Source organism: Bacillus sp. JK74, assembly GCF_053663395.1.
In genome coordinates, this window is the sequence record NZ_JBSJQB010000001.1 from 861866 (window position 1) to 919536 (window position 57671).

A 57671-nucleotide genomic window follows, 5' to 3' on the forward strand; every position below is an offset into this window, starting at 1 on the left:
CAACGTGAAAGCAGCCTCCATTACGCTATCTGCTGAAGAAATCGCGTTTATCGACAAGCTGTTTTCCTAAGAAAAAAACACGCCTTTTTGAAAGGGCGTGTTTTTTTATGTTTATATTTTTCTCTTCGGGGAATGAAATAGTTATCTAAATAAACTATTATGCGTTCCAAAAGATGAGGAGGATCATCTGTGAAGAAAAACACCAAAAAATACCTGATTTACTTTTTCGGAGCATTGGGCGGGCTGCTTTACGGCTATGACACCGGTGTGATTTCAGGGGCTTTGTTATTTATCAACAATGATATTCCTTTAAACACGCTGACCGAGGGATTGGTCGTCAGCATGCTGCTGCTCGGTGCGATTTTCGGGTCCGCCTTAAGCGGGACATGCTCTGACCGATGGGGCCGGAGAAAAGTGGTTTTCGTCCTTTCACTCATTTTTATTATCGGCGCGCTTGCCTGTGCGGCTTCGCAAACCGTCACTATGCTGATTATCTCCCGTGTCATTCTCGGGTTAGCCGTCGGAGGCTCAACGGCGCTGGTTCCCGTTTATCTATCTGAGATGGCGCCGACAAAAATACGCGGAACGCTCGGCACATTGAATAACTTAATGATTGTGACCGGAATTTTACTCGCATATATTGTGAATTACATATTCACCCCGTTTGAAGCTTGGCGCTGGATGGTCGGTCTCGCGGCAGTACCGGCGGCGCTTTTATTAATCGGAATCGCGTTTATGCCGGAATCTCCGAGATGGCTCGTCAAACGCGGCCGTGAGCAGGAAGCCAGACAAGTCATGGAAATGACTCACGATAAAGAGGATATCGCCGTTGAATTGGCGGAAATGAAACAAGGAGAAGCTGAGAAAAAAGAATCTACGCTCGGCTTGCTGAAAGCAAAATGGATCCGCCCTATGCTGCTGATCGGGATCGGCCTCGCCATCTTCCAGCAGGCGGTCGGGATCAACACCGTGATTTACTATGCGCCGACCATCTTTACAAAGGCCGGACTCGGCACTTCGGCGTCCGTTCTCGGCACGATGGGCATCGGTGTCTTAAACGTCATCATGTGTATCACCGCCATGATCTTAATTGACCGGATCGGCCGGAAAAAACTGCTGATGTGGGGAAGTGTCGGCATTACCTTGAGCCTGGCGTCACTATCAGCCATTCTCCTTCTGGCCGGCCTGTCAGCTTCAACAGCTTGGCTGACCGTGCTGTTTCTCGGAATCTATATCGTCTTTTATCAGGCGACATGGGGTCCCGTCGTATGGGTCCTGATGCCGGAGCTGTTCCCGTCAAACGCACGCGGAGCCGCAACCGGATTTACGACATTGATTCTGTCGGCAACAAACCTGATCGTTTCACTGGTATTCCCGCTTATGCTGAGCGCCATGGGCATCGGCTGGGTGTTCGGAATATTCTCAGTCATCTGCCTTACATCCTTCTTCTTCGCCGCTTACATCGTTCCTGAAACGAAGGGCAGAAGTTTAGAAGAAATCGAAACGCACTTGAAAAAACGGTTCTCCTTAAAGAAGCGCAGCAAACAAAATCAAATTCTTAAACAGCGCACACTGTAATCAAAAAAGGAATCGCCCCCCGCTGGGCGATTCCTTTTTGGCGTCATACCATAACTTTGCAGATGTCATTCGTAAACTCGACCGGATCATGGATCGGCAGTCCTTCAATCAGAAGCGCCTGATTGTACAGCAGGTTTGTGTATAAAGCAAGCTTTTCCCGATCTTGCCCGTGCGCGTTCTTTAACGTCTCAAACACTTCGTGGTTCGGGTTGATTTCCAGCACTTTTTCCGCTTTGACCTGCTGGCTGTCAGGCATGGCGTTTAATACTTTCTCCATTTCGATCGTCACTTCGCCGTCTGTCGCAAAGCAGACCGGATGGGATTTTAAGCGTTTCGATGCTCTGACGTTCTTGACTTTATCCGCAAGAATCTCTTTCATGCTTTCGAACAGGTCTTTATATTCGTTTTCTTCGGCTTCAGTCTGCTTATCATCTTCGTCACTGTCGATACCTAAGTCGGCGCTTGAGACGGATTTGAACTCTTTTTCCTCGTAGCTTGTCAGCATTTTGATCGCGAATTCATCAATATCTTCCGTGAAATATAAAATTTCGTAGCCTTTGTCCGCCACCATTTCAGTTTGCGGCAGCTTTTCAATCCGCTCATATGAATCGCCGGACGCGTAATAGATATATTTTTGATCCTCAGGCATTCTGGACACATATTCGTCCAGAGTGACGAGCTTTTTCTCCTTAGATGAATAGAAGAGAAGCAGATCTTTTAAGACGTCTTTATTCGCGCCGAAATCATTATAGACGCCGAATTTCAGCTGTCTGCCGAAAGATTCATAGAAAGATTCGTATTTTTCTCTTTTGTTCTTCAGCAGGCTCTTCAGCTCGGCTTTGATTTTTTTATTGATGTTTTTCGCAATCAGCTTCAGCTGGCGGTCGTGCTGCAGCATCTCTCTGGAAATGTTCAGCGACAGATCCTCAGAGTCCACCATGCCTTTTACAAAGCTGAAATGATCCGGAAGCAGGTCGGCGCATTTGTTCATGATCAGCACGCCGTTGGAATACAGCTCCAATCCTTTTTCGAATTCCTTCGTATAATAGTCAAACGGCATGTTTTCCGGAATAAACAAAATCGAATTGTAGCGCACCGCTCCATCGACGCTGATGTGCACGTGGGTCAGCGGTTTATCGAAGCCATAATGCTTTTCAGCGTAAAAAGCCTCGTAATCCTCATCCGTCAGCTCGCTTTTGTTTTTTCTCCAGATCGGCACCATGCTGTTGACCGTCTGTTCTTCCTGAACCTCTTCAAACTCGTTCTCGCTGCCCTCTTTCGGCTTGTTGACCGTCTCTTCCATTTTGATCGGGTAGCGGATAAAGTCTGAGTACTTTTTCACGATCGCTTTGATGCGGTAGTTTTCTAAAAACTCATCATAGCTTTCATCTTCTGTGTTTTCTTTTATTTTCAGGGTGATTTCCGTACCGACGGTTTCCTTGTCACACGGCGCGATCGTGTAGCCGGCGGCCCCTTCCGACTCCCATACATACGCCTCGTCACTGCCGAGCGCCTTACTTTTCACCGTGACTTTATCAGCTACCATAAACGCCGCATAAAATCCGACGCCGAACTGGCCGATAATATCATGGCCGTCTTTCGAGTCATTTTCTTGCTTGAAAGCGAGTGAACCGCTTTTCGCAATCGTGCCGAGATGCTGTTCAAGCTCGTCTTTTGTCATCCCGATACCGGTATCTGTGACGGTGAGCGTTCTCGCTTCTTTATCCGCCGTCACTTTTATGTAGTAATTGTCTTGATCAAACGTTAATGAATCATCGGTTAACGCCTTGTAATAGATTTTGTCAATCGCATCGCTCGCGTTGGAAATTAACTCGCGGAGAAAAATTTCCTTCTGCGTGTAAATGGAGTTAATCATCATGTCCAGCAATCGCTTGGATTCTGCTTTAAACTTTTTTTTCCGCACTTCAGATCTCTCCTTTAATTATGCTTTGATGTTATGTAAAATCTTTTCAGCATCTATTTATCATATACAGTGACAATTGTCAACTAGGATTAGCAGATGCATATATTGTAAATTTAACATGTTAATGGATTCATTTCACCCATTTTATCAATAAAAAAGAGAGAATGTTGATCATCCTCTCCTCTCTGCTTCTTTCCGGCGGCCGAATTCCTTCTTCATCCATATGTATGACGGGTAGAAAAACAAACTAAATAAGATAAGAGATCCCAAGTTTCGCAAAGACTCATGCAGAACATTTCTTACAGTGAGAGGAAACGTGATGTCCTGAAACAGAATAGAGATAACGGTGTAAATCGCAAATCCCATAGGAACAATGGCATAACAATAAAACGCTATCTCCTTCTTATGCTGTATCTTCAAAATATGTAAACCTCCCAATGATGTATATACATAATATTAACATATTTATTAGGTATTTAGAAACAAACCTCCATATGTTTATCCCCCTATTCAGCGGGAACAGTTATAAAAAAAGGAGGCATCGCAATATGGGAAGATTAACAGACAAAACCGCAATCATCACAGGGGCCGCGACAGGCATCGGACAAGCGACGGCACGGGTTTTCGCCGATGAAGGCGCCCGCGTGATCTGCGGTGACATCAATGAAAGCGAACTGAATGAAACCGTCAGCGCCATCAGAAAAAACGGCGGAGAAGCAGAAGCCTTTCACCTTGATGTATCAGACGAAGAAAACGTAAAGTCTTTTGCGGACGGCATTCAGCAAAGGTACGGAACAATTGATATTCTGTTTAACAATGCCGGTGTTGACCAAGAGGGCGGCAAAGTCCATGAATACCCGGTCGAGCTTTTTGACCGGATCATCGCCGTCGATCTGCGCGGCACATTTTTGTGCAGCAAATACCTGATTCCGCTCATGCTCGAAAAAGGAGGCTCCATCATCAACACCTCCTCCATGTCCGGCCGGGCCGCAGACCTTGACCGCTCCGGCTATAACGCCGCAAAAGGCGGAATCACGAACCTGACGAGAGCGATGGCCATTGATTACGCCAGAAGCGGAATCCGCGTCAATTCCTTATCGCCGGGCACAATTGAAACGCCGCTCATTGATAAATTGGCAGGCACGAAAGAAGACGAAATGGGCGAGGCGTTCCGTGAAGCCAACAAATGGATCACGCCGCTCGGCCGGCTCGGAAAACCGGAAGAAATGGCGGCTGTCGCGCTCTTCCTCGCTTCAGACGACAGCTCTTACGTCACGGGAGAAGACATCACCGCAGACGGCGGCATCATGGCATACACTTGGCCGGGGAAAATGCTGATTGATAAGAAGTGGAAGGAAGAGACGGAGTGACGATAGATAATAAAAAAAGCCAGTGTAAAAAAACACTGGCTGAACAAGCTGAGGGCGGGTTACTTAAACCAGCCCTTTTCCTTTGATCGGGTAATGGCTTCAATTCGATTTTTCACTTCTAGTTTATCCAGAATCATCGAAACGTAATTGCGGACTGTGCCGCTTTTGATGCTGAGGGCGTTTGCGATTTCTTTCGTGTTTTTTCCGTCTGCGACAAGCTCGAGCACCTCTTTTTCCCGTTCGGTCAGCGGGTTTTCTTCACTATAAATGTCCTCCATTAATTCAGGTGCATAGACACGTCTCCCTTTCATGACGCTGCGGATGGCGCTGACGAGCTCATCGCTCGGGCTGTCCTTGAGCATGTACCCGCTGACGCCTGCTTTTAGCGCCCGCTGAAAATAGCCGGAGCGGGCAAAGGTCGTCAAAATGATGATTTTCACACCGCTGTCCTTGAGTTCTTCTGCCGCTTCAAGACCTGATTTCCCGGGCATTTCGATATCCATCAGACAGATGTCGGGCGCATGTTTTTCCACGAAATCGATGGCATCCTGGCCGCTTGTGCCTTTGCCGACAACCGTCATATCCTCTTCTAAATTCAACAGCGAACCGAGTGCGCCGAGCAGCATTTGCTGATCCTCGGCAATGAAGATGTTGATCATCTGCTACCATCCTTTTCTTTTGATTTTGAATCATTCGGGATTCTCATGGTCAGCTTTGTTCCGGCGGCTGTATCGATGGCTAAACTGCCGTTTGCGAATTCAAGACGTTCCCTCATTCCAAGCAGGCCGTGCCCCTTTGAAAAAAAGCGGTCTTCTCTGCATTGAAAGCTGCCGTCGTCTTCTACCGTAATGACGACCTCTTTCCAAAGCTGCTGAATGGTGATGCGGCATACTTTGGCGCCGCTGTGTTTCACGACATTGGTGACGGCTTCTTTAATGCACATGCTGACGATGTTTTCGTTCAGCAAAGAGATATGTTTGGGCGCTTCTTTTTCTTCATACACAAATTCAATTCCTGCCGCTTCAAGAATTTGCCGAACATTGCCGAGCTCATCCTTCAATCGGATGCCTTTCATCGATGAGACGATTTGTCTGACCTCATTTAAAGAGGTGCGGGCCGTCTGCTGCACGCTTTTCAGCTCAGCGCGGGCCTGTTCAGGGTCCTTATATATCAGCTTTCGGGCGAGGTCGCTTTTCAGTCCGATTAAGGAGAGCTTTTGTCCAAGTGTATCGTGAAGGTCCCGGGCGATACGCTGCCTTTCTTCCAGCTTCACAAGATCGGCAATTCGCTCATTTGCATATTCTAATTTCTCCTCAAGGCGCTCCCGTGCCTTTCTGCTTCGAATGCTGAGCGGAAGCAGGATGGCACTGATCAATGTAATGACGATAAACGGAATTTGTGTCAAAAACCATTCTTTTTTCAGAACAAGGCTGAAGTTGACGGCAACCGCCGCACTGATGATATGAATGTAATATAAGATGTAAAATGGAACTTTGTCTCGGATATGGCCGATGAAGTAGGCGATAAAGAAGGCGAAATAAATATAACTGAACAGCATGGCTGAGCCGGTCGATATGCCGATCAGAAGAAGCGCCCATAAGTAAAGCGGCCAGCCTTTTGCAACAAATGCAAAGCGGTATGCCCCAAAGAAAACGAGCGTGAAAATGATGCCAGCCACGATGACAAAGGTAGAAGAGCTTTTAAAAATAAAATAAAAAGGCAGGATGAAAAAAATCGTCCATATATAAGGAGAAATCCCGTTCAGTTTTTGAAATTTAAAATACTTCTTCATCTTTGTTCCACCTTCTGCTGCTTGTGTCTACCATCACTTTATCAAAACACCGCCTTCATTGCACCCTCACGCATGAAGAGAAGGCTCTTTCTGATAAGAGAAAGAGCCAGCCGTGCGCCGTATCAGGCATTTTTCTTTAAAGGTTCTTTCGGCACCGGATGGGGCGCCGGTGTTTTCCGCGCCTCCCGAAAGGTGACAAACTGCTTTTCGTCCTCATCCCACAGACGGAATTTCATGGATTCAAGACTTGTTTTAAGCGTAATGGTCGGTACGTTTTTTAAAGGCTCGTGCCCCTCATGAGCCGCTTCCAGCTTGTAGTTCGGCACTTTCGGGCTTAAGTGGTGGACATGATGGTAGCCGATATTGCCCGTCAGCCATTGCAAAAGCTTCGGCAGCTTGTAAAAGGAGCTTCCTTCTACCGCGGCCTGCACATAATCCCAATGCTCATCAGCTTCAAAATAAGAATCCTCAAACGTGTGCTGAACATAAAAGAGCCAGACGCCGATTGACCCCGAAATAAGGAAAATCGGACCCTGAACAAGCAAAAAGTTTTCCCAGCCGACAAGCAGGCACGTCGCAGCAGCCAATAAGACAATCGCCGCGTTCGTGAAATAGGTGTTCCAGCGCTCCTTGCGGCGGGCGCCTTTTACATTGAAACGGTTTTTAATCAGAAATACGTAAATCGGACCGAGAATAAACATAATAAACGGATTGCGATAAAGTCTGTAGCGTATTTTTGTCCAGGCTGACGCTTCATTGTATTCCTTGACGGTCATCATCCAAATATCGCCGGTGCCCCGTTTATCTAAGTTGCTGCTTGTCGCATGATGAATGGAGTGGCTTCGCTGCCATTGAAGGAACGGAAACAGTGTCAGAACACCTGAAATAAACCCGAACAGCCGGTTCAGCTTCTTTTGTTTGAAAAAGGATTGATGGCAGCAGTCGTGGAAAATAATAAAGATTCTTGTCAAAAATCCCGCTGCTATAACAGTACAGGCGAGGGTCAGAAGATAGGAGATATTGAGGCTGAAGTAAGCAAGAAACCAAAGGGCAAAAAACGGCACAAACGTGTTGAAAAGCTGAATGATACTATGCTTTGTATCGGCGCCGGAAAATGCGGCAACCTGCTTTTTTAAAGACGCTTGTTTTTGAGTTGCGGCGTGATTGATCATGAATGTCATGTCCCTTCTTTTTCATTATGACCTCAAGTATAACGGGGGGCCCGACGCGGTTGTAGTAGCAGCCATCATGCCCCGAATATGACATTTGTCATGTTTGGCGGCAGAATGCTGATCAGGCGTCATATGGAAGGTTTCTTTCATATCTGCACTTCTCAAAGAAAACAGCAAAAAAGAACCCGGCCTGTTTTCGGCCGAGTTCTTTTTCATCATCCTCACAGCAAAATCACCCGATACTTCTTCACATCCAAAAACTGCAGAAACTCCCGGGCCAGCATATCCGGCGCGTGGTCTTTTCCTTCATGAAGACGATATTGAATCAGACCGACGAGCATGGACGCGACATAGTATGCATAGAGCTTTTTGCCCGCCTGAATGTGCAGAGGCTGATGAAGATAAAACGATTGCAGCGCTCTGAACATTTCCGGGATGACGTCAGGCACTCCTGAACCCTCTCTCAGAAAATGAACGAGCGGAAGGCCGCCGGACAGCGCCGAAAAGAGCCGGACGAGCGCGGCTTCCGCTTCTTCCACGGAGCAGTCGGCAGGGTCTCCTTTTACCGTCAATAATCCGATCAGATCCCGGCATGATTGATGGATGATCGTTTTCAGCAATGCTTCTTTGTTGGCGTAATGGTCATAAAAAGTGGCACGGCGGAGGTTGCTTTGACGGGCAATATCGGAAATCGTAATCGCCGCGTACTCTTTTTTTTCCGCCATTAAGCCGATCATGGCTTCTTGCAAGGCCTGCCTCGTTCGGGTCACCCGGCGGTCGGCGGGCTTTTTTTCTTCTTGTTCCGGCACCCGGCGGCCAAACAGCCAGTAAAACCGTTTTTGAGAAATCAAATCCCACACCTGTCCGCTGATTTCTTCCGGGGATGCCCCGGGCTCCTCATTCAGCCAGTACAACACAATGGCATACGTGTATAACGCGCGGTAATGAATGTACATATCCTGTTCAGTCGGTGAGAAATCCGCATTGACCGGTGACAGCAGCACATCATGCCGGAACACATCTTTTAAAAAAGCATGAAAGTGAAAATACGGCATTTTATGACGGTCCATCATCGTTTGAAAAAACACCCGATGCCGGTCAACAAAAGACAGTGTCGGATGCACTTTTTGCCATCCGCCCTGTAAATGAAGCACATCTTTATTCTTCAGCGAATCATACAGCGCTTCGCTCAGCCCGTCTTTCATTTCTTCCTCTATATCCTCTAAAATCGCATATTTATCTTCGTAATAAAGGTACAGTGTCCCCCGGCTCACACGCGCCCGTTCGGCGATGTCCTTCATGGTCACACGGCGGATATCCCGCTCTCCAAGCATGGCCAAAAGCGCTTGTTTGATGTCATTTGTCACAGAATCCGGCATAAGAGACACTCCTTTCATTAGACAGATCACGGCAATTTGTACGGTAACGTATAGATGCGTTTACGCTGTCTTTGCCGCAAAATCACATCACATTATAATAGGCCCTGAAGAAACAAAAAAGCAACCAGAGGAGGAAGACCGATGGATCAGCATATAAAAGCAGACATCAAACGCGTCTTTGCGCTTCAGAAAAAAAATCAAAAAACGCTGCGTGCTTCAACAGCCGGGCAGCGCAGAGAAAAGCTTCAGCGCTTTTTAGATGCCGTCACCGCACATGAAGAAGAAATCATCGAGGCGATCAGACGGGACGTCCGCAAGCCTTATCATGAGGTGAAAAGAGCGGAAACGCAGGGAACGATCAAGGCGATTAAAGATAATATGAACAATCTCGACACCTGGATGGCGCCGAAACGCGTCGGCTCATCCGTCAGCCCCGACGCTGACGGCGTATTAATGTACGAGCCAAAAGGCCTTACCTTAATTCTCGGCCCATGGAATTATCCGTTTATGCTGACGATGGCTCCGCTTGCGGCTGCCATTGCGGCGGGCAACAGCGCGATTGTAAAGCTGTCCGATTTTACGATGGAGACGAGCCATATCGCCGCGACAGTTATTCGCGAGGCATTTCACGAAGAAGAAGTCGCCATTTTTGAAGGTGAGGTCGATGTCGCGACAGAACTGCTCGACCAGCCGTTTGACCACATTTTCTTCACCGGAAGCACAAATGTCGGTAAAATCGTCATGACAGCAGCGGCGAAGCATTTGTCGTCCGTCACGCTTGAGCTTGGCGGAAAGAGCCCGACGATCATCGACAGCGGCTATGATTTGATGGACGCGGCGAAAAAAATCGCCGTCGGCAAATTTGTCAATGCGGGGCAAACATGTATCGCTCCTGACTATCTTCTTATGAAGGAAGATGTACAGGACACCTTTACAGATCTTCTCCAGACCATTGTCAATGCAGGTTTTATGGAGGATGATCATACAGTTGACCGCAACAAATTCACGCAGATTGTCAACGACCGCAACTTTAACCGTGTCAAAGCTCTGTATGATGATGCCATTGAAAAAGGGGCGAAAACGGCGTTCGGCGGTGTATTTGATGCGCATGACCGCACGATTTCTCCGACCGTGCTGACAAACGTCACGCCTGATATGAAGATCATGCAGGAAGAAATCTTCGCACCGATTCTGCCGATTATGAATTACGAAGATATCAGTGAAGCCGTTGATTACATCACTGAACGGGACAAGCCGCTTGCCTTGTATGTATTCAGCCATAATCAGGAGCTGATCGATTATGTTCTGCAGCATACGACGTCCGGCAATGCTTCTGTCAATGATGTCGTCGTCCATTTCACTGACGTCAACCTTCCGTTCGGCGGTGTCAATACGAGCGGGATCGGTTCATATCACGGTGTGTACGGCTTTAAAGAATTCTCTCATGAAAAAGGCGTATTCATTCAAGCCTCTAAATAAAAAAGAATCCGCGTGCGCGGATTCTTTTTTATTATTTTTTTGCCCCGAATGCGAGCAGTTTCGTATAAGTGCCGACATAAAGCGTGCCGTCTTCAGCCAGAACCGGGGAGGAAATGACATTACTGTCTGTTTGATAGCGCCATTTTTCATTACCGTCAGCGTCAACCGCATAGACGTTTTTATCGTCAGAACCGAAGTACACATTGCCGTCCGCATCAATCAGCGGCGCTGTTCTCACAGGCCCGTCCGTATAGAAAGACCAGTTCATATTGCCGGTTTTGCTGATGGAAAACAGCTCGCCGCTTCCGGAACCGATATACACATTGCCGTTATGGTCGATCGCTAATGAAGAGCTGGAGAAACCGTTTAACGGGAACGTCCACTTTACAGCACCCGTTGATGTATAGGCGTATAAGTTGCCGTCCTGGTTTCCGGCGTAAACGGTGCCGTCTCTATCAATAACCGGATAACCTTTAAACCCGTTGGACGTCGTTTTTGACCATTTCACTTGGCCCGTTCCGGAATTGATCGCGTAAAAGATATTATTATACGTTGCCGTATACAGAGTGCCGTTTGATGCTAACACGGGAGCGGAACCGACCACGCCGTTTGTTTTAAACTTCCACTTCTGCGTCCATGTCGAAGGCGACGTCGGTTTAATCGCATAGATATAGTTATCCAGCGTCGACACATACAGCGTGCCGTCAGAGCCGATAGCCGCATCGGAACTCGGCGCTCCGCTCAGCGGAACCGATGTTAAAATGTTTCCGGTTTCTTTGTCGATGAAATACAGTTTTTTATCGTGAGAAGGAAGATAAATGACACCGTTTGTTCCGAGCACCGGAGTCAGCGTATAGGTCGTCCCGAGGTTTTCCGTCACCCATTTCACAGTACCGTCCGGATGATACGCCGTCAGCTTCCCGTCTTTTGATTGAATAAATACGGTGCCGTCCCCGTCAACCGCGGCTCCCGCACCGTTTTGAGGGGTGGCCGGAACATTCTTTTCCCATTTTAACGCGCCATCGGCAGTGCTTGTAAACCGGCTTTCTCTTGACCAGTTGAACATCGTCGGAGACATCGCCTGCGCGTCATACCGTCCCGCCAAGAAACCGGATGCCGCATGATTTTGTTTAAATACCGTTTCCGCAGCTTGAGCAGCGGCCGGATGCAGCCATTTTGCCCCCGGCAGATCAGAAACCGCCCCCACAGATAAAGCCGCAGCAACCGCAGCGCCGGCCGCCAATGTTTTCATTCGCAATGAAGCTGTCTTTTTTTTCAATGTCAGTTCCTCCCGTTTCTATTAAAAACTGCTATACCGCTTTCATCATACCATAATCATCCTATGAAATATTTGTATTTTTGGTAGATTTATAGAACAAATGTCACATAGCCTGCTGATGCTTCGGGGATGATCGAAACGCAGCAATATACCACACCACATTGACGATGAAAGCCGCGCCTGACCAAACGAAAAGGCCGTAATAAAGAGACAGCTCCTGCCCTAAGGAAATTGCGGTCAATAACGCCACCAACAAGACAGCCGCGCAAATGATAAGCCCGATTCCGCAAAAAACGGCCATGATGATTTTCATGCCACGAACACCGAGAATATACATAATGAGCGGGACCGCATATATAACAAGGATCTGGCCGACGGCGGCCCACATGCCCGCGGAATTAAAACGATTCGCGTTCGGCCCCGTTTCTGCAAGCGGAGAAAGCGAGACGAGGACCGGCAATAAACAAAACATCAGAGCGGAAAGCAAGGTCACTGCAACCGCACCTTTTTTCTTTTGATTCATGTGAATATCCTCCTGACAATAACCCGGCTTTTTTACCGGTAATCTGATAATATGTTATATTTTAGCACGATATTTAGTTATTTTGAGAATGTTTTGTTAAAAACGAATTTACAAATCCGGAAAAATAGATATAATAAACGTTATGGAACCGATATTGATTCATAAAGCGTTATCTAACAAAACACGAAGTGATATTATGACGTGGCTTAAACACCCGGAAGACCATTTTGATGAAAGGCCTTATCTTGAGCAGGGACTCAGTTTCCGCACCGGAATTTGCGTCGGTGATATTCAGGCAAAGTCAGGGCTTGCGCAGTCCGTCATCTCCAGCTACCTGCTGACCATGCAAAAAGCCGGCCTGCTGGAATCCGAACGAATCGGAAAATGGACCTATTACAGAAGAAATGAAAAACAAATTAAAGCCTTTGCTGACTATGTCCAGCACCAGCTATAACCATGGAAGGAGGGCTTTTTTCGTTCTAACATATCTATTTTTCTGTATATGTAGTTATAAAAGGAGGCATACATAACAATGAAAAAAAGCAGTTCCATCTTCATTCTATTTTTGGCATTAGGGGTTTTCGGAATTATTACGACCGAGATGGGCATCATCGGGGTTCTTCCGCAAGTGGCGGACAGATTTCATATTTCTGCTTCAAAAGCGGGATGGCTTGTCAGTATTTTCGCGTTCATCGTCGCTGTGTCGGGACCGTTTTTGACCTTGCTTGCTTCAGGTATAAACCGGAAATACATTCTGCTTTTAGCGGTGCTGATGTTTGCCGTTTCAAATGCGGTCTACGCGTATACGGCGCATTTCAGTGTCATGCTGGCGTTTCGGATCATTCCGGCTTTATGCCACCCGGTGTTCTTTTCTGTAGCGCTTGCGGCCGCGGCCCGGCTTGTCCCCGCCGGCCAATCCGGAAAAGCCGTAACGAAAGTCTTTTCAGGCATCACCGCCGGCTTTGCGTTCGGCGTGCCTTTCACGTCTTATCTGGCGGATCGTCTCTCCCTTGAAGCCGCCTTCTTATTCGGCGCTATCATCAGTCTCATCGCGTTCACGGGCATTCTTCTCTTTTTGCCATCCATGCCGGTCACAGAAAAAATGTCTTTCAGTAGCCAGCTCGGCATTCTTCGCAAACCGGCTTTGTGGCTCAATATCGCTGCCGTCACCTGTCTCTTTGCGGCCATGTTTTCTGTCTACAGCTATTTTGCGGAATACCTCGGGCGGGTGTCCCATATGAACGGCACATGGGTCAGCTTCATGCTGATGAGTTTCGGGGTGATTATGATAGCCGGGAATTTCGTCTTCGGTGCTTTGTTATATAAAAATATGAAAAAGACCGTCATCCTGTTTCCGCTTCTTTATACAGCCGCCTACTTGCTCATATACGGGTTTGGGACGTCTTTCGCGCCGATGGCTGTCCTCGTCTTCGTATGGGGCGCCGTTCATTCCGGCGGTCTCATTGTCAGCCAGACATGGCTTACTGCGGAAGCAAAGGAGGCGCCCGAATTCGGCAACAGCCTGTTTGTCTCCTTTTCCAACCTCGGCATCACCATCGGAACGGCGGCGGGCGGCTGGTTTATTTCACACTTGGGAATCCATCAGCTGATGTGGTGCGGCATCATGTTTGCCCTTCTGGCTTTCGGGCTGATCATGGGACGCTTGGCATGGGGAAAGAGGCTGCTCGCAGAAGCCTAAGCTCCGTTGCAAAATCCGGAATGATTACGTATAATATTCCAGATTAAAGCAAGGGAGAGAAAAAGATACATGGAAAGACCGGCAGGATTTTGGATACGGTTTCTGGCTTACGTCATTGATCAAATCATCATAGGAATTCCGATTTTTATCATTCAATTTATGGTCTCTTTTTTATTTGCGGCAGGCGTTGCGGCGGCTGACCCCTTCATGACCGAACATCAGTTTAACATCTCTTTTCTGGTGTTCGGCGTCATCCCGATTCTTGTGAGCTCTATTGTGATCAGCATCTTATATTTCAGCCTGCTCACAGCCTCAAAGATGCAGGGGACCCTGGGAAAAGCATTGCTCGGCCTTAAGGTCGTCAATGAAGATGGCGGACGCATTTCCATCGGCCAGGCCTTCGGACGCGCTTTCGCTTATATCATATCTAAGCTCATTCTTTATATCGGATTCATCATGGGTGCCTTCGGAGAGAAAAAAACGCTGCACGACATCATGTGCAGCACCCGGGTTGTTTATAAATAATGTCCCCAAGTCCGGGCCTTTTGAGCCCGGGCTTTTTTATGACGGCTGTGCCCTCCTGATGTCAATGCCGCCTTCTCCGTCAGCCTCAATGCGGATCGACCCGTTCACAATGACAGACAGCGGATGGAACTCCGCATGCTGATCAGAAAAAATCCAGCGGCGGCCGCTCGGCCCTAAAAGCAAAAACGCCCCATCATTGTAATCACCCATAAAATGAAACCCGTTTTCACTAAGAGGCGCATGCTTTCTCACCGGAATGCCGAAACGCTGCAGCTCCTTCCCCGTCGATACCACCTCGGCAGCCGTCAGATTCACCTCGCCGATATTAAGGACGGACTCAATCGAAAAACGTTCCGCGCTTTCCGGCGATGTGTCTCTCGCGATGAATTCCGCCAGATTGTTGGACGGATCTTTGAAATAAAAGGAACGCGCCTGAATATGAGTGAAATACACCTCATCCTCCCCATCTTCCGTTTGAAAAACGACTTTATCCTTTATCCACGCCTTCGCCTCATCAAAACGATTATTCGGAATGTTAAACGCGAAATGATACGTCGGATGAGAGTGAGAATCGGCGCGCCTGAATTCCAACTCACTTTCTCCCGCCTTGATGGTAAACGAATCACCGGACTCATCAATTAAAGGAAAACCTAACACCCGTTCATAGAAGTGTTTCGTCTCCTCCAACGCACAACTGTACAAAGTAATGTGATTTATTTGCATGATCATACCCCCTTTGGTTTATACTGCCATATAGAGGGGTGGATTCCTACTGTTTCGATTCACCAATTGAGAATCCCCCTTTCGCCCGGCGCTACACATGACAAACAGCGCCAAACCGCTTATACCAGGCGCTTTTAAATGTCTAAAGCAAAAAAAGCAGAAAATAATACCCCATATAGCTTGACAAAAAATAAATGTTATTTAATAATCTATATATAATTAGAATTATTATTGAAAGATAAAGTGAATGCTTTGTCTTTTTAATATATTTCAAATCACATTTCAGGAGGAAGATATTATGTCTTTAATCGGAAAAGAAGTACTGCCATTCGAAGCAAAAGCTTTCAAAAACGGTGAATTCATCGATGTAACAAACGAAGATTTGAAAGGTCAATGGAGCGTTTTCTGCTTCTACCCAGCAGATTTCTCTTTCGTTTGCCCGACTGAACTTGAAGATCTTCAAGGACAATACGCTGCACTGAAAGAATTAGGTGTTGAAGTATACTCTGTTTCTACAGATACTCACTTCGTACACAAAGGCTGGCATGACAGCTCTGAAAAAATCGGCAAAATCACTTACGCAATGATCGGTGACCCATCTCAAACGATCTCCCGCAACTTCGACGTTCTTGACGAAGAAACTGGTCTTGCTGACCGCGGAACATTCATCATCGATCCTGATGGCGTTATCCAAACAGTTGAAATCAATGCAGGCGGTATCGGCCGTGACGCAAGCAACCTAGTAAACAAAGTAAAAGCAGCTCAATACGTTCGTCAAAACCCAGGTGAAGTCTGCCCGGCTAAATGGGAAGAAGGCGGCGAAACACTTACACCTAGCCTTGATTTGGTAGGTAAAATCTAAGGAGTGCATTCCATTGGTACTTGATGCAAATATCAAAGCACAATTAAATCAATACATGCAGCTAATTGAGAACGACATTGTTCTCAAAGTAAGCGCCGGTGACGATGACACTTCTAAGGACATGCTGGCTCTCGTTGACGAACTGGCTTCCATGTCATCTAAAATTTCAGTTGAAAAAACTGAATTAAACAGAACACCGAGCTTCAGCGTTAATCGTACCGGAGAAGACACAGGCGTTACATTCGCCGGTGTTCCTCTCGGCCACGAATTTACATCATTAGTGCTGGCATTGCTTCAAGTCAGCGGCAGAGCGCCTAAGGCTGATCAAAAGGTCATTGACCAGATTAAGAACATCAGCGGAGAATACCGCTTTGAATCTTATATCAGCCTGACGTGCCACAACTGCCCTGATGTCGTCCAAGCATTAAACATGATGAGCGTGCTCAACCCGAATATCACACATACAATGATTGACGGCGCGGCATTCAAAGAAGAAGTAGAAAGCAAAAACATCATGGCTGTTCCGACTGTTTTCTTAAACGGTGAATCTTTCGGCAGCGGCCGTATGACCATCGAAGAGATTCTCGCGAAAATGGGCAGCGGCGCAGATGCGTCTGAGTTTGCCGACAAAGATCCGTTTGACGTTCTTGTTGTCGGCGGCGGACCTGCCGGCGCAAGCGCGGCGATCTACACGGCGCGTAAAGGCATCCGCACCGGTGTCGTCGCTGAACGCTTCGGCGGCCAGGTACTCGACACCATGAGCATCGAAAACTTCATCAGCGTCAAAGCGACTGAAGGACCGAAGCTCGCTGCAAGCCTTGAAGAGCACGTGAAAGATTATGATATTGACGTCATGAACCTTCAGCGCGCGAAACGCCTTGAGAAAAAAGACCTCTTCGAACTTGAACTTGAAAACGGCGCTGTACTGAAAAGTAAAACAGTGATCCTTTCAACAGGTGCCCGCTGGCGCAATGTCAACGTACCTGGTGAGCAAGAGTTCAAAAACAAAGGTGTTGCATACTGCCCGCACTGTGACGGACCATTGTTTGAAGGCAAAGACGTAGCCGTTATCGGCGGCGGAAACTCCGGAATCGAGGCGGCGATTGACCTTGCAGGTATCGTCAATCACGTGACTGTGCTGGAGTTCGCGCCTGAGCTGAAAGCAGACGAAGTCCTGCAAAAACGTCTTTACAGCCTGCCAAACGTCACTGTGCACAAAAATGCACAAACGAAAGAAATCACAGGCGACCAAAACGTAAACGGCATTACGTTCGTTGACCGTGAAACAGGCGAAGAAAAACACGTTGAACTCCAAGGTGTATTCGTCCAAATCGGTCTCGTGCCTAATACAGAATGGTTAGACGAAACCGTCGAACGCAACCGCATCGGCGAAATCATCGTCGATAAGAGCGGCGCGACAAGCGTTCCCGGTCTATTTGCCGCAGGGGACTGCACAGACGGCCCGTACAACCAAATCATTATCTCCATGGGATCAGGTGCAACTGCCGCTTTAGGCGCATTTGATTATTTGATCCGGAATTAATGTAAAAAGCGCTACCCTGCTTACAAGGCAGGATAGCGCTTTTTTTATATTAAAACGGCATACTGCATGGCAGTACACCGTCTGAAGTAATTCAATCTGTCTTTCTCCCTCTCGCCCGATAGATGAGAAATAATCCAATAAACCACAGCGGCGTCAGCAGCAAAGCCGGGCGCGTCGCATCCGCAAACAGCATAATCACCAGAATGAAGGCAAACAGCGCCAGCACGGCGTAATTGATAAACGGCGCAAACGGCGCCTTGAAAGACGAGCTTGCATGTAAGTCCGGACGGGTTTTCCTGTATCTGATATGACAGACAAGAATCACGCCCCACACCCAAATGAAACAAATCGCGCTGATGGTGGTCACGATGCCAAAGGCCGCTTCCGGTATCAATTTGCTTAAAAGAGCGCCAGCTGACAGCACAATAACCGATATCCATAATGCGCGGCTCGGCACATGATTTTTATTCAGCTTCGCAAAACTTGCCGGCGCCTGTTTCGTTTTGCTTAAGTTATACAAAATCCGGCTTGTTGAAAACATCCCGCTGTTACAAGCAGAAGCGGCAGACGTTAATACGACAAAATTAATAATTCCCGCGGCCAACGGAATGCCGACCAGACTGAAGGTCTTTACAAATGGACTTTCCGTTGCATTCAGCTGCATCCACGGATTAATACATAAAAGAATGATCAATGCCCCGACGTAGAAAAATAAAATCCGTAAAGGAATTTTATTGATCGCGGACGGAATATTTTTTTTCGGATTTGACGTTTCCGCCGCTGACACACCCACTAACTCCACACCGACATAGGCGAAGATCACCATCTGGAACGAAAGCAAAAAGCCTGAAAATCCGTTCGGAAACAAGCCGCCGTGCTCCCACAGATTCGCCGCTGAAACCGTTCCGGTATGCGTTTTGAACCCAATCACCAGCAGAACCACCCCGATGACAATTAACGCGAGAATCGTGACTACCTTAATTAAGGCGAACCAAAACTCCAATTCTCCAAAAATCTTAACCGTTAACAGATTAAGCCCTAATAAAATGAGCAAACAGATAAGTGCAGGAACCCACTGCGGAATGTCAAACCAATATTTCACATATACACCGACGGCGATCACATCCGCCATAGCCGTCATAATCCAGCAAAACCAATAAGTCCAGCCGGTGACAAACGCTGCACGCGGCCCTAAATACGCCTCGGCAATATCCGTTAATGATTGGTAGCCTGCTTTAGATAACAGCAGTTCTCCCAGCGCCCGCATGACGAAAAAAAGCGCAATACCTACAATAAAATACGCAAAGATGATAGAAGGACCCGCCAGCTGAATCGCCTTACCGGACCCTAAAAACAATCCGGTGCCGATCGTGCCGCCAATGGCGATCAGCTGCACGTGCCGATTCGATAAGTCCCTCTTTAGCTCTCGCTGCTCCACATCTGACTCCTCCTTACCTCTCTAGTGAACGACGAGCAAAAAAAGCCAATAAAAAAAGAGATTGGATGCCCTCCAATCTCATGGTCATAAGAATATCAAATTATATTTGCGCCGCTGACAATCAACAGCATGACAAATACATATTCGGTACTCTTCTGTCCTTTTGCCTGAGATTGTGAACCCTTCGGCGCCGCGGAAAACCCGCGGTCTCTCCAGAAGCCGCTCCTGCTGTAGTGCGACCCACAGCAATCATAGCCTGCTACGTATTAAGTTTCCGATAGAAATAACTATCAGCTAACTTTTTATTTTAATGGAAGTTGAATTCATTGTCAATAGGGGGATGAGCTCACGGCGTTATCCCGGTCCAATTTTCGATGCCTGAAGCGCCGTATTTTCCGTTTTCATTGTCTCAAAAAGGCGTTATGCGGTACTATCATATAAGGTCTAATCATTTAAACATTATGTCATACTTTAAATTCACTTTATCATACAATTGCTCGTAAATAAAAAGGGGATGGACGAGATTGGAAACCAAATATTTAGATCTGCTCGCACAAAAATACGATTGTGAAGAAAAAGTGGTCACGGAAATCATTAATCTGAAAGCGATACTGAACCTGCCGAAAGGAACCGAGCATTTCGTCAGTGATCTGCACGGGGAGTATCAGGCATTCCAGCACGTGCTGCGGAACGGTTCAGGAAGAGTAAAAGAGAAGATCCGCGATATTTTCAGCGGCGTCATTTACGATAGAGAAATTGATGAACTGGCGGCTTTGGTCTATTACCCGGAAGACAAACTGAAGCTGATCAAACATAACTTTGATACGAAAGAGGCATTAAACGAGTGGTATAAAGAAACGATTCATCGGATGATTAAGCTCGTTTCTTATTGTTCTTCCAAGTACACCCGCTCCAAATTGCGCAAAGCACTGCCCGCCCAATTTGCTTATATTTCCGAAGAGCTGCTGTACAAAACAGAACAAGCCGCCAACAAGGAACAATACTACTCCGAAATCATAGAACAGATCATTGCGCTCGGCCAGGCCGATAAGCTGATCACCGGTCTTGCCTACAGCACGCAGCGATTGGTGGTCGACCATCTGCATGTTGTCGGCGATATTTATGACCGCGGACCGCAGCCGGATAAAATCATGGAAGAACTGATCAACTATCATTCAGTGGATATTCAATGGGGGAATCATGATGTTCTCTGGATAGGCGCTTATTCCGGCTCAAAAGTATGTCTGGCAAACATTATCCGCATCTGTGCCCGCTATGACAATCTGGATATTATTGAAGACGTTTACGGCATCAATCTGAGACCGCTATTGAACCTTGCCGAAAAATATTACGATGATAACCCGTCTTTCCGCCCGAAAGCGGACGAAAACAGACCGGAAGATGAGATTAAACAAATCACAAAAATTCATCAGGCGATCGCGATGATCCAATTCAAGCTTGAGAGCCCGATTATTAAGAGACGGCCGAACTTTAATATGGAAGAACGGCTGTTACTGGAAAAGATCGATTATGACCGCAATGAAATCACGCTGAACGGAAAAACGTATCAACTGGAAAACACCTGCTTTGCGACGGTGAATCCCAAACAGCCTGACGAGCTGCTAGAAGAAGAAGCAGAAGTCATGGACAAGCTGCTGTTTTCTGTCCAGCACTCCGAAAAGCTGGGCCGCCATATGAATTTTATGATGAAAAAAGGCAGCCTGTATCTGAAATATAACGGCAACCTGTTGATTCACGGCTGTATTCCCGTCGATGAAAACGGCAGCATGGAAACGATGATGATAGAGGATAAAGCTTATGCGGGCCGTGAGCTGCTCGATGTATTTGAACGGTTCTTACGTGAAGCGTTTGCCCATCCGGAAGAAACCGATGATCTGGCGACAGATATGACGTGGTACTTATGGACAGGCGAATACTCCTCCCTCTTCGGAAAACGGGCCATGACAACCTTTGAGCGGTATTTCATTAAAGAGAAGGAAACGCATAAAGAAAAGAAAAACCCGTATTACTATTTGCGTGAAGACGAGGCAACCTGCCGAAACATCCTGAAGGAATTCGGCCTCAATCCGGATCACGGCCATATCATCAACGGCCATACACCGGTAAAAGAAATCGAAGGCGAAGATCCGATCAAGGCAAACGGAAAAATGATCGTCATCGACGGCGGCTTCTCCAAAGCCTACCAATCCACAACAGGCATCGCCGGCTACACGCTCTTATACAACTCCTACGGCATGCAGCTCGTCGCCCATAAACACTTTAACTCCAAGGCCGAAGTACTGAGCACCGGAACCGACGTCTTAACGGTGAAACGATTAGTCGACAAAGAGCTTGAGCGGAAGAAAGTGAAAGAAACAAACGTCGGTGAAGAACTGCTGAAAGAAGTGGCGATTTTGGAGAAACTGCGGGAGTATCGTTATATGAAGTGAAGAATATGGAGTTCAGAGATAATTCTCTGGGCTCTTTGTTTACGGTTGCGAACTAAGAAGTCCCTTTCCCTGTATGTAAAACAGATTTAACCGCTTCTTCAATCTCCCTGTAACCCGTACATCTGCAAATATTGGACTCCAGCCAATTTTTTATCGTGTCATCACTTGCATTCGGCTCAGTATTCACTAAAGCATGACAATTCATGAGAAAACCCGGTGTGCAATAACCGCATTGAAACGCGAATTTTTCAATAAAAGCCTTTTGAATCGGCGTATTGATCAGTCCTTCAATTGTCGTAATGTCCTTTCCTTCCCCTTCTGCCGCAAGCATTAAGCAAGATTTCATCGGCACCCCGTCCGTTAATACCGTACAGGCGCCGCAATCCCCATTTAAGCAGCCCGGTTTTGCACCAGTTAATCCGAGACGAAGACGAAGAGCAAATAACAAAGTATCAGCCGGTCTGACCGTCATCTGTCTTTCCTCGCCATTTACTTTCAACGTAATAAGATCAGACATTTGGACCTCCTTCTAATTCCTGTAAGGCATCTAAAATTGTATGTTGCAAGACAAATATTCGGTATTCACTTGAGCCTTCCGCATCATCAAGAACGGGTTTGGGTACATACTGTAAAGACCTGCGCGCTCTATCTTCTAATGAATAGCTTTTATCGTTAAGCACAGCCTCCATTTCAGCAGAACGAAACGGAAATGGACATACGCCGCTGAAGGCCATTCTGATCTCATCATCTTTTTTCAGCGCACAGACTGTCACCAATGGATACCCGACATTCCACTGCTGTCTTCTTTTGATACTGACAAACGGCAGGTCAACATACGCTCGATCGACAACGATATGAAATAAAAAATCACCTTTTCGCAATTGTATTTCCTTGTTAAATACTTTATTTATAGGATGGTAATGAATCCCCGCTCTCCCTGCAATCCCTAGCAAACTATCAGAAATCAGCAACGGCAGCACGGCCTCACGGTAGTAGATGCCCCCGCAAATGTTTCCGCCCAGGCTGATCTTATTTCGAGTCGTCCGATCGGCTATTTCACTTACTGTTTTACTTAATAGCGGAAATGGATTTTCTTCCTCCAGTTTCGTTAATGACACGCCCGCTCCGATCACCAGATAACGTTCATAAAAACGGATGGCGTGAAATTCCGGAAGCGCGTTCATATCTATCACCGCATCCGTATAGACGATATTCAGCCTTCCTAACGTGATAATTTCCGTGCCGCCGGAATAATACATCGGTGTTTTCTTTTCAGCCGCAAGCGAGTGAAATAGATTGATTGTTTCTTGAATGGTCTTCGGTTTAAAATAGTCAAAATCAAACGGTATCATCTTTCCACCCCTCTTGCGTCCTCCATAATTGTTCGGGAATGAGAGGAAGTTGATTCAATTGGACACCTAAAGCGGCGGAAAGGCAATTTCCCAATGCGGCCGGCATCCCCAGCAGTCCGTGTTCCCCGCCGCCTCGCGCTCCATAAGGCGCAATCACATGCGGGGTTTCAACAAATTCAACGATATATTCAGGCTGCTCTCCATAGTGAAGGGGGCGGTATGTTCTAAGCTGAGGATTTAATACTCTGCCATATGAATCAAATACAAAGGTTTCTCTTCCTCCGAATGCGATTCCCATACTCATCCCCCCCATCACTTGACCCCTTGCAGCTTTTTCATTCAGTACAGTTCCTATATCCACAACAGAATAGGCTTTTGTAATCCGATACGTATAATCCCGCTTATCCAACTCAACTTCAATTCCCTGAGCACCTACAGCCCATTCGGGTCCCGGCTTTCCTCTTCCCGTTTCCCGGTCTAAATTCGTCATCCGGGTTAATGTGTAATTACCGCTCGCAATGATTTGGCCGCCAACGGTATTTCCATTCGGAAACGTATATCCGTAAGCAATGTCTTTTATGTCAACATGTACAGAAGGATGATCTATAAAATAAACCTTTCCGTCGGCCACTTCCAATTCCTCGACAGGAACCCGCAACACACATGATGCCGCGTCCTTCAGCTTTCGGATGGCTTCCTCCGCTGCATTCAGTACGGCTCTCCCGGCCATTAACGTCCCTCTGCTCCCCACGGTTTTCCAATGCTCGGGAGTTGTTTGGGTGTCTACAAGCATTTTCACGTGAATTTTGCTTATATCCATTTTCATTCGTTCCGCTAAGATTTGGGCTAACACTGTTTTTGTCCCTGTTCCAATTTCCACTACCCCTGACATCAAATTAATGCTTCCATCGGGATTAAAGGTTAAAAGAACCCCGGACGTTGCATTTGTATCAAATGTTGAGGTTTTCCAAATACAGCTGATTCCCTTCGCCCGTATCTTCCGGCCGTCGATTTCAATTCGCTGCCCCTCGTCCCAATTCATTAATTCCTTCAATCTTTCAATACATTTCGGCACATTTCCGACCGTGCTTGAATTGAGAAGAACTTGAGTCGGTGTGGTGTCACCGGGGCGAATGGCATTTTTATAGCGAAGTTCTAACGGGTCCATGTTCAGCTTTTCCGCCAATACATCCATCGTCCGCTCAAAAGCAAATAACACTTCAGCATGGCTGTAGCCTCTGAATGCACTGGGATATGGATGATTCGTATACATACAATATGAATCACACGATATATGGTCGATAGCGTACGGACCCGTACAATCAACCACCGCAGCCCGGCTGATGTCCACTCCTTTATCAGAGTATGCTCCGCCATCAAATAAAAGCTGAATGTCTGCCGCCTTTAAAATTCCATCCTTTGTGGCCCCTAATTTGACAATGGCATCCAATCCTACATGAACGGGAGATGTGATCATATCCTCTTCTCTCGTATTAAACAATTTGACGGGCCGGCCTCCGACTGCTTTTGATGCCAAATAGGCAATCACCTCTAACTGAACGGCTGCTTTTCCCCCGTACGCCCCGCCTACTAAAGGCGTTTTGACGATAACCTTTCCGGGTTCAATTCCAAAATACCACTGCATTAATTTTTTAATGGCAAAAGGGGCTTGAGAGGATGTGGTAATGATAATCTCCTCATCCGCCCGAATTTCAGCGATCGAGCATCTTGTCTCCATCGCAGCGTGATCAGAAGGGTTAAAGGAAATCTGGAATTCTGCTGTCACATCACTTTCCCTAAATCCGTCTTCAATATTTCCTTTTCTAACCTTATCCAGGTTTGCGATATTTGTCTTCGGAACCGGGAATACACCTTTTGTCTTCTCATAGCGGTCCGCATGTTCATGAACGAGCGGCGCATCCTTTTGAAAGGCCTCACGGGGGGAATTGACGACGGGAAGAGGTTTATAGGATACTTTGATGGCATCCGCGGCCTTTTTAGCTGTAATCGGATTTTCCGCAACAACAACAGCAACCGGCTCACCATGGTATCTGACCCTTTTATAAGCAATCGGCGATCTGTCTTTAATTTCTTCACCTGCAAGCGGAAAAGGTTCGTCACCCAATATCGCTCTCACACCGGGAATCTTCCAAGCTTCTGAAAAGTCCATCGACACAATATCGGCATGAGCATATGGACTGGTCAGCATTTTTGCGTGCAACGTCCCTGTTTCTTGAAAATCATCCGTATATTTCGCTTTACCCGTCACTTTTTCAAGGGCCTCTTTCCGAATGACACTCTTCCCGATATACTCCAACTCATTCACTCCCCGAATTTATTCAGCAGCAGCTTATAATCTTCAACTGTATCGACGTCATAAAAAAGCAAAGGATCTTGAAAACTGATCATTTTTCCCGCCTTGATCATACTTTCACGGATCACATGCCGGGCGCCCTGATCTCCCTTTAACTGATGCAATACCGGGAAACATTGATTGGAGAATAAAATAGGGGGCATAGGAAGATGCTGATTTTCAGCGGCGATAAATAAATAGCGGCGCTCCTTTTGATAGGAATCAATTAACGTATTGATGATATCTGAGGTGACAAACGGCTGATCTGCAAGGAGAATGATAACGGCGTCAGCCTCGTACGCTGCCGCTTTTTGTAAACCGCATAGTATAGAATGGCCTTGGCCCTTACCCGCTTGCTCACATTCTGCCTGGCTCCACTTATTTGACATAGGGGATAAAAAGAAAAATTCCGAAAGCCAATGCAGTGAATCTCCCTTTCCCGTAATAACGAAAATATGATCTAATTCAGATAACAAGGCATGTTTAAGAGCCATACTTCCAAGGGAAACGCCATTGAGAAATAAACTTCGCTTATCCGTCCCCATGCGTCTGCTTGTACCGGCTGCCAGGTAAATGGCTGCTGTTTTCATAAGCGGGACCTTTGTTTTCGCATTTCTTTAATCAGCTCGCCGACGATACTTACAGCAATCTCTTTAGGGCCTTGTGCCCCGATGGGAAGGCCGATAGGGGAATGAATATCTGCCGGAATCTCCGCCCCGCCTAACAGCCGCTCCGTGCGCCTTCTGGGGCCTAAAACGCCTTTATAAAACACATTCTCGTTTTTTATTGTATGTAAAATGATCTGATCTTTTTGAAAGCTGTGCGTCATAATGACAACAAAATCCCTTTTTGTCATGCTCAGGCCTTCCATGACTTCTTCCGGCGCTCCCGTTATCAAATGGCCGGCTTCAGGAAAATGCCCGTGATGACATAAGGCGGGACGCCAGTCTATCACCGTCACATGAAAGCCCGCACGAGCCGCCAACGAAACTAACGGCCTCGCATCTTCTCCTGCTCCGAAGACATATAAACAAGGTTTTGGCACCATCTGATGGATAAAAAACAAATCAGAGGTATGTTCATCTCTTTTGATTCCCTTCTCTGTCTGTCTCAGTTTTTGAATACAGCCTTGCTCCATCACATCCCCGGTTCCAAACACGCTGCCGTCTTCAGCGATATACAGATCTTCCTTCGGCTCTAACGTTTCAGTGAATCGTTTCACTCGGGTCACAGATTTTTTTCCATCTAAGCATGTCTTGACTGTCATCAGATGCCGTTCCAATTCCCCTTTTACAGGCTCAAGCAACACCGTCAAAACACCATTACAGCCAACGCCCTGTCCCCAGGATAAATCGTCTTCCGCACTCATATCAAAGCGGACAATCAACGGTTCTCCCGCAGACCAGACCTGCTCTGCCCTTTCAACGAGATCTTCTTCCAGACAACCGGCGGATAACATGCCGACTCTTGTTTTGTCCTCTAAAATCAGCATGGAGGCGCCTTCTTTCTTATAAGCGGACCCCTCTGTTTTAATAATGGTAGCCAGTACCTTAGCTTTTTTAGAAGTGGCGATGACATCCAAAATCCGGTGTATATCATCCATTTCATGTCCCCCGTTTTACCTGATCATATCTGCATCTGTATATCCGTATTCTATAATTCCAGAAAACATTACAAACGCTTCAGCAATTTCTTCGTTTCTAAAAAAAAAGAGTCTTTATAGACCTTATGACCGGGCGGCGGTTGCGACAGCATGTCGGAGCGGAGAGATTCCAATAACACGTTCTGTTCCTTCTGTTTCCGATTGTCTGTTTCGCCCTGCTGTATTCCTTTAAAACCCGCAAAATATTCACTTAACACTTGTAAATTATTCCCCAGCTCCCTTTTGTCACTTGAAGATAAAGCTCCTTCTTTTTCCCATTCTTTTAACGTTTTCACTATATTTGATAGATACTCAAATCCGGCGTTCAACTTTTGCATCTCTATTTGATAGCTTGAAATGATGTTTTTATGTTTTTTTCTGACGGGGTTGAATTTTAAGCTGTCAGAGGCTGTTTGCAGCATCTCTTTTGCCGTATGCAGCTCCTGCAGAAGATGGTTCATTTTATATTCCATAAGGTTCCCTTTTCCTTGTCCCCACTCTGATTGCACCCATTTGGAAAGGTCTGAAAGTGCGTCGGAAAGCTGACGGGCCAATGTTTGAAAAGAGTCCGCTGCCTTTTTTGTGTAGTCCGGCGGAAACAGGAACATGTGAATCAGAATCGCGATGATGACGCCGATCACCGTATCGATGATTCGGTCGAATGCATAATCTTTAGAGTTTCGTTCAAACGTAAAGACCAATAAAATGGTGAGCGCTACCTGATGTAAAACCGTTACATCTATTCGTAACCACTTTGCAATGTAAGTACCGCCTAATAGGAACAGCCCCAGCATCCAGCCATTCATTGGCAAGTGACTGACAAGAAAGGACGTTAGCATGATCCCAATCGCAGTTCCCGCAATACGATGAAAAGAAAAGCGAATCGACTGATCTATCGTTGGCTGCAAACATAAGATAACAGACAGAGGCGCTAAATAGGGATGATCAGAGCCCGCCAGTTTTGCCGCTTCCCAAGCAACCGCAGATGCAATCGCCATCTTCCAAACCAAAGATGTTTTGTTTTGGATTTTTTCACTTTTCATCATACGCCCCCTCCTTTCAGAAACCTTTTCCACTAGGTTTCCGTGACGCAAAGGGATTTATACTGTCGTATGGGAAATGCGAAAAGAAGCTGTGATTCAAAGGGGGATTCTTGAATGATGGCTTCTTTTTGGGGTTGGGGAAACATTATCTTTAAGAAACATAGGTGTAAGGTTTGGCTAGAGGAGAATCCTAGTCCATTAAAAGAAAGTGAAGGTAAGATCCGATTAGGCAAACGGAAAAATGATCGTCATCGTCGGCTACACGCTCTTATACAACTCCTACGGCATGCAGCGCCCATAGGACACTTTAACTCCAAGGCTAGTGCCGGAGCACCGGAAACAATGTTTTAACAGTGAAACGACCCGTTGATGATATTCATCTGAATCCTGGAGATTATAACCGTTCTATAAAAAATTACACCACACTGATATCGCTTTAATTACCACTATGTTTTAACTTGATAATGTCATTGCACTATCTACAGCATACTTTACAGATATTTTTTCATTGAATCACCCAAAAAGAAGTTAAAGTGAAAAGTCATTAATCGCTAAATGTTTTCTTAATATTACTTATTTCTTTTTCCACCAATTTAGAAATTATTTCATCAGTAATTATAGGTTTTTGACGATTTGATAGAATCCGTTCATACTCTATATTTATCCTTTTACCTTCCTTTTCTCCAAAACATCTTACGAACAAATTACTATCCGTATTATGTGTATTCATAAAAACTTTCTTTAAGTCTTTATCCATTGTGGCAAAGAGATGTATCGTATCACCTTTATTTTCATTCCAATAAAGAGTACTCCAAAAAGATAAATATGTTAAATCCCAAGCTTGATTAGAACTTTTTCTCAAGATATTTTCTATACTATTAAATTCTTGTATTTTGGGTTGCTTTATTTGCTTTGAGAATAGAAGTGCCGCATAAACTATCGTATAAGCACAAAACAGGATATTCTTATCAATCCACTTTAACAACTCAATCATCTTTTCAGTAACAGTAAGCTCTTTATTCACGTACAGGTAAAAAATATGTAACACTTCTGCTAAATGCATTTGTTGGTGATCACTTTTAAGATCAAATTCATAATCTTTATTGCTTAGAATATTAATTATTGGTACTGAAGTTATTTTCCTTTCAAAAAGGTCTAACCATGTTTTAGTTGGATACTGATTGAACATCCTTAAAAATATATTATTTTCAATACTGGCTTCATTACTATCTTCTCTAGTATTTGCATATTCATTTAAGGCTAATCCACCAGTAAGCGCAATATTATTAAAAAGTGACCAAAATAATAAGCTGCTGACCACTTTTAAAATGTTCATATCTTTAAGAGTCCCAGTCCTACAAAGTTCTATAATTTTTGTCATTATATTTCTATCTATAATTAATAAATATTTTTTACAACTACGATTGGAGAAGTCTGGTATTCCATTCGGTGAAATTAATGGATGCAGAATTAAGTTTTTTTCAATAATGAATTCAGTTAACTCTTTTATTTGCTTTTCATGTATCCGCAGTACTTCCATATTCCCCTCCTGCTTATTGTGATTTTAGAAGAAAATCCCATAGTTTAATACTATAGAACTTTAAATAAATATTCTAATTATAGTAAATTATTATAGAAAATAGTATAGAATTAAATACACAACTTTATTAAAATATCGAGTGAAGGAGGAAATCCTTGTTAACTTAAAACACAGCACTTTAAAATAACTCGGTGGTTTAGGATAATGAGTTAAAAAGTTATCATTCCCTCATTAATAGATGTATAGCTATAGACGTCTAGTTGTAAGGATTAACCGTCATTACAATTTCATCAATAACAGCTTGCAAATCTTCAAGTGTGAAAACAAACCACTCTTTAGGAACTAACATCTTTCCATTGACTCCTAGAATAGAAACGTCCAAAATCTTATAGGCTAACATGATGAATTGCTATTTCAAAATTTGCTTGCGTTTATATTGTAAAACTTGATATGTGGTTACAATTTCTACAGGCGCATAGAGAATAGTCGATTGATTTTCTGCGTTCCTAATCCTATTTTCTACTGAACCCGTTGTAAAACCAATCTTATATTAATGCTTAATAGAACTAATTTGTAGATCTGTACTCAAAGATTTTAGTACGTAGATAAAGCTCGTCGAAACATCATCTACTCTAATATTATCCAATAGTGTTCTTCAGTATCCTTGTTTATTCTAATATTTCTCTGCCTTACATTTCTTTTTAGTCCTAACAAGTGTTGATACTGAAATCTCTGTCAGCTGTTTATACGAAATAATTTTATTAGCAATAAGGTATGATTGATTTGCTACTTTGACAACTTTGGGCTAACTCCCGAAATTCGGGGTTCTGCTTAGCCAAGATTTTTCCTTCTTGAGTTCGTTCTACGATCATATCTCTCCCAAACTTTGCAAACGCTGAGAAAATAGAGAATATTAACCTGCCCCTTCAAGGGGATTTTCACTAATCTCCATATTCAAAACTTGGGCGTTTATATTCTGATCAAATACATTGTTAATGACTAAAAGAGCACCTTGTGTATTTCGAGGAAAGCGATCTAGTTTTGTAACTACTAATATATCCCCTTCAAAAGATTGATTAATTTTTGAAAATTCTGCTCGCGTTTTATTTATACCGATATATTCAGGAAAAATATGATCACTTTTTCGCTTCTCTAACTGTTTCAATTGTACTAAATTAAGTTAAGAAATTTGGCTTTATCCTTGTTCCTTTAAAGCGTTAATTGAGAAATCGTTTATTTTTCTCATATGCTAAGTATCACCCCACAATAATAAATTTAAAATGAATATAAATCTTCTGTTACTAATGTGATCTTATCTGAAATTTTTAACTCCTTAAAATATCCTAAATTAATGAAGGATGCCTCTGTTTTCTGTTGACGTAAACTTTCAACAACTTTATCTAAATTAAGAACAATATCATTAGAGTAAATCTCAAATAACACCAATAAGCCATTTAAAGGAACTAGCATTCGGTTATCAATAAAAAGTTGACTTCTCTTATCTACTGCTATGTAAAGGATATCTGGATTATCACCAATCTCAGCAGGTTCAACTTTATCTTCCAATACTATGCTTAACTTTTCTTTCTCATTATTAATAAATGCTTTATGTTTATTTATCTGGTCAGAATATATTTCATTTAATGACTGGTGAATCTTCTTATAGTTTTCTTCTCCAGCAAATACATAATGGTTATCTTTCCATTTACATTCAATCACAATAAATGTATTTGAATTTTTATCATATAAAGTTACATCAACATCGCTGTTTATTTTAGTCGTATTATTGTAAAATTCATAATAGCATTCTTGTCCGAATATAATGTTTTCAAAACTTTCAACTTTGCTTATAATGGCCTCTACAACGCTATGAGAAATCGTTTTATCACGGTTTCTAAATGTTTCATTCTTATAATAATGTCCATTAACAAGACTATATTGCAAGTCATTTAACATCCATGATGATGGAATAAATAATATTTTATCTTTATGAATGATTATTGGAAATTCTTGCAGACTTCCTTTACCGTTAAATAAGAAATAATTTAAATATTTTTCAACTTTTCCAACCGAAAGGCCCGTATTTTCAGAAACCTTATTAATAAACCACTTTTCATCATAATAAAATAATGTATCAAAGGAGGTTACTTTATTAAGAACTTTTCCAATAGAAAAAGCATATTTTGTAACCAGACTACAATAATAATAAAAACCAATTATTAAATTTAATTCATTTATATTTTTAATAACTGTACTTTTAACATTTCCGCCTAGATGAACCAAATCCACACCTATGCATTTGCAACATAAATCAAGAATTTCTCTATCAATGTCTATTGGTAATCTCTTTATTTTCTGAAATGATTTGGGGTTAAAATAGGCATATTTCTCTACCAATCTGTTAGCAGGCTTCATTTTTATATCTCTTTCTAAATTGAAATTCGAACTATCAAGTCCATAATAGTATATGTATTCCTTTCGAAAACCTCCTTCAATATTAGCAGTAGTAAATGTATATTTATTTGGACCACATTGTTCAAACTGGCTTTTAGCTATAGAATTCATATCCATTATTTCATCACACAACAAAAAATCTTTATATAATGCTAGTATTTTTTTTGAGATATTATTTTTAAAATAAATAAACTCATTCTCTCTATATTCAAGCTCTAAATCTAACTTAATCCCCTTCTCAAATATCTTTCCAATAAACCAACTAATTGCATATCTGTCTATAATAGCATTTTGATGATTAGGGCTGGCCTGCTGAAAACACATTTCAATTGATATAAGTGGATAGTATACTAAAAAACCAATATTATCCTTATACTTAGATATGTAACCTTCTATATATTGATTTATATGGTCCATAATATAGTCTTTTGTATTTTGACGAACTTCATACTCTTCCAATATTGGCCTCCTTTTTAATTGCTTACATAAACTTTTACTAAAATTGAAATTTTACAGTTCTTCAAATTGAGAAAACAAAAGCAATTGCTTTAACTTTTAGTTAAAAACATTATAGTGGGACGTACAAATGGATGTTCACGCCATAGTTAAAAGTTGAACTTCAATTTAATTTAGATATCAACATCTCTAAAACATTACACTTATCAGACATGCTATATCTAAAAACAGAAAAAAGGCATAACGCTACCTTCTATCTCTGCTAGTAGTGGCAAATATCTGCCTTATATCCAAAATTTTCTACCTCTACTTATGATAAGGCTCCCCACGGTTAATCCGAAACGCCCGGTAAATCTGCTCCACTAAAATCAGCCGCATGAGCTGATGAGGAAACGTCATCTTTGAAAATGACAGTTTGTCGTCTGCCCGTTTCATGACGGCGTCGCTTAGGCCGAGTGAGCCGCCGATGACGAAGGTGATTTTGCTTTTTCCATATGTCGCCAGCTTATCTATTGTATCGGCCAGTTCTTCGGATGTTTTCATTTTTCCTTCGATGGCGAGGGCGATGACGTGGGTGTCCGGGCTGATTTTGGCCAGGATGCGTTCGCCTTCTTTGTCTTTGACGATTTTCATGTCTTGGTCGCTCAGGTTTTCCGGAGCTTTTTCGTCCGGGAGTTCGATGATGTCGATTTTTGCGTAGGCTGAGAGTCGTTTTTTGTATTCTTCAATGCCTTGCTTAAGGTATTTTTCTTTTAGTTTTCCGATGGTCACAATATTGATATTCACAGGTCATCCCCACTTTAGAAACAAGTTATTCATATATATTGTCCACAATTGTGGATATCTTTTCTGTATTTTGTGTAGGATCATTCGTTCCCTACTAGATATGTTGCAGTGTCCCCACATAATTCACAGGCTGTGGATAAACTGTTAGTATGTTCGATTTTTCTGATTTCGGGCGGAAGCTCATGATCATCTATGTACATGTCCAGCACGGTTTCGATATGTTCTTCACAAGAATAATAAGCGGTTTTCATTGTTACATCCTCCGGTTTTCTTTTGCGCGCGGCAATTGTTCTCTTTTCAATATAACCTATTTATACACATGTTAGTAGTGCTTCGGGCTGAGTTTTATCCACAATTCGGCAAATCACGCGCAAAAAGAGCCGGTGTTTTCAGCATCCGGCTCTTTACGTGTTTTCTCTTTTTTCTAAGCGAAGGACGAACAGAATTCCTAATAGACACGCCAGCAGCGTACAGCATACATTAATCCAGTCCGGCTTTCCGCCGTTTAGAAAAGAGTTGGTTATCACGGAAACCAGGAGAATGGTTACGGTCACCGCGGCAAGCTTTTTCTTCATCGGCTCCCTCCTTCACCTGACTGTCTTCTGCTTTTACGGTTCAAATTCCTCTATTTCTTTTTCTTGCTATATAGCCTTATCATGAGGGTCACAACGATATATACAATCATAATCAATGCCCCGTTACTCACATCAGGGTATCCAATCAACATATTCATTATGACAAAAACAATGGTTATACAAATGACGGACAACAATAAGAAGATACTGAATGATTTCAAATGAACACCTTCTTTCCCGCAGTAACGTTTCATTATAAAAAGCTTACCAAAAGCGGCAAGCTCTTCCCAAATGTTCATACTCTTTAAAACCCACCCATCACCTGCACATCATACAGCTTGAGATGGCTTTTCGGCGTGACGATGTTTTTTAAGTTTGGGATGGTCAGGTCGTTCAGTTTTTTGCCCGTTTTCAGGTCGAAGGATTCGATTTTGGCGGGCTTTTTGTAGCTGTACGTGAACAGATACAGCTCTCCGTTTTGATGGGTCAGTTCTTTGAAGTCGGCCTTCATTCCTGATGCGGGGAGGGTGAAGGCCTTTTTGCTTTTTCCGGTCTCAGGGTTGATGCAGTAGACGGTTCCGAAGCCGTCAACGAAATAGAAGCTGCGATGCTCCATGAAAAAGCTTTTTTTGAAGCTGAACGGCATGGAGTCATAGATCGTCTGTTCGTCATTTTTATAAGCGGCGATGTCATACGTTTTGATGGCGCCGCTGTTTTTCATGACTTTCACCATTTGATAGATGTGATCGGCTTTTTCTCCTCTGGTAACAAAGCAGACGGCGCTGTCGTCCGCGGCGAGCTGGGATTCGACAGACGTGCCTTCTTTATACGTCCACGTCGCGATTGATGTTGTATGGAGCTTTTCTTTATCGGCCTGAATGTCTTGGACGTGATAGCCTTTTTCGTCATCTGTCGGCGTGAGCGCGAAAAGATGATCTTTATAAAAGCCTGAAGCGCGGATATAGTGCGGGATGACGTCTTGCTTCCACTTGCCGTCTATCTGGCGGTACAGCTCTGAACGGTAGCTGCCGCCGCTCTTGTCGTAGCCCGAATTATACAGCGTGTAAAAGCCTTTCGCCCGTTCGATATATCCCGCGCTGTCTCCCGTATGCTGGTACGCTCTTTTATACGTGTGAAGGCCGTCCTGAACGGTGTAGATTCCTTTTTTGTCCTCCAGCAGCACGCTGCCGTCATGCACTTTGGCCGATCCGAGCTCAAGCCCCTTCATTTGATAAGAAGAAAGCCGCCCTTTTTCATCGGCGAAGAGGGCGTAGCTTTTTCCGCCGCCGAACGTGTCTTGGTCAGCCGCAGTGGAGAAATACAGCAGCGCCTCTTTATCTTTCAGAAAATCAGGGTCATTTAATGTGTCTCTCGCAACCTCCGCAGGATCTTCCGTGGGGAAATAGAAGAAGCATAAGACCGCTGCGGCGGCGATGATCACTAAGGGTATCCAGATGATTTTTTTCACGTTGTTCTCCCTAGTGAATGGTCAGGATCGTGGTTGTGTAGGACGAGCTTGTGATGTCGCGCGGGTATACGCCTAAGCCGCCGTTAGAGTCGATATCAATCCCCGCTTTTAAAAGGAATGCCGACCACAGCAGTTTTGAGCAGTTTTTGGCGCCTTCATGGCCCGTATTTCTGTTATTGACGAAGTTGAAGGAGTACTCATCACCCACTCTTGATACAGCCCAGTCAGCGGCGGCTTGTTTTTGGGCATCGGTAACTTTCACGGTCTGGACGATTGAATTGTCTTCGACTTCTCTGCCGTTATAAGCAATCTGGCGGACGCCGTCTCCCGGCACGGATTCGACAATTTTATCAGCGGATGAATACATGCCGACATGCCCGTGGTTGTAATAAGCCGTGTATGAGTTCGTGTAATAAATATTGCCTTTTGTGCTTTTCGGGAGTTTTTTGGTTCCTGACGATCCGCCCATCGCAGAGAGTCCGTCTTTGGAAGCGATTACATTTCCTTGCACCTTATCTGCCGTGATTTCTTGATGAAACTGCTTGAGAATTGCTTCTGTTGAAACATGCTTCTGTTTGGCAAGCTCTTTGGCGGATTGGAGAACGTCTTCAGGAGTCGTGCCCTGCTGAAGGTCTGCGATTTCTTTTGCGTAGCGTGGTATTTCTGTTTCTTTCGCTTTTACATTCAAACCGGAGAACGACAGAACCATGGTGAATGACAGGGCAAACGGGAGGACGGCTTTGAACAGCTTTTTACACATCATGACTTCGCCTCTTTTCTTTGAGTATAATTTTTCCACATTTGTATTATATGACGGAATTGCGATAAAAAAATATACAATTTACAGATTTTTAAAAATTTTATAACAATACGTAAAAATTATGCATAAAACATTTTCAAATATCAGGAAATCCGGTTATCATACAAGAAAGGGGGAGGACATATGAAGGACAGAACGATCGGTTCGATGCGGGTTTCCGCAATGGGGTTAGGGTGCATGGGCATGTCGGAATACTATGGCAGCCAGAGTGAGGAAGAGTCGATTTCCACACTGCATCATGCCGTTCATCTCGGCGTGAATTTGTTTGATACGGCTGATCAATATGGATTGGGTGCGAATGAAGAACTTGTCGGCAGAGCGCTTGCCCCATTCAGAAAGGAGCTGTGCCTCGCGACGAAATTCGGTTATGTCCGAAGCGAAAAGGGTGAATTTATCGAAATTAACGGACGGCCCGATTATGTGAAAAAAGCGTGTGACGCCAGTCTGAAACGCCTTGGGACGGATTATATCGACCTTTATTATCTGCACCGGGTTGATCCGCGGGTGCCGATTGAAGAAACTGTCGGCGCCATGAAGGAGCTGATTGACGAAGGAAAAGTGAGGTATATCGGATTGTCAGAGGCTTCCGCAGAAACGATCAGGCGCGCCGTCCGCATTCACCCGATTGCCGCGCTTCAATCGGAATATTCTTTATGGAGCAGGGAAGCGGAGGAGCATGTGCTGCCCGCCTGCCGTGAGCTCGGCATCTCATTTGTGCCTTACAGTCCGCTCGGCAGAGGTTTTCTTTCCGGAAAGATGACGTCGACAGATCAGCTGGATGCCGATGATTACAGAAGAAGAACGCCGAGATTCCAGGGAGACAATTTGGCGGTGAATATAGGGCTCGTCCAAAAACTTACCGCCATTGCCCGGGAAATGAATATCACCGCGCCTCAGCTTGCGCTCGCATGGGTTCTCGCAAACGGCGATGACCTCATTCCGATTCCGGGTACAAAAAAGAAACACTACTTGGAAGAGAACCTCGCCGCTCTCGACATTGTGCTTCCGGAGGATGTGAAGGCCCGGTTGGATGAGATGTTTCCGATCGGAACGGCGGCCGGCGAGCGTTATCCGGAACAAATGATGACATTGTTAGATGAATAACAAAAGAGGCCCATCGTGCGGGCCTCTTTTCATGACAGCTTTTTGCTCATGATGACATCCGTCTCCAGAAATCCCGTCTTCTCATACAGCTTCCGCGCCGTTTCGTTATGAGCGAACACATGGAGAGAAATCTTGCGGACACCCAGGTCTTTGGCTTTGTCCTCCAGCCTTGCGAGCGCCTCTTTTGCATAGCCTTTGCCGCGGAAAGGCGGATGAAGGCCGAAATCATAAATAAATGCGTCCTGCTGCGGGTTGTCCGGATCGGCGTGCAGCCACAGCCAGCCGGCATTTTCCTTTCCGTCCAATGTCAGCGTCCATAAATAGTGATCGGCCGTCTCCAAGCCGTCAGGAAGCAGGTCTTCAAACGCCAGTTCCGCTAATTCCGGCGCTTCGTCAGGCAGCCACGTTCCCGCTTTTACCTTTTCTTCAGCGTAATGCTTGGTTGAATGAGCGAGATAGGACTGAAATTCTTGTCCTGTCATCGGCTGCAGCGTGATAGCCATTGAATCACTCCTTACACGAAAGCGATATCATGCAGTATTATCCGAAGGCTCCGTTTTCCGCCGGTTTTATGATTTGTTCGGCTTGTGCCGTTGAACCAGTTTGCGCAAATAATCCAATCGAAATGAGACTTGCCAAGGCTGCTGAGAGTACAATGAATTTACATGTTTTCATTACGAATCCCCTCCGTTAATCTCAAAATTTGGTCATTGGCATCAATTGATTCCTGAAAATACTTCGCCGCCGGTTTGTATTTCTCCTGTTTTTTAAAATGCGCCGCGGCCTGATACGACAAATCGGAAACGTCACTCCACAGCTCTTTCCTTCTTAACTCGGCGAAAGCTGATTCAAGCGCTTCTTCATTGTGGTCAATAAAGACATGCTGTAAGATGCGCAGCTTTTGGGTGTATACGGGTTCGTTTTTTTCTTCAGCGGCATTCAGCGCTTTATGCAGCCAAAACCGGCCCTCATCCGTCTTTTCCTGCTTCAATAACACTCTGGCCAGCATGTACAGACTCCGTACCGAATACGCTGATCGCAAATGCTCCTTTTGATCAAGAGCCGTTTCAAACTCGACCCGCGCCTCTTCCAGTTTTTCCTGTCTTTCATAGCAAATGCCTGCGTTAAAGTGGGCGAGCGCTTCAATATGCGGATCGCCCGCTTTGGCGGCTTGATGAACCGCTGTCTGCAGGAGCTCTTCGGCTTTCTGATAGTGAAACAAGTCCATTCTGTTACAGCCGATCACCATTAAACACTGTGCTTCTCTGACCGCGTACATTTCATTGGCTTTGTAGATCTCCAACGCTTTTTCCGTGTGGTTCATCGCAAAGTAGTTTTGGCGGATTTCATAGTAGGCAATCGCCACTTGATAATTAAACTCGGCTCTTTCAATCTCATTCGGTATGTGCCGGAGCCTGCTTTCAGCAATCCGGTAAAAATTAATGGCGTTCATAAACCGTTTACGGTAAAACTCGTGCATTCCGGAAAAAAAATAATAATAGTATTGAATCATCTGGTCTGTTTTTTCTTTATCGGCGTTCAGCTGGATCGTTTTTAAAATGCCGTCTGTTTTCTCATACTCTTCCATTAAAAGCTTATAGCGGGAATCAATTAAATTAAAATAAAGGAGCACCGTTTGATTTTGTGTCATATTTTGCAGATCCGTAAGCAGTTGTTCTCTTAACGCCTCAGCCGATTCGGTGTTGTGCTTTTTGATTTCCTCATACCAGTCACTGATTTTTTTCGCAACTGTTTCGTGGGCCATCACTTCAGCCATCTGTCAGGACACCTCCCTTTCCCATTTTGTGTAATAAATATATCATATTTACAGGTCCGAAAAGAGGGTGGCAGCCCGCTAGTTTCCTCGTGGCAACAAAAAAAACCTCCGCAGGTGCGGAGGCGCATATTTTATAATAGTTTTTTTCCCAACAAAGATTCTACCAGCTCGACCGCTGTTTTGCCGGTTTTGTTTTTGTGATCGAGGATCGGGTTGACTTCGACAAATTCAGCTGAAGTGATGATGTCGGCATCATACAGCATTTCCATTGCCAAATGGCTTTCACGGTAGCTGATGCCGCCGACGACAGGCGTGCCTACGCCGGGTGCGTCGCTCGGATCAAGGCCGTCTAGATCAAGGCTGAGGTGAACGCCGTCACAGTCTGACAGGTAGTCAATGGTTTCTTCAATGACCTTTGTCATGCCGAGGCGGTCAATCTCATGCATCGTATAGACTTTCATGCCTGTTTCCTTAATGTATTCACGCTCGCCTTCATCAAGCGATCTCGCGCCGATGATGACGACGTTCTCCGGCTTGATTTTCGGGGCATACCCGCCCAGATTCACTAGCGTGTCGTGCCCGACGCCGAGGCTGACGGCCAGCGGCATTCCGTGAATATTGCCTGACGGCGATGTTTCCAGGGTGTTTAAGTCGCCGTGCGCGTCGTACCAGATGACGCCGAGCTGTTTATAGTGCTTTGCCGTTCCTGTCAGCGTTCCGATCGCGATGCTGTGATCGCCGCCCAAGACGAGAGGGAACCGCTCATTCTTAATGACGCTGTCCACCTTTTGGGCGAGCTGCTCGTTCCCCGAGAGCACAGAGTTCAAATTTTTCAGCTCTTCATCATGTTTGAGTTTTTCACGATTGACGGGGATGTCGCCTAAGTCTTCCACCGCATACCCCATGTCAGATAACCGTTCAATGAGATGCGCGTAGCGGATGGCGCTCGGGCCCATGTCCACTCCGCGTCGTGCTTGTCCTAAATCCATCGGCATTCCAATAACTGAGATATTCTTGTTCATCCGTTTTTCCACCTCAACATGTTGTATGTTGTCCTGTGCGGGTTTCTCAAAGATGACTTGGACACGAAAAGATTTAAAGCTCTATCTGTTTTTCTGACTGCTTATGCTTTTTTACATACAGATGATAGACGATAACGCACACCGCCATGAACGGGATGCCGCAATAAAGGGCGAGCCGCTGTTCTGAATCAAATGCGAGACTGATCAGAACGACCGTATTTAACGTCAGCCCGATAATAGGCAGCACCGGGTACAGCGGTGTTTTAAACTTCAGGTCTTCCACTTTGCCGCCTTCGCGGATGTATTTCCGTCTGAACATCAGCTGTGACAGGGAAATCGTGATCCAGCCGACCTGCGCGCTTAGTCCGGCTAATGATAAGAGAAACATATAAACGGTTTCCGGCGCTGCCACTTTAGACAGCAGGGACAGGCAGGCGACGGCCAGCGTCACGATCAGAGCGTTCATCGGCACGCCGCGTTTAGTTGTTTTGCCGAGTGATTTAAAGGCTTGTCCTTCGTTCGCCATGGCATATAGGATACGCGTCGATGCAAACAGGCCTGAGTTGGCCACTGAGAGCAGCGCAATTAAGATAACAAAGTTCATAATATCGGCCGCATATGGAATACCGATTTGTTCAAACACCACGACAAACGGGCTTTCGACCACTCCCGCCTGCTTCCACGGAATCATGCCGGCAATGACGATGATGGAAAGAACGAAAAAGACAAGCGTTCTCCATACCGTCTGCCGGATAGAGCGCGGAATTGTTTTCTCAGGATTTTCACTTTCTCCCGCGGCAACCCCGATCAGCTCCGTTCCCTGGAACGCGAAGTTTACGGTAATCATCGTAATAAGCATAGCCTTTATGCCGTTCGGAAACAATCCATCCTCATAAAAATGAGAGAAGAAAGGAGCCTGCTCGCCGTGTTTCATGTCGATCAGGCCGAACATGGCCGCACCGCCCAAAATAATAAACAGCAGAATGACTAAAATTTTAATGCCGGAAAACCAAAATTCCGACTCAGCGAACGCTTTTGTGGTAATCGCGTTCAAAAGAAACATCAGTCCGACAAACACGAGGCACCACACCCATACGGGAACATGCGGAAACCAGCGGAGCATCAATTGTCCCGCAGATAAAAACTCAATGGCGCATGTCACCGCCCAGCCGAGCCAGTACAGCCAGCCGAATGCGAAACCGAAAGCGGGGCTGATGAATTTGGTTGCGTACGTCTGAAACGACCCTGATACGGGAAGGGCAACCGCAAGCTCGCCTAAGCAGAGCATTGTCAAAAACATAATAAAACCGCCGACCAGATAAGACAGAACCGCGCCCAGCGGTCCCGCCTGGTTAATTGTAAATCCGGTACTCAGGAAAAACCCGGTGCCGATCACTCCGCCTAATGAAATCATAAACAAATGGCGCGATTTCATTGTGCGCTGAAGCTGATTCTCTTTTTGATTTGTATTCACTATTCTGCACCCCTTCAGCAACTTGTATTGGAACCAAGCCGGTGCTTTGAAACCGATTTGCTGTCCAAAGAGCCTCTATTTGTATATGAATGTTATATGAAATTCATTTTCGTACATAAAGATACATTATACTAAAATACTGTCTCCGCGCAAATAGAGTGTGCTGAATTTTTTATTTGTAAATTCCATACAAGCCGAGGGAAAGCATTGCCGCATCAAGGTTTTACGCGTTTTGAAGCACGTTTGTGATCTTTTGGATCGCCCAGTCCAAGTCTTCCTTGGAAATCATTAACGGCGGTGCAAAACGGATCACGGTATCATGTGTTTCTTTGCATAAAAGCCCTTCGCCTTTCAGCTTTTCACAGTACGGGCGGGCCGCTTCTGTCAGTTCAACACCGATAAACAGGCCGCGTCCGCGCACGTCTTTTATGATCGGGTTATCAATTTTCTCAAGCTCTTCTTTAAAATAACGGCCAAGCTGAAGGGAACGCTCTGCCAGCCCTTCTTCCTCAAGGACTTCAAGAGATGCGAGCGATACCGCGCAAGCGAGCGGGTTTCCGCCGAATGTCGAGCCGTGGGAACCCGGGTTAAACACGCCGAGAATGTCACGGTTCGCCGCGATGCACGAAATCGGGAAGACACCCCCGCCGAGCGCTTTGCCTAAGATGAACATATCCGGTACGATATTTTCCCAGTCAACCGCGAATGTTTTCCCTGTGCGGCCGAGTCCCGTCTGAATTTCATCAGCGATCAGAAGCACATTTTCTTCCTTACAAATAGCGGCCGCCTCTTGTAAAAATCCTTCCGGCGGAATGACGATGCCCGCTTCTCCCTGAATCGGTTCGAATAAGAAAGCGGCTGTGTTCGGCGTGATCGCCCGGCGCAGCGCTTCCGCGTCTCCGTATGGAATTAATTTTATACCCGGAAGCATAGGTCCGAAACCGCGTTTATACTCATCTTCTGAAGAAAGGGATACCGCAAGCATCGTTCTGCCGTGGAAGTTGCCGATACACGCAATGATTTCCGCCTGGTTATCGGCTACTCCTTTGACCTCATATGCCCAGCGTCTCGCCGCTTTGACAGCGGATTCAACGGCTTCCGCTCCCGTATTCATCGGCAGAATCATATCTTTTCCGGTCAGCTTGGCTGTTTTCTCATAAAACGGGCCGAGCTGATCGTTATGGAACGCGCGTGACGTCAGAGTGATTTTATCCGCCTGATCCTTCAGCGCCTGAATGATCTTAGGATGTCTGTGCCCCTGGTTCACCGCAGAATAAGCACTCAGCATATCCATATATTGATTGCCTTCAGGGTCTTTTACCCAAACACCCTGCGCTTCGGAAATAACAATCGGCAGAGGATGATAATTGTTCGCGCCGTAATGTGAAGTTTGGCTGATAATTTCTTGAGATTTTGTGAAAGCTGACATAATCTGATTCCCCCTTGTTTTGTAATCATTCAACATTAGATCTTGCTTTCCCTTTTTATAAAGCAAGTTCCGTGCCAATCCGAAAAAACGGGATGTTTCGCCAGCATTCTTTCTTTTCCTGCAAAATATTCCGGCAGTTTGCGTGCAAACTTCAGCCAAGCGCAAAATTTTTTTGCGTTTCCCGCTGACAAAATAGGAGCAATCCGATTAGATTGCTCCTGTTCAACAATTATTTATTTAATTGTCTCTGATATACAATGTAAGAATATAGTAAAGATAATATGATACAGCCGATTGCCGCAATGAAAATGACTGACACTCTATATACCGGCGGCAAAAAGGCTGCAAGCATCATGAGTATGCCCGCTAAGACAAAAATTTTCGAACTAACCCTGTGTGTATCCTTCCAAACTCTTTCACTGCTCAGCGTCCAAGGTGTTCTTATCCCTAAAAAGAAATTAGGCTTCACGATCTGAATGAAGTTTCCAAACACCATGAAAATGACTCCCACTATAAAGTTTCCTAAATAAGATATAGGGAGATCATATCCCAGGCCGGTCAAGATGGTCATCAGATTAATGACAAACAGAACCGCAAACATTGTATTAAATATAGCCATATATGGCCGGATAAATGTTTTGTAGTTATTTTTAGGATCAATCTTAGGGATGATAACCATTAAAATATATACAATAATCATGATGCCAATAAGCATCATCATCGCATCAGCTTTCGTTTGGTAATCATTTGCACTTCCGTTTAATCCCCAGTGTGTCGCCAAATTGTCCGGTAAAGATGAATAAGTGCAAACCCATGTGAAAACAGTTAAAACAATGATTCCTGCCGAAAAGAGATATTTTTTCATGATTCCCCGCCTTTCTTATTATCATGTTCTGAATCAGTCAGAGAAAAGAACCAGCCTATAAGATCCTGTAATACAGTGGTATTTAATGAATACATAATAAATTGGCCCTTCCTCTCATCGTGAACCAGATCAGTATTTTTCAATATGGTAAGGTGATGAGAAATACTGGGTTTTGACATGTCGAAGTGTTTCGCAATTTCACCAGCTGTCATGTCTTGTTTCTTTAATAAATCCAAAATTCTTCTCCTTGTAGGATCGGCCAGTGCTTTAAAAGCTTTATTCAAAAACTTTCCCCCTCTCATACGTACATGATTTAGATATTTAAGTATATATCTAAATATCAATCATTTCCCTAAAAAAGTCAATGGTTTTATTACCTCAATTTCCATTTATTTTTAAACATCGCCAAGCGCAAAATTTTTTTGCGTTTCCTGTTCGATTTATTTTAAAATAATGAATGTTAAGACGATTGAGAGGGGGAATTGACCTGCACACAACCAGCGAATTTTACACACTCGTGTTACAAAGCATTCTGGAAGAGATTGATGTCGGGCTGCATGTGGTGGATGAGAAGGGCAGCACCGTCATTTACAATAAGAAAATGATGCAGATTGAAGATATGGATGAACGGGACGTCCTGCATAAAAATCTGACTGATGTATTTATGTTTTCCAATCAGCAGGACAGCACGCTCGTTCAGGCCCTTCAAGAAGGCAAAACGATTAAAAATGTAAAGCAGAGCTATTTCAATAACAAAGGCCAGGAAATCACGACGATCAACCACACCTTCCCGATTGTGCAAAACGGCGAGATCAAGGGCGCCGTGGAAATCGCCAAGGACGTCACCAAGCTCGAACGGCTGATCAGGGAGAACATGCACAGGAAAGAACAGAACAGCTACACGTTTGACAGCATTCTCGGCAACAGCCCGGTCATTCGGGAAGTCATAGAAAACGCGAAACGGGCAACCCGTACGTCATCGTCCGTGCTTTTGGCCGGCGAGACGGGAACAGGCAAGGAACTGTTCGCCCAAAGCATTCACAACGGCAGCCAGCGCTCAGGGGCCCCGTTCATCTCACAAAACTGCGCCGCCCTGCCGGACAGTCTGGTCGAAAGTATTTTATTCGGCACGAAAAAAGGCGCCTTTACCGGAGCCATCGACCAGCCCGGTTTATTTGAGCAGGCGCAGGGAGGCACCCTGCTCCTCGATGAGATCAACTCTCTCAATCTCAGCCTGCAGGCAAAACTGCTCCGCGCCCTTCAGGAAAAGAAAATCAGGCGCATCGGATCAGCTCAGGACAAACCGATTGACGTCCGTATCATCGCCACGATGAATGAAGACCCGATCACTGCCATTTCAGAAGAGCGGCTGCGCAAAGATTTATACTACCGCTTAAGCGTTGTCACGCTGATCATTCCCCCGCTCCGGGAGCGCAAGGAAGACATTCTGCCTCTGGCCGAAGTGTTTATTCAGAAAAACAACCACCTGTTCCAAATGCATGTCGATTCGATCAGTGACGATGTGCAGCAATTTTTCCTGGAGTATGACTGGCCGGGCAACATCCGCGAGCTTGAACATATGATTGAAGGCGCCATGAACTTTATGACGGATGAAACGACGATTACGGCGGCCCACCTGCCTTACCAATACCGGATGAAAATCAAACCCGCTGACACGGAGAGCAAAGCAGCCGCAAGCACCCAGCCCGGCACCGATTTAAAAGACAAAATGGAAAACTTCGAAAAATACATGATCGAAAAAACCCTGAGAAAACACGGCAATAACATATCCAAAACGGCAAACGAGCTCGGAATCAGCAGACAGAGCCTGCAATACCGCCTGAAAAAATTCGGTCTGGACCGGATGAAATGAATCCATACAAAAAAAGGCTGAGATGCTTCTCAGCCTTTCGTCAGGTTATATCTGATTGGCAAGCCGCTCTCCGGTAAACCAAAAGTTCTCACTCACTGCCAATGTATGTTCCGTATTCTCGACTTGATGCCACCAATGGCGCGGCGCGTAAATGATTTCTCCCGCCTTTTGTCTGAAGCGGATCGGAGACGCCTTTTGCGCCAGCGGTTTTTGCTCTATGTCTTTTTCATCAAAGACATTGATATTTCCTTCGTACAAATACGGAGAGTCGTCCGGATGATAGAAAATCCATTCCTTCTCTCCGAAAATGACGCCGTTCCACGCGTGCGTGCTGTTAAAATCCTGATGCAGCGGCGTGCCTGTCTGCTTAGAACCGAGAAAGAACCATTTCCAGTCCCGTCCCGTTTCTTCATCCGCTCTCAATGTGTCTTTTGTAAAATACTCGGGTGCGGAATAGACAAGGTCTAAGTCATTTTGGTTCAGCTGCGTAAAATTCCAGTCACAGTACCATTTGTCATCATTCTGATCAATGTACTCGATATAGTTGGAAAGCTTTACTTGTTTAAACGTTTTGACCCCTTCGATATCTGATTTCCGGATGGTGACCATTCTGTCTCCATAGTGTTCGTCAATGTATTCAAGCGTCCACGGCCTGCATTCCCAGTAATCCATTGCCCCCGTCAAAATAAAAGGTTTCTTATCAGCATACTCGCTTACAAAAAGATCGTACGATAACTCATTGATTGTCAGTCTGTCAATGGTCATATCCATTCCCCTTTTATTCGGCAATCTGCCGTTTTTTTTGTTTGGCGTAACTGTATGGACCTGAAAAGATGGTGACGTTTTGATTCTCAAGCCAGAAAATCTTGTTGAACTTCTCCAGCAGGTTTCTGTCGTGAGAAACGCAGATGATGGTGCCTTGAAACTGCATCAGGCTGTTTTCGAGAATTTCCTGAGATTCAATGTCCAAGTGGTTGGTCGGCTCATCCAGGATCAAAACATTCAGCTTTTTTTCCATTAAGATGGACAGCTTCAGCCTGATTCTCTCACCGCCCGACAGGACGGAAAGTTTTTTAAAGACCGACGACCCGTAAAATCCGTACTTGGCCAGCATATTCCGGGCCATGCCCTCTTCAGTCAGCAGATTTTCTTTAAAGAATTGCAGAATCGTCTGACTCGAATCTCCGACTTGGCTCTTTTGATCAATGTAGCCTATCTTAAGATTTTCCCCCACTTTAATGGTGCCGTCCGACAGTTCTCTTTCCCCGATGATACAGCGGATCAGCGTTGTTTTGCCGACGCCGTTTCTGCCGACGACGCCGATTCTGTCTTTATGCTTTATTCGCAGATTCACATTTTGATATAAAAGGGAAGATCCGTTGGCCACCTTTCCGTTTTCAATGAACACAATATCTTTTGAACCGGCGCCCGCTTCCTGAAATGCGTTTTTTAATTTTTGCTCCGTCCGGACCGGCTTATTGATCAGCTCGATCCTTTTCAGCGCCTTTTCCATATTATTCGCGCGTCTGTGCAGGCTGACAGACGGCGGATTCGAGCGGTTGGCCCAATCTCTCAGCTGGGCGATGGATTCCTTCATCTTCTGTATTTTTCTCTGCTGTTCTTCATATTTCTCAAACTGGGCGATGATGAATTCTTCCCGCTTTTTCAGGTATTCGCTGAAACCGTAAGGCCAAATCTTCACCTCGGTATCGTCAATCTCGAGCACCTTCATCGCCGTCTGGTCGGCAAACGTTTTATCGTGGGTCGTAAACAGAATGGTTTTGTTCGATTTTTTTATAAACCCTTCAAGCCACTCAATCGCATGGACATCCAAATGGTTGGTCGGCTCGTCCAGCAGTATAATGTCGTCGTTGCGGATTAAAATTTCGGCAAGGCCGGCTTTTGTTTTTTCGCCGCCGCTCAGCTTTGAAAACGGCTGATCCTTTAATTCACTAAGGCTGAGCCCATTGCATACCTCGTCAATCATCGCGTGCATCTGGTAGCCGTTGTTCCGCTCAAATGTTTCCGTGTATTGACTGTACTTTTCCAATAAAGCAGTCAGCTCGTCATCACTCATCGGTTCCGAAAGCTTCAGCTCAATGGCCTTCATTTCCTTCTGGATCGCCGCGAGAGCTTCAAACGATTTTTCCAGATATTGATACAACGTCAGATCCTCATGGGGATCAGCGATCTGCTTCAGCAAACCGACCTTCGCCCCTTTGTTGATCGCAATCGTTCCTTCATCCGCCTCAAGCTCTCCTGAAAGCACCCTGAACAGCGTGCTTTTGCCGGAACCGTTCGGCCCGGCCACAAGCACTTTTTCGCCTTCATTAATGAAGAAAGAAACTTGTTTGAAAATGGTATCTCCCGCTAAATTTACCGTAAGATTATGAATATTCAGCAATTCACATCATCCCTTTGTCATTCTGGTTCAAAGCTCGACTTTATTCTGGATGGCGACGCTCGCTTTCAGTTTGTAAAAGCTGAGCATCATAAACAGCGACAATAAGATGGATAATACCCCGATTGCGGTCAGCAGCAAAGCTGAATCAAAATAGTCCGTTAAGAATCCGATAAACGGAAAGGCAATGAACATGAAGAGCGAGGTCATCAAACTGATAATGGACAGCAGCGTGGCTCTCGTTCTGGACGGAATCTCATTATTCACCACCTGACTGGATACGGGTTCTATCACATCATAGAGCGCGTTGATGACGACAAAAGCTGCAATCGTCACGTACAGGCTGCCCGAAGGTATAAACAGATAGGCCGCCCCGATGATGCAGAATGTCAGCAGAAGCACGCGCCTCGGCGTGAATTTTTCCGCCGGCTTTGAAGAAAAGATGGAGCACAGCGCCTGCAAGATGGACAGTCCCGCAAAAATAATGGATATATTGCGCACGGACAGCCCTTCCTGACTTAACAAATCTTGTCCGTACATATAAAAAACCGATGTAATCGCAAAGAAAACAGACAGTGACAGCACCAAATATTTAAAGGCTTTGTTCAGTCTGAAGAAATCTTTGACTTCTTTTAAGATGTCCCCGACCGTCTGCGTTTCGTGTTCACTGTTTTCAAATTTGATTTCCGTCAGCTGTGTAATGACCGCCATCGCAATCAGCTGAGTCACAATCCCGGCGATAAACACATACGACCATGATATTTCCTGCAAGTAGCCGCCGATGCCCATGGCGATCGCAAGACCGAGTATGACAAGTCCGTTATAATTTCCGATGGATTTGCCGTACCACTTTTCTTTCCCTTGTTCTTTCAGTGAATCAAACAAAAAGGCGTGATCCGTTCCTGATATAAACGTCAGCCCGATACCGTATATAATATGGGCGATGAAGAGGGCGATGAAGTTATGGAAGCTCAGGAACATCACCAAATAGACAATGACCATAAAATGGCCGAGCAAGAGCGATTTTTTTCTCCCGATTCTGTCCGAGATGACGCCGCTCGGCACTTCCGCCAGAAACATCGCCAAATTCAGGACCGATTGCAGGATGCCCACTAGAAACAATGAATAATTCATGCTTGTTAAATATAAAATCCAAATTCCCCGTTCGAAAAAGAAGTTTCCGAAAAAACCGGAGAAGTAAAGCAAATTTCGATTCCGCAAATGAATACCCCTTTCCAGCTATCTGCATTTAACATCATGAACAGAAAGGAGCCCGTCAGTCTTTACACTAAAACCCTCTATACATGGATCTTGCAGATACAGACTTTTCCCAAAACAAATTGGGCAATAATGAGTTGTATTCTCGAATAACCCAAAAAGTTCCTTCTTTTTTTCAGATCCTATGGCATCAATGATCGTTTTTTTCTTCCCCGGATCGCTGATGTCGCGGATGAAATATTTGATATAGCTCAGCTCATGCATGTAAGCCGGCAGGAACAAATGGAGCTCAATATCAAACCCGCTTTTATCCATATGGTAATAATCATTGAAATGACTGACGCGGGAGACGGATACGTCCGCTCCGGCCCGCCGAAACAATTCAGCCAGCCTTTCAATGATCTCTCCGTTGGGATAATAATCGGCATAAACGATTCGGATCGGCTCTCCTTTTGTCAAAAGGGGCGGATCTTTCTGCGGTGTCCGCCCGCTTTCCCATATACCGATCAGTGAATCAGTCGGTGTGATGATATGCCCCAAATCCCCGGCCAGCTTTTGTTTATCAAAATAATGCTGAATGAAAGTTCTCAGCATGCCGTCCTTTACCTTGAAGGTAAATAACATCGGCAAATGATTTTCTTTAAAATCAGCATACTGCCGATACCTCATGTTGGAATGATAAAACTGGGTGTGGCAGGTCACGTCCGTTTGATTCGCTTCGTACAGCCCGATGCTTTTTTCCAGATCATCATTCAAAATAAATTGGATGATCTGAACGGTGCGGTCATCCGCGGGCGTCATTTTATATTGCGGATTCCGCTCAAATTCCAGCCCCTTCTCAAACGTACGCTTGAATCGGTACGGGCCGTTTTCCGGCACATCGCCCCCGGCGGTTCCCGGAATCAGAAAGCTGCTCTGCAAAACGGCTTCTATTTCATCAGACGGCTCGTCCAAGGTGACTTCAAATCGTTTTTCACCCGTTACGTTCACCCCGAGCTGATCGGAAGAGACGAGGCCTTTTACATACGGAACGGCCTGTTTTATGTTCAGGAAACTGCCGAGATGGGGACTTTGGTTTTCTTTCGTCAGATGATAGATGATCGTTTGAACCACACCCTCGGCGTCACCTAAATAGTCCGGGTGAATGTCCACCTGACAGGTGCGGGGATCTTTGCGGATGATTCGGCAGTTATAGCCGTCCTGCAGGCTTTCATACATAATGCTGCAAATCATCTTGCTTGTGTAATCCTGCGTATCTAATGGGTTCAAGCGTATCGGGCTTGTGTCGATTTCTATTTTCAGAGGGTCGCCCGGTTTTCTCGCCGTACGATGCATCGTCTTCATAAAGCGCTTTCCTTTTGAGATAGCTTCGTTTCTGTAATATGAAGGCCGTCAAAGTCCAAGCCGATGCGGGTATTCAGGGATTTCGGGCTTCCGCCTGCAAGGTATGTGATAATGTCATGAGACATAAACGAGGATATAATACCGTTTGTCGCTCCTAAAGAACCTTTGATCGGTTCATCGGGGTAACAGTTCAGAAGTCCGGCCGGCATGCTTTTTTCATAGGTGACGCCGGATTGATAGGATTCAGGCGTGAGCAGAGGCCCCCATTGGCCGCTGAAGCTGCCGACACCCCCGGTCATAAACGCGATATTCCGCTGCTTACAATACTGATAAACCCATTCAGAAATGTTATGGGGTTTGTCAGCGGCATTTATGACGATATCAATTTCGTACGGATCTAACACACGCAGGTCCTGCGGCTGTGTCATTTCCTGATGGTAAAGTGCTGCGTCCGCATGGGGATTGATACCCGCAATATAATCTCTGCATTCTGAGATCTTTAATTTGCCTACAGAAGATTTATTATAGACGAATTGTCTGTTCAGGTTATGTACTGATACGGCATCGAAATCAATGAGAATAAAATGCTGGATGCCCGCCGCCAAAAGGTTTTGAAGAATGATCGTTCCGACGCCCCCCAGACCCACGATCGCTGCCCTGCTGCCGTCTAACCTGTTTTGGATCAGATTGGGGTTTTGGTTGTATTTCTCAAAATGGTACAGCTGCTTTTCAGTGATGCAGCCTTCACGGCCGTTTTGCCATGGCTCTATTAAAGCATCCAATTTCATTAACGCATCGAAAAACCGGTTTCCCGCTTCCTCTCCCAGAAGATCAGAAAGCTCTTGTTTTTCACAGCCGGTGATCAGCCGTTCAACCGCCTCTTTGATCTCACTCGTATGCGCAAGCTTAATCGCCTTTCGATATTGAATGATAATATGCCCCGTGTAGGTCAGCACCTGCACGCTGTCTTTAAACTTCCAGCGCTTACAGTCCGTTGACATCATGACATACCCCCTGAAAGATAATAACTCCCCAATGAGGGGAGTCACGGCTTTACTAGCAACGCTGCACCAAGCTTGCTGTTTCTGTATCAAGATCAAGTTCTTCAATCTTCATCAGTACACACCCCCTTTACCAATAACTAGATATTATCATCAATATTGGAAAAGGACAAGTTATTTTTTGAAAATTTAGAATTTATATAAATTGTGATATTTCTTCCGGCATCCCGGTTTATCCCGGCAGCCGGATGATGAACACGGAGCCTTTTCCCTGCTCACTTTTCACTTCAATTGTTCCGTTATGGCTGTCGATAATGGTTTTTGTAATGGCAAGACCCAGCCCCGTGCCGCCGGATTGACGGGATCGGGAGGTTTCCGCCCTGTAAAACCGGTCAAACACATGAGGCACATGCTCCGGAGCGATTCCCGTTCCGTTATCCGCAATCATAAGCATGATTCCTCCGTCTTTCTGCAGGGAGACGGTGATGACACCCGTGTCTTCATCCGTATGCTGCACCGCATTGTAAAAGAGATTGAGAATGGCCTGCTTCATTTTGTCTTTGTCAAAAACAGCGTCTATCTTTTGATCAACAAAGAACTCGAGTTTCCGGTTTCTCGCAAGCAGCTTCAGCTCAGCCTCCATTTCCAAAATGACGTCTCCCAATGCCCCTTTTTTCATTTCAAAGCTCGGCTCCCGGTCAATCTTCGCGAGAAACAAAAGATCCTCTATCAGCTTATTCGCCCTGACGGATTCCGCGTACATGCTTTGAAGCGCTTTTTCTTTCTGTTCCGGCTTTTCCGCCGCTCCGCGCATTAAAATTTCGATAAAGCCGTGAATGGAGGTAAGCGGCGTTCTCAGCTCATGTGATGCGTCTGATACAAACCGCCGGATGCGCTCCTTCGCTTCTTTTTCCGCCTGAAACGCGGTTTCAATCCGTTCCAGCATCTGATTGATGGAGATGCCCAATGACTCAATTTCGGCCTGCTTCCTATCAATCGGCAGCCGTTTATCGAGACTGCCGGCATGAATGTCACCCATCATATGCACAATGCGGGACAGCGGCTTGAGTGTGAGCCGGATCACCGGCAAAAAAACAAACAGTCCGATGACCAAAGCCGCAAAGGAAAGCACCGCGAAAATGCTGATCTGGCGGAACAGCGAATCATTCAGAGGCTGGGTCAGCGTGCTCATCTGCACAACTCCCGCCTGCCTTCCGTCAACGGAAATCGCCTTAAACACGACGATGATTTCCTCACCCGCCTTATTGTGAGCCACCTGGTAGTGAAGCGCCATTGTATTTGTCAGCGCATCCCGATACACGTTTTTCGGAAAAGAAGGAGCGGCCCCCGCGTGCGGGTCTTCTGATAAAACTGACATCTTGTATGATTGATTGATAAAAGCAACCGTCACCCCGGGGTAAATCACCTTCGGATGAGCCGGTGTTTCGGAACGGGCAAGGGTTTTGATTGACCTCCATACGCTTTGATCCATTGAATTGATATCACTCTGAATGCTGATCGCCTGATTTTCATACATCGTCCGTTTCATCAACATGTACTGTGTGCCGCCGATGAAACATAACAGCAAGGTCAACATCGCCAGTGACCTGAACAGGAGCTGGAACCGCAGGGTTCTGTAAAGCCGTTTCATGCCAGATCCACCCTGTACCCGGCGCCCCGAACCGTGCGAATCACCTTGTGCTCTTTGTCCTTCAGCTTTTCGCGCAAAGAACGGATGTATGCCTCGACGATATTGTCTTCCCCGAGGACCGTTCCGTGATGAAGCCCCATCGTTAAAGAATCAATGAGTGCAGACTCGCCGTCTGCACTCAGCAGCTTGATGCCTTTCAACTTATTCATGATGCAGTCTCTCCTTAGATGTATCAGCCTGTGTTTATTTTTTTCGCTTCCCCTTCTATTATTCGCTTTTATCAGAAACAAAACGGAAGCTAAGCTGAATTGGTGAAAGTAAACGCTGAAAACGGAGCCATCTGCAAATCATAATCAATAAGCTGCCGCTTCAATTCAGCACCAGTCTGTTTCAATTACAAAGTTCTAAGGTCATGTCTGCCCTTTTCTAAACATACCCATTTTCAACTGAACGTGTTGAGACCCGCGTTCAGTTCTTTTTTATAGCTTCGAAAAAAGGCATAAAAAAAGCGCCCCCGAAAAAGGACGTTTGATATGACGTGTTTCATTTTCTTAAATTCTGCATTCTAAAATAATTCTTCCTTCACATTCACCCTCGATTTCACTCAATACGATGATCACATCAGCCGTTTTCATGTGTTTCACCTCCCTGCTTCACAATAGTATAATATTAACAAATAAATCAATAAAAAACAGCCCGGATGTCCGGGCTGCTTTTTTATTTCTGTAATCGATCCGCTTCGGTCAGTTTGACTTCCGCTGTTTTTTTCTTTCCCGAACGGTAGAACGTGATGTTCACACGGTCGCCGATCTTTTTGCGATACAGGCGCTCGCGGAGATCCACAACGTCATTGACCTTATGTCCGTCGAATCCGGTGATCACGTCGAGCTTTTTCAAACCCGCTTTTCCGGCCGGTGAAAACGCGTCGACACCCATAATGACCGCTCCGGTTTTAACGCCTTTCGGGAGTTTCAGCGTCTGGCTCCAATGGTAGCTCGCAATATCCGTTAAGGATTTCATCTCAATACCGAGGAAAGGCCGTCGGACTTCTCCGTATTTTTCTAAATCCTGAATAACGGGAATGACAAGCTTTGACGGAATGGACAGGCCGATTCCTTCAACGGCGGATTCAGCGATCTTCATTGAGTTGATGCCGACCACCTTGCCCGATATATTCATCAAAGCGCCGCCGCTGTTGCCGGGATTAATCGCGGCGTCGGTCTGCAGCACTTCCGCATTCCAATCCGGATGTCCGTCGCCGTTTGAGTCAACGGGCACCGCTCTTTCCGTGCCTGAAATGATCCCCTGTGTCACTGATCCCGCAAATTCAAGTCCGAGCGGATTTCCGATCGCAATGACCGGTTCTCCGACTTTGACTTGATCAGAATTGCCGAACTGGGCGGCCGATTTGATTTTATCAGACTTCACCTTCAGTACCGCGAGATCCATCAGACGGTCGCTCCCGATCAGCTCAGCAGGCACGCGCGAGCCATCCTTCAGGCTGATCTCAATCTCAGTCGCACCTTCAATGACATGGTGATTGGTTACGATATAAGATGTGTTTCCGTTCTTTTTGTAAATGACGCCCGAACCGCTTCCCGCTTCGCCGCCCTCTCCCCAAATATCGGTCTTTTGGATATTGAGAACGCCGACTACCGAATCCGATACACGGCTGACCATATTCGTGACAGCGTCATTGACATTTACGTTGACTGTTTTCACCTGTTCGCTGCCGAGACGCTGGCTGGTGCTTTTGCTGCTGTCTCCATGGTCTCCGCCTGTCCAGTACGGCAGCAGGAAAGCCATGAGCGCGGCCCCGACGATGACGCCGATCAGACTTGATAGAAAGTATCCTCTCTTGCTGCGGCGGGGCTGTTCGGAGGCGTACTGTTCATCATCGCGATTATAATCCACCCTATCTCAAATCCTTTCAAGAGTACTCGATTTGCTTATAGTGTGGGTCAGATCGCGGATTAATAATCATGATTCATTTGGAAAAATTACACGGCGCACAGCGGCGTCGGAATTTTCGGATCGGTATCAAATAACTGAAACGTTTCCCCGGCGACAAATCCTTTCGCAGCCAATGTCTGCTGCACGGACATTCTCGCCAGTTCCTTCATATTGTTGTCTTGGCTCAGATGCGCCAAATAAATGCGCGATGTGCCGTCGTCGATGACATCAGTCATGGCGAGCGCCGCATCTTCATTCGAGACGTGGCCGACATCGCTTAAAATCCGCCGCTTAATGCTCCAAGGGTATCTGCCCATTTGCAGCATGCCGACGTCATGGTTGCTTTCAAACACAAACACATTGGCCGAACGGATGATGCCTTTCATTCTGTCGCTCACATATCCGGTGTCCGTCATCAGCGCGAGCTTTCTGCCTTGGTAGTGGAAAACATAAAACATCGGCTCGGCCGCGTCATGAGAGACGCCGAATGACTCAACATCAAGCCCGCCGAAAGATTTCACGCTTTCCATCGGGAACAAAAACTTTTGTCCGGTATCCAGCTTGCCGATCTGATTCTCCATCGCTTTCCACGTCTTTTCATTGGCGTAGACGGGTAGACCGTACTTTCTCGCAATGACGCCGAGCCCTTTAATATGGTCGCTGTGCTCGTGAGTGACAAAGATGCCGTCGACGTCGTCTATCTTACGGCCGATTCTCTCCATCAGCCCGTCCATCGCTTTACCGCTCAGGCCGGCATCCACCAGAAAAGAGTGCTCCTCTGTCTCCAGATAAAACGCGTTTCCGGTACTCCCGCTCGCAAGCACGCTAAATTGCAAGCCCATTGTGTCTCACTCCATTATTTATTTTGATTGTTATCAATGACTGTGCTTTCCAATGCATTCACAGTGTACGTTTGCTGTGTCTTTTTCTTCGTCCCTTTTGACTTATCTTCAATTGTAATTCTCCATACCGGCGCCAGCACCTGCGTACTTGTCAGCGGGTATTGGGCAATATAGCCGAACTTGACGCTTTTAACGGCGCAATTCGCTTTTAAGTAATTTTGAGAATACAATAATTCGACCGCATCAAGCTCAGGAATCAGGCTCTCGGTCTGGATTCGCTTGAATGACTCCAGCATGGTCTGCTCGTAAGATACGACCTGGTTTTTATCGTTCAGATGCAGAATCACCTGTCCGATCGCATCCGTGGACGAGTCAAAATCCTGATAAATAAACTGTCCGTCATACGTCTGGTAAAAAATGATCTGTTTTTGATCCTTGTCGACTTTCCACAGTTTATATTTTTCACCGCCGGTTACTTTAGAGCTGACGAGCGATTCCGCATCCTCCTGCGGTTTTTGCTTCGATAAACCGACCGGATCGGTAAATTTCATTTTCAGCGTTGTGACCTTGTGATCATCCGCCGGCATCTCCATTAACGGCTTTTGATCCTTCAAAGCATCAATATCTTCAGCGGTAAATACTTTTTGGCCCGCCGTCAGCCGGTAGCCCGTCGCGGAATCAGAAGACAGGTTGCCAAATGTGATATGATCCATCTCCATGTCTTTTTCCACGTTTGAATTTTTAATCACTTCGTATTCACTGCTCGAGCGTTTTTCAAAAAACTGATAGCCGAGAAAAATATCGAGGATGAGGAAGGCAATGATGAAGATCGTTTTTGTCTTATTCCACTCCATTATCGTCCTCCTCCTTCCCCAGCAGATCTTTCGTAATCGGGACGATCTTCCCGTTGATTTTCATACTCCAGACGGGTTCCAGTTCAACGAGATCATTCGTTGACGAAGAGACCATTTGATAGGACAGGAAGATCTGGTCGATTTTGTTCACGTCGTATTTATCCTGCTGCTCCAGCAGAGACACAACCTCATTGCCGTTCATCATTTTTACGTCTTTTGTTTTAATCGGATTCGGCCCGAGAACATAGTTCGGCCGCTTGTAGCTGAGAACCTCGTCATTGGCCCATTGCAGGGTCAAAACAGGTCCGGATCCGAAAGGCTTAGACGTGCTGTTGATCACAGGCATTTGGTCTTTAAACATGTAGAAACTCAGCTGCTGGTTATCACTCACATTGAAAAATTGATAATGATCCGTCCAGCTTCCCGTATCCTCTAAATATTTATAGCTTTTCTTAATCAGCTCACCCGTTTGGTAAGAAGCGCTTTGTGCCAGGTTCCGATGCTGGAATTGAATCTGCCGCTGTGTCGAATTGATTTCCAGACGGCTGATTCCGTCAGTCAGCACATTCCGATTGTAATTCGGGTCCTCTCTGACCGTGCTCGGATCATTAAAAAGCGTCTGCTTAAACAGGTTCGTC

At 45.5% G+C, this 57671-nt stretch carries 56 protein-coding genes, 2 pseudogenes and 1 riboswitch (2 of these 59 running past the window's edge); of the genes and pseudogenes, 13 read left to right on the forward strand and 45 right to left on the reverse strand.

All coding sequences use genetic code 11. From position 1 onward, the window contains the following. Together ACWJJ5_RS04310 and ACWJJ5_RS04315 are read left to right on the forward strand one after the other, a co-directional pair. Positions 1-70 carry the 3' end of an aldo/keto reductase gene (locus ACWJJ5_RS04310; RefSeq protein ID WP_077723075.1) on the forward strand. Its footprint begins 863 nt before the window's first position, so 70 of the gene's 933 nt are visible here — the last part of the coding sequence; its start codon lies off the left edge, out of view; its stop codon occupies positions 68-70. A gap of 119 nt (positions 71-189) precedes the next feature. Further along, positions 190-1578, forward strand: coding sequence for a sugar porter family MFS transporter (locus ACWJJ5_RS04315; protein WP_038460470.1), 1389 nt, complete (start codon positions 190-192; stop codon positions 1576-1578). 43 nt (positions 1579-1621) lie between these two features. On the opposite strand, the gene htpG is transcribed toward ACWJJ5_RS04315, so the two are convergent. Then, positions 1622-3502 carry a molecular chaperone HtpG gene (gene htpG, locus ACWJJ5_RS04320; RefSeq protein WP_058906464.1) on the reverse strand — a complete coding sequence of 627 codons (1881 nt, stop codon included), beginning with the start codon at positions 3500-3502 and terminating at the stop codon, positions 1622-1624. A 171-nt stretch (positions 3503-3673) separates the two neighbouring features. Continuing rightward, positions 3674-3922 (reverse strand): hypothetical protein, encoded by a 249-nt coding sequence (locus ACWJJ5_RS04325; protein WP_046560159.1) that lies wholly within the window; start codon positions 3920-3922, stop codon positions 3674-3676. A gap of 128 nt (positions 3923-4050) precedes the next feature. Between ACWJJ5_RS04325 and ACWJJ5_RS04330 the strand changes: the two genes are divergently transcribed. Beyond that, positions 4051-4872 carry an SDR family oxidoreductase gene (locus tag ACWJJ5_RS04330; protein ID WP_046560160.1) on the forward strand — a complete coding sequence of 274 codons (822 nt, stop codon included), beginning with the start codon at positions 4051-4053 and terminating at the stop codon, positions 4870-4872. Positions 4873-4931: 59 nt separating this feature from the next. On the opposite strand, the gene ACWJJ5_RS04335 is transcribed toward ACWJJ5_RS04330, so the two are convergent. From ACWJJ5_RS04335 to ACWJJ5_RS04350, 4 genes are all read right to left on the reverse strand, one after another. Next, the gene (locus ACWJJ5_RS04335; protein WP_007407848.1) at positions 4932-5531 is read right to left on the reverse strand and encodes a response regulator transcription factor; all 600 of its coding nucleotides are present in this window, start codon (positions 5529-5531) and stop codon (positions 4932-4934) included. Continuing rightward, positions 5528-6664: a sensor histidine kinase gene (locus ACWJJ5_RS04340; protein WP_004393210.1), complete on the reverse strand. Its 1137-nt coding sequence runs from the start codon at positions 6662-6664 to the stop codon at positions 5528-5530. Before ACWJJ5_RS04340 ends, ACWJJ5_RS04335 begins: the two co-directional genes overlap by 4 nt. Positions 6665-6786: 122 nt before the next feature. After that, entirely contained in the window at positions 6787-7836 is a 1050-nt protein-coding gene (locus tag ACWJJ5_RS04345; protein WP_015418577.1) for a fatty acid desaturase, read from the reverse strand. Positions 7837-8057: 221 nt separating this feature from the next. Beyond that, positions 8058-9215, reverse strand: coding sequence for a TetR family transcriptional regulator (locus ACWJJ5_RS04350; RefSeq protein ID WP_454022225.1), 1158 nt, complete (start codon positions 9213-9215; stop codon positions 8058-8060). 141 nt (positions 9216-9356) lie between these two features. Here ACWJJ5_RS04350 and ACWJJ5_RS04355 point away from each other — a divergent pair, with 141 nt between their 5' ends. Continuing rightward, complete coding sequence (locus ACWJJ5_RS04355) at positions 9357-10694, forward strand: aldehyde dehydrogenase family protein (protein WP_004393206.1); 1338 nt, start codon at positions 9357-9359, stop codon at positions 10692-10694. Positions 10695-10725: 31 nt separating this feature from the next. Here ACWJJ5_RS04355 and ACWJJ5_RS04360 read toward each other — a convergent pair whose 3' ends face one another. Then, the gene (locus tag ACWJJ5_RS04360) at positions 10726-11946 is read right to left on the reverse strand and encodes an outer membrane protein assembly factor BamB family protein (RefSeq protein ID WP_088005523.1); all 1221 of its coding nucleotides are present in this window, start codon (positions 11944-11946) and stop codon (positions 10726-10728) included. A 130-nt stretch (positions 11947-12076) separates the two neighbouring features. Beyond that, positions 12077-12496 carry a DUF5391 family protein gene (locus ACWJJ5_RS04365; RefSeq protein ID WP_004393203.1) on the reverse strand — a complete coding sequence of 140 codons (420 nt, stop codon included), beginning with the start codon at positions 12494-12496 and terminating at the stop codon, positions 12077-12079. 142 nt (positions 12497-12638) lie between these two features. On the opposite strand from ACWJJ5_RS04365, the gene ACWJJ5_RS04370 reads away from it, so the two are divergent. From ACWJJ5_RS04370 to ACWJJ5_RS04380, 3 genes are all read left to right on the forward strand, one after another. Continuing rightward, the gene (locus tag ACWJJ5_RS04370; protein ID WP_015240918.1) at positions 12639-12950 is read left to right on the forward strand and encodes an ArsR/SmtB family transcription factor; all 312 of its coding nucleotides are present in this window, start codon (positions 12639-12641) and stop codon (positions 12948-12950) included. Between the two features lie 78 nt (positions 12951-13028). Next, on the forward strand, positions 13029-14195 hold the full coding sequence (locus tag ACWJJ5_RS04375) for an MFS transporter (RefSeq protein ID WP_229154629.1): 1167 nt from the start codon (positions 13029-13031) through the stop codon (positions 14193-14195). Positions 14196-14264: 69 nt separating this feature from the next. Next, positions 14265-14720, forward strand: a complete 456-nt coding sequence (locus tag ACWJJ5_RS04380; protein WP_102422103.1) for an RDD family protein — start codon at positions 14265-14267, stop codon at positions 14718-14720. Between the two features lie 36 nt (positions 14721-14756). Here ACWJJ5_RS04380 and ACWJJ5_RS04385 read toward each other — a convergent pair whose 3' ends face one another. Beyond that, the gene (locus tag ACWJJ5_RS04385; RefSeq protein WP_454022226.1) at positions 14757-15443 is read right to left on the reverse strand and encodes a VOC family protein; all 687 of its coding nucleotides are present in this window, start codon (positions 15441-15443) and stop codon (positions 14757-14759) included. Positions 15444-15741: 298 nt separating this feature from the next. On the opposite strand from ACWJJ5_RS04385, the gene ahpC reads away from it, so the two are divergent. Continuing rightward, entirely contained in the window at positions 15742-16305 is a 564-nt protein-coding gene (gene ahpC / locus ACWJJ5_RS04390; protein WP_004393188.1) for an alkyl hydroperoxide reductase subunit C, read from the forward strand. Positions 16306-16318: 13 nt separating this feature from the next. After that, complete coding sequence (gene ahpF / locus ACWJJ5_RS04395; protein ID WP_021494656.1) at positions 16319-17848, forward strand: alkyl hydroperoxide reductase subunit F; 1530 nt, start codon at positions 16319-16321, stop codon at positions 17846-17848. Positions 17849-17939: 91 nt separating this feature from the next. Here the strand turns inward: ahpF and ACWJJ5_RS04400 are convergent, their stop codons facing one another. Further along, positions 17940-19286: an amino acid permease gene (locus ACWJJ5_RS04400; protein ID WP_454022227.1), complete on the reverse strand. Its 1347-nt coding sequence runs from the start codon at positions 19284-19286 to the stop codon at positions 17940-17942. 145 nt (positions 19287-19431) lie between these two features. Further along, a riboswitch (glycine riboswitch) is annotated at positions 19432-19512 on the reverse strand. 298 nt (positions 19513-19810) lie between these two features. Here ACWJJ5_RS04400 and fbp point away from each other — a divergent pair. Continuing rightward, the gene (fbp, locus tag ACWJJ5_RS04405) at positions 19811-21736 is read left to right on the forward strand and encodes a fructose-1,6-bisphosphatase (RefSeq protein ID WP_070082638.1); all 1926 of its coding nucleotides are present in this window, start codon (positions 19811-19813) and stop codon (positions 21734-21736) included. A 52-nt stretch (positions 21737-21788) separates the two neighbouring features. Here the strand turns inward: fbp and ACWJJ5_RS04410 are convergent, their stop codons facing one another. The 6 genes from ACWJJ5_RS04410 to ACWJJ5_RS04435 all read right to left on the reverse strand — a co-directional run bounded on the left by ACWJJ5_RS04410 (position 21789) and on the right by ACWJJ5_RS04435 (position 28129). Beyond that, positions 21789-22253 (reverse strand): (2Fe-2S)-binding protein, encoded by a 465-nt coding sequence (locus ACWJJ5_RS04410; protein ID WP_044052762.1) that lies wholly within the window; start codon positions 22251-22253, stop codon positions 21789-21791. After that, positions 22246-23088, reverse strand: coding sequence for an FAD binding domain-containing protein (locus ACWJJ5_RS04415; RefSeq protein WP_454022228.1), 843 nt, complete (start codon positions 23086-23088; stop codon positions 22246-22248). The genes ACWJJ5_RS04410 and ACWJJ5_RS04415 overlap by 8 nt, the downstream gene beginning before the upstream one ends. Then, the gene (locus ACWJJ5_RS04420) at positions 23075-25405 is read right to left on the reverse strand and encodes a xanthine dehydrogenase family protein molybdopterin-binding subunit (RefSeq protein WP_367582427.1); all 2331 of its coding nucleotides are present in this window, start codon (positions 25403-25405) and stop codon (positions 23075-23077) included. The genes ACWJJ5_RS04415 and ACWJJ5_RS04420 overlap by 14 nt, the downstream gene beginning before the upstream one ends. Positions 25406-25410: 5 nt before the next feature. After that, complete coding sequence (locus tag ACWJJ5_RS04425; RefSeq protein ID WP_326998250.1) at positions 25411-26031, reverse strand: NTP transferase domain-containing protein; 621 nt, start codon at positions 26029-26031, stop codon at positions 25411-25413. After that, entirely contained in the window at positions 26028-27044 is a 1017-nt protein-coding gene (locus ACWJJ5_RS04430; protein WP_327967251.1) for an XdhC family protein, read from the reverse strand. Before ACWJJ5_RS04430 ends, ACWJJ5_RS04425 begins: the two co-directional genes overlap by 4 nt. A gap of 68 nt (positions 27045-27112) precedes the next feature. After that, positions 27113-28129, reverse strand: coding sequence for an FUSC family protein (locus ACWJJ5_RS04435; protein WP_454022229.1), 1017 nt, complete (start codon positions 28127-28129; stop codon positions 27113-27115). 189 nt (positions 28130-28318) lie between these two features. On the opposite strand from ACWJJ5_RS04435, the pseudogene ACWJJ5_RS04440 reads away from it, so the two are divergent. Next, positions 28319-28497: pseudogene (locus ACWJJ5_RS04440) on the forward strand (hypothetical protein); the annotation flags it as partial. A gap of 173 nt (positions 28498-28670) precedes the next feature. Here ACWJJ5_RS04440 and ACWJJ5_RS04445 read toward each other — a convergent pair. The 10 genes and pseudogenes from ACWJJ5_RS04445 to ACWJJ5_RS04490 form a co-directional block, all read right to left on the reverse strand. Beyond that, positions 28671-29666 carry a hypothetical protein gene (locus ACWJJ5_RS04445; protein ID WP_454022230.1) on the reverse strand — a complete coding sequence of 332 codons (996 nt, stop codon included), beginning with the start codon at positions 29664-29666 and terminating at the stop codon, positions 28671-28673. Between the two features lie 256 nt (positions 29667-29922). Further along, positions 29923-30318 (reverse strand): annotated as a pseudogene (locus tag ACWJJ5_RS04450) (GIY-YIG nuclease family protein); the annotation flags it as partial. A gap of 109 nt (positions 30319-30427) precedes the next feature. Then, positions 30428-30580 carry a hypothetical protein gene (locus ACWJJ5_RS04455; protein WP_454022248.1) on the reverse strand — a complete coding sequence of 51 codons (153 nt, stop codon included), beginning with the start codon at positions 30578-30580 and terminating at the stop codon, positions 30428-30430. Then, positions 30580-30831: a hypothetical protein gene (locus ACWJJ5_RS04460; protein ID WP_454022231.1), complete on the reverse strand. Its 252-nt coding sequence runs from the start codon at positions 30829-30831 to the stop codon at positions 30580-30582. Before ACWJJ5_RS04460 ends, ACWJJ5_RS04455 begins: the two co-directional genes overlap by 1 nt. Positions 30832-30941: 110 nt before the next feature. Beyond that, positions 30942-32579 (reverse strand): hypothetical protein, encoded by a 1638-nt coding sequence (locus tag ACWJJ5_RS04465; protein ID WP_454022232.1) that lies wholly within the window; start codon positions 32577-32579, stop codon positions 30942-30944. Positions 32580-32882: 303 nt separating this feature from the next. Continuing rightward, on the reverse strand, positions 32883-33362 hold the full coding sequence (gene rlmH, locus ACWJJ5_RS04470) for a 23S rRNA (pseudouridine(1915)-N(3))-methyltransferase RlmH (protein ID WP_013354196.1): 480 nt from the start codon (positions 33360-33362) through the stop codon (positions 32883-32885). 80 nt (positions 33363-33442) lie between these two features. Further along, positions 33443-33613: a CxxH/CxxC protein gene (locus ACWJJ5_RS04475; protein ID WP_004393147.1), complete on the reverse strand. Its 171-nt coding sequence runs from the start codon at positions 33611-33613 to the stop codon at positions 33443-33445. A 153-nt stretch (positions 33614-33766) separates the two neighbouring features. Next, on the reverse strand, positions 33767-33937 hold the full coding sequence (locus tag ACWJJ5_RS04480) for a hypothetical protein (RefSeq protein ID WP_166460961.1): 171 nt from the start codon (positions 33935-33937) through the stop codon (positions 33767-33769). Between the two features lie 304 nt (positions 33938-34241). Next, a complete protein-coding gene (locus tag ACWJJ5_RS04485; protein WP_414094071.1) occupies positions 34242-35405 on the reverse strand; it encodes a hypothetical protein in 1164 nt (387 codons plus the stop codon). Between the two features lie 10 nt (positions 35406-35415). Beyond that, positions 35416-36165 carry a YiiX/YebB-like N1pC/P60 family cysteine hydrolase gene (locus tag ACWJJ5_RS04490; RefSeq protein ID WP_014306154.1) on the reverse strand — a complete coding sequence of 250 codons (750 nt, stop codon included), beginning with the start codon at positions 36163-36165 and terminating at the stop codon, positions 35416-35418. 183 nt (positions 36166-36348) lie between these two features. Between ACWJJ5_RS04490 and ACWJJ5_RS04495 the strand changes: the two genes are divergently transcribed. Then, complete coding sequence (locus ACWJJ5_RS04495; RefSeq protein WP_017418510.1) at positions 36349-37329, forward strand: aldo/keto reductase; 981 nt, start codon at positions 36349-36351, stop codon at positions 37327-37329. A gap of 29 nt (positions 37330-37358) precedes the next feature. Here the strand turns inward: ACWJJ5_RS04495 and ACWJJ5_RS04500 are convergent, their stop codons facing one another. The 8 genes from ACWJJ5_RS04500 to ACWJJ5_RS04535 form a co-directional block, all read right to left on the reverse strand. Continuing rightward, positions 37359-37832 carry a GNAT family N-acetyltransferase gene (locus ACWJJ5_RS04500; RefSeq protein WP_017418509.1) on the reverse strand — a complete coding sequence of 158 codons (474 nt, stop codon included), beginning with the start codon at positions 37830-37832 and terminating at the stop codon, positions 37359-37361. 37 nt (positions 37833-37869) lie between these two features. Then, on the reverse strand, positions 37870-38004 hold the full coding sequence (locus tag ACWJJ5_RS04505; protein ID WP_007407881.1) for a hypothetical protein: 135 nt from the start codon (positions 38002-38004) through the stop codon (positions 37870-37872). Beyond that, on the reverse strand, positions 37991-39106 hold the full coding sequence (locus tag ACWJJ5_RS04510) for a response regulator aspartate phosphatase (protein ID WP_454022233.1): 1116 nt from the start codon (positions 39104-39106) through the stop codon (positions 37991-37993). Before ACWJJ5_RS04510 ends, ACWJJ5_RS04505 begins: the two co-directional genes overlap by 14 nt. Before the next feature lie 131 nt (positions 39107-39237). Beyond that, positions 39238-40128 carry an arginase gene (gene rocF / locus ACWJJ5_RS04515; RefSeq protein ID WP_058906479.1) on the reverse strand — a complete coding sequence of 297 codons (891 nt, stop codon included), beginning with the start codon at positions 40126-40128 and terminating at the stop codon, positions 39238-39240. Positions 40129-40201: 73 nt separating this feature from the next. Then, a complete protein-coding gene (locus ACWJJ5_RS04520) occupies positions 40202-41602 on the reverse strand; it encodes an amino acid permease (protein ID WP_004393132.1) in 1401 nt (466 codons plus the stop codon). Positions 41603-41825: 223 nt separating this feature from the next. Then, positions 41826-43031, reverse strand: a complete 1206-nt coding sequence (locus ACWJJ5_RS04525) for an ornithine--oxo-acid transaminase (protein WP_004393130.1) — start codon at positions 43029-43031, stop codon at positions 41826-41828. A 229-nt stretch (positions 43032-43260) separates the two neighbouring features. Then, a complete protein-coding gene (locus ACWJJ5_RS04530) occupies positions 43261-43896 on the reverse strand; it encodes an SdpI family protein (RefSeq protein WP_070082647.1) in 636 nt (211 codons plus the stop codon). After that, complete coding sequence (locus tag ACWJJ5_RS04535) at positions 43893-44180, reverse strand: autorepressor SdpR family transcription factor (protein WP_058906481.1); 288 nt, start codon at positions 44178-44180, stop codon at positions 43893-43895. The genes ACWJJ5_RS04530 and ACWJJ5_RS04535 overlap by 4 nt, the downstream gene beginning before the upstream one ends. 173 nt (positions 44181-44353) lie before the next feature. Between ACWJJ5_RS04535 and ACWJJ5_RS04540 the strand changes: the two genes are divergently transcribed. Continuing rightward, positions 44354-45769 carry a sigma-54 interaction domain-containing protein gene (locus ACWJJ5_RS04540; protein WP_071392516.1) on the forward strand — a complete coding sequence of 472 codons (1416 nt, stop codon included), beginning with the start codon at positions 44354-44356 and terminating at the stop codon, positions 45767-45769. A gap of 45 nt (positions 45770-45814) precedes the next feature. On the opposite strand, the gene ACWJJ5_RS04545 is transcribed toward ACWJJ5_RS04540, so the two are convergent. The 11 genes from ACWJJ5_RS04545 to yycH all read right to left on the reverse strand — a co-directional run. Then, the gene (locus ACWJJ5_RS04545; RefSeq protein ID WP_454022234.1) at positions 45815-46534 is read right to left on the reverse strand and encodes a cupin-like domain-containing protein; all 720 of its coding nucleotides are present in this window, start codon (positions 46532-46534) and stop codon (positions 45815-45817) included. A 13-nt stretch (positions 46535-46547) separates the two neighbouring features. Beyond that, complete coding sequence (locus tag ACWJJ5_RS04550; protein ID WP_070082649.1) at positions 46548-48173, reverse strand: ABC-F family ATP-binding cassette domain-containing protein; 1626 nt, start codon at positions 48171-48173, stop codon at positions 46548-46550. A gap of 27 nt (positions 48174-48200) precedes the next feature. Then, positions 48201-49391: an MFS transporter gene (locus ACWJJ5_RS04555; RefSeq protein WP_014306161.1), complete on the reverse strand. Its 1191-nt coding sequence runs from the start codon at positions 49389-49391 to the stop codon at positions 48201-48203. Between the two features lie 18 nt (positions 49392-49409). Beyond that, on the reverse strand, positions 49410-50732 hold the full coding sequence (locus tag ACWJJ5_RS04560; protein ID WP_454022235.1) for an ABC transporter substrate-binding protein: 1323 nt from the start codon (positions 50730-50732) through the stop codon (positions 49410-49412). Further along, positions 50729-51736 carry a ThiF family adenylyltransferase gene (locus ACWJJ5_RS04565; RefSeq protein WP_454022236.1) on the reverse strand — a complete coding sequence of 336 codons (1008 nt, stop codon included), beginning with the start codon at positions 51734-51736 and terminating at the stop codon, positions 50729-50731. The genes ACWJJ5_RS04560 and ACWJJ5_RS04565 overlap by 4 nt, the downstream gene beginning before the upstream one ends. 229 nt (positions 51737-51965) lie before the next feature. Then, complete coding sequence (locus ACWJJ5_RS04570) at positions 51966-53384, reverse strand: sensor histidine kinase (protein ID WP_454022237.1); 1419 nt, start codon at positions 53382-53384, stop codon at positions 51966-51968. Beyond that, the gene (locus tag ACWJJ5_RS04575) at positions 53381-53593 is read right to left on the reverse strand and encodes a winged helix-turn-helix domain-containing protein (protein ID WP_004393115.1); all 213 of its coding nucleotides are present in this window, start codon (positions 53591-53593) and stop codon (positions 53381-53383) included. Before ACWJJ5_RS04575 ends, ACWJJ5_RS04570 begins: the two co-directional genes overlap by 4 nt. Before the next feature lie 508 nt (positions 53594-54101). Continuing rightward, on the reverse strand, positions 54102-55298 hold the full coding sequence (locus ACWJJ5_RS04580; RefSeq protein WP_071392522.1) for a S1C family serine protease: 1197 nt from the start codon (positions 55296-55298) through the stop codon (positions 54102-54104). Between the two features lie 86 nt (positions 55299-55384). After that, positions 55385-56179, reverse strand: coding sequence for an MBL fold metallo-hydrolase (locus ACWJJ5_RS04585; RefSeq protein WP_414094074.1), 795 nt, complete (start codon positions 56177-56179; stop codon positions 55385-55387). A 14-nt stretch (positions 56180-56193) separates the two neighbouring features. After that, the gene (locus tag ACWJJ5_RS04590) at positions 56194-57033 is read right to left on the reverse strand and encodes a two-component system regulatory protein YycI (protein WP_004393108.1); all 840 of its coding nucleotides are present in this window, start codon (positions 57031-57033) and stop codon (positions 56194-56196) included. After that, positions 57020-57671 carry the end of a two-component system activity regulator YycH gene (gene yycH, locus ACWJJ5_RS04595; RefSeq protein ID WP_004393107.1) on the reverse strand. Its footprint extends 707 nt past the window's final position, so only the last 652 of its 1359 coding nucleotides appear in the window; its start codon lies beyond the right edge, outside the window — the gene reads right to left on this strand; its stop codon occupies positions 57020-57022. The genes ACWJJ5_RS04590 and yycH overlap by 14 nt, the downstream gene beginning before the upstream one ends.

Excerpts from the sequence above, each read along its gene's own strand:
- ACWJJ5_RS04330 (WP_046560160.1), top strand. The coding sequence starts at position 4,051 with ATGGGAAGATTAACAGACAAAACCGCAATCATCACAGGGGCCGCGACA.
- ACWJJ5_RS04335 (WP_007407848.1), bottom strand. The coding sequence starts at position 5,531 with ATGATCAACATCTTCATTGCCGAGGATCAGCAAATGCTGCTCGGCGCA.
- ACWJJ5_RS04340 (WP_004393210.1), bottom strand. The coding sequence starts at position 6,664 with ATGAAGAAGTATTTTAAATTTCAAAAACTGAACGGGATTTCTCCTTAT.
- ACWJJ5_RS04345 (WP_015418577.1), bottom strand. The coding sequence starts at position 7,836 with ATGATCAATCACGCCGCAACTCAAAAACAAGCGTCTTTAAAAAAGCAG.
- ACWJJ5_RS04350 (WP_454022225.1), bottom strand. The coding sequence starts at position 9,215 with ATGCCGGATTCTGTGACAAATGACATCAAACAAGCGCTTTTGGCCATG.
- ACWJJ5_RS04355 (WP_004393206.1), top strand. The coding sequence starts at position 9,357 with ATGGATCAGCATATAAAAGCAGACATCAAACGCGTCTTTGCGCTTCAG.
- ACWJJ5_RS04360 (WP_088005523.1), bottom strand. The coding sequence starts at position 11,946 with ATGAAAACATTGGCGGCCGGCGCTGCGGTTGCTGCGGCTTTATCTGTG.
- ACWJJ5_RS04365 (WP_004393203.1), bottom strand. The coding sequence starts at position 12,496 with ATGAATCAAAAGAAAAAAGGTGCGGTTGCAGTGACCTTGCTTTCCGCT.
- ACWJJ5_RS04370 (WP_015240918.1), top strand. The coding sequence starts at position 12,639 with ATGGAACCGATATTGATTCATAAAGCGTTATCTAACAAAACACGAAGT.
- ACWJJ5_RS04375 (WP_229154629.1), top strand. The coding sequence starts at position 13,029 with ATGAAAAAAAGCAGTTCCATCTTCATTCTATTTTTGGCATTAGGGGTT.
- ACWJJ5_RS04380 (WP_102422103.1), top strand. The coding sequence starts at position 14,265 with ATGGAAAGACCGGCAGGATTTTGGATACGGTTTCTGGCTTACGTCATT.
- ACWJJ5_RS04385 (WP_454022226.1), bottom strand. The coding sequence starts at position 15,443 with ATGCAAATAAATCACATTACTTTGTACAGTTGTGCGTTGGAGGAGACG.
- ahpC (WP_004393188.1), top strand. The coding sequence starts at position 15,742 with ATGTCTTTAATCGGAAAAGAAGTACTGCCATTCGAAGCAAAAGCTTTC.
- ACWJJ5_RS04410 (WP_044052762.1), bottom strand. The coding sequence starts at position 22,253 with ATGTCTGATCTTATTACGTTGAAAGTAAATGGCGAGGAAAGACAGATG.
- ACWJJ5_RS04415 (WP_454022228.1), bottom strand. The coding sequence starts at position 23,088 with ATGATACCGTTTGATTTTGACTATTTTAAACCGAAGACCATTCAAGAA.
- ACWJJ5_RS04425 (WP_326998250.1), bottom strand. The coding sequence starts at position 26,031 with ATGAAAACAGCAGCCATTTACCTGGCAGCCGGTACAAGCAGACGCATG.
- ACWJJ5_RS04430 (WP_327967251.1), bottom strand. The coding sequence starts at position 27,044 with ATGGATGATATACACCGGATTTTGGATGTCATCGCCACTTCTAAAAAA.
- ACWJJ5_RS04435 (WP_454022229.1), bottom strand. The coding sequence starts at position 28,129 with ATGATGAAAAGTGAAAAAATCCAAAACAAAACATCTTTGGTTTGGAAG.
- ACWJJ5_RS04445 (WP_454022230.1), bottom strand. The coding sequence starts at position 29,666 with ATGGAAGTACTGCGGATACATGAAAAGCAAATAAAAGAGTTAACTGAA.
- ACWJJ5_RS04475 (WP_004393147.1), bottom strand. The coding sequence starts at position 33,613 with ATGAAAACCGCTTATTATTCTTGTGAAGAACATATCGAAACCGTGCTG.
- ACWJJ5_RS04480 (WP_166460961.1), bottom strand. The coding sequence starts at position 33,937 with ATGAAGAAAAAGCTTGCCGCGGTGACCGTAACCATTCTCCTGGTTTCC.
- ACWJJ5_RS04490 (WP_014306154.1), bottom strand. The coding sequence starts at position 36,165 with ATGTGTAAAAAGCTGTTCAAAGCCGTCCTCCCGTTTGCCCTGTCATTC.
- ACWJJ5_RS04495 (WP_017418510.1), top strand. The coding sequence starts at position 36,349 with ATGAAGGACAGAACGATCGGTTCGATGCGGGTTTCCGCAATGGGGTTA.
- ACWJJ5_RS04500 (WP_017418509.1), bottom strand. The coding sequence starts at position 37,832 with ATGGCTATCACGCTGCAGCCGATGACAGGACAAGAATTTCAGTCCTAT.
- ACWJJ5_RS04505 (WP_007407881.1), bottom strand. The coding sequence starts at position 38,004 with ATGAAAACATGTAAATTCATTGTACTCTCAGCAGCCTTGGCAAGTCTC.
- ACWJJ5_RS04510 (WP_454022233.1), bottom strand. The coding sequence starts at position 39,106 with ATGGCTGAAGTGATGGCCCACGAAACAGTTGCGAAAAAAATCAGTGAC.
- rocF (WP_058906479.1), bottom strand. The coding sequence starts at position 40,128 with ATGAACAAGAATATCTCAGTTATTGGAATGCCGATGGATTTAGGACAA.
- ACWJJ5_RS04525 (WP_004393130.1), bottom strand. The coding sequence starts at position 43,031 with ATGTCAGCTTTCACAAAATCTCAAGAAATTATCAGCCAAACTTCACAT.
- ACWJJ5_RS04530 (WP_070082647.1), bottom strand. The coding sequence starts at position 43,896 with ATGAAAAAATATCTCTTTTCGGCAGGAATCATTGTTTTAACTGTTTTC.
- ACWJJ5_RS04540 (WP_071392516.1), top strand. The coding sequence starts at position 44,354 with ATGTTAAGACGATTGAGAGGGGGAATTGACCTGCACACAACCAGCGAA.
- ACWJJ5_RS04545 (WP_454022234.1), bottom strand. The coding sequence starts at position 46,534 with ATGACCATTGACAGACTGACAATCAATGAGTTATCGTACGATCTTTTT.
- ACWJJ5_RS04560 (WP_454022235.1), bottom strand. The coding sequence starts at position 50,732 with ATGAAGACGATGCATCGTACGGCGAGAAAACCGGGCGACCCTCTGAAA.
- ACWJJ5_RS04565 (WP_454022236.1), bottom strand. The coding sequence starts at position 51,736 with ATGATGTCAACGGACTGTAAGCGCTGGAAGTTTAAAGACAGCGTGCAG.
- ACWJJ5_RS04570 (WP_454022237.1), bottom strand. The coding sequence starts at position 53,384 with ATGAAACGGCTTTACAGAACCCTGCGGTTCCAGCTCCTGTTCAGGTCA.
- ACWJJ5_RS04575 (WP_004393115.1), bottom strand. The coding sequence starts at position 53,593 with ATGAATAAGTTGAAAGGCATCAAGCTGCTGAGTGCAGACGGCGAGTCT.
- ACWJJ5_RS04585 (WP_414094074.1), bottom strand. The coding sequence starts at position 56,179 with ATGGGCTTGCAATTTAGCGTGCTTGCGAGCGGGAGTACCGGAAACGCG.
- ACWJJ5_RS04590 (WP_004393108.1), bottom strand. The coding sequence starts at position 57,033 with ATGGAGTGGAATAAGACAAAAACGATCTTCATCATTGCCTTCCTCATC.